The following is a 56,229-nucleotide window of genomic DNA, read 5'->3' as shown; positions in this document are numbered from 1 at the left end:
CAGCGCGGGAGCGGTGGCGGTCGGCGCGTTCATCGCAGCAGGCTCGCCGGATCGGTGCGCCGCAGGCTGCGGATCGCGGCCAGTCCCGACACGGCGGCCAGGCCCAGCGCGAGCACCACGCAGGCCAGCGTGACGGGCAGGTTCAGAACCACCGGCACGTCCTGCCCGCGCGCCAGCGCCAGCAGCACGGCGCCCAGCGCGGTGGCGCCGACCAGGCCGAGCGCGCCGACCCAGAACGCCTGCTCCAGCACGACCCAGCGCAGCGCGCCCACGCCCACCCCGAGCGCGTTGAGCGTGGCGTACTCGCGCATCGATCCGGCGACCGCCGCGACCAGCGTCTGGCTGGTGATCACCGCCCCGACCAGGAACACGATCGCGGCGAGGAACAGCACCCCTGCCCCGGCGCCGGTGTCGAGCATCCAGTAGAGCACCGAGCGCCGCGCGAACGCGCGGGCGGTCCACGCCTCGTAGGGGCCGAAGGCGCGGTCGCCCCGCAGCCGTCGCGCCACCGCCTCGGCCTGCGCCGGATCGCGCAGGCCGGCGACCAGATAGGTCGGCTGGCCGCTGTCGCCCGGATCGGTGTCGAGCTCGCGGGCGGTCGCGAGCGAGCTGAGCACGTTGACGCCGCCCAGGGCGCGCAGCCCGCTGCTGACGCCGACCACCCGCACGGTATGGCCGTTGATGGCGGCGGTGCCGCCGACCGCCACGCCGAGCTTGTCGATATCGGCGCGGTCCACGATCACCGCGTCGGGTTCGTACAGGCGGGCACGCAGGGCCGGGGACAGCGCCCGTGCGAACAGCATGCCGTCCGGCCGCGGGTCGATGCCGGAGACGAACACCGACTCGCCGCCGGTGTCGCCCGCGCCGCGCCAGTCGGCGTCCAGCCAGATGAACGGCTCCACCCGCGCCACCGCCGGGTCCATCAGCAGGCGAGCCTCGACGTTCGGGTCGATCGCCCGGCCCAGGTTCACGCTCTGCGTGCCGGGATAGCCTACCCACAGGTCGGCGTCCGATCCGGTGATGTAGACGCTGGCGCTGCCGAAGATGCCGAGCACCAGCGCGGCCTGCAGCAGTTGCAGCAGGCCGGCGAAGCCGACCGCGAGCATGGCCGGCAGGAAGCGCCGCCATTCGTGCAACAGCGTCTTGCGTGCCAGGGCGACCATCAGTCGGGGCGCTCCGCTTGCGAGGCGAGGCGCTCGTCCGGCAACGGCGCGCCCCCCAGCGCCTTGAACAACGCGACGAAGGCCAGGCCGCGGCGCGCGCGCGCCTGGATTAGCGCGAGTTCGGCCTGCTCGCGGGCCACGCGGCTTTCGTCGCCGTCGATGGGACTGGCCAGCCGCAGGCCCACCCGCCTGGCCACCACCGCATCGGCCTGCGTGAGGGCATCCAGCGCATCGGCGCAGCGGCGCTCGTCGTCGGCGCGTTCCTGCAACTGGCCCAGCGCCGTCTCGGTTTCCGCGACCGCCTGCAGCACCGCCTGGCGGTAGGCCAGCACGCTGGCTTGCAGTTCGTGCCGCTTGGCATGGTCCTGCGCCGCGCGGATGCCCCAGTCGAACAGCGGGATGTCGATGATGGGACCGGAGGAGAACAGCGCGTTGTCGCTGGTGCGCCGGTGCGTCTGCAGGTTGGTCGACCACACCAGCGAGCCGCCGAGCGCGAGGCTGGGATAGCGGTTGGCATGCGCCAGGCCGGCCTCGCCCGCGGCGCGCAGCACGTCCGCTTCGGCGCGGAGGATGTCCGGGCGCGAGCGCAGCAGGTCGGCAGGCGCAGCAGCGAGCCGCCAGCCGCCGAGCGAAGGCGGCGCAGCGGGCCGGAACCATTCCGGATCCGGCTCGGGCCGGCCGAGCAGGACCGCCAGCTGCTGGGCGCTCGCGTCCACCGCCTCGCGCGGCTCCACCTGCGCCGATTCGGCCTGGTCCAGCGCCGCCCTGGCCCGGTCCACCTCGTCCATGCTCGCCAGCCGCAGGCGGTGGCGCACCTGCAGCGATGCATACTCGCGCTGGCGCGCGTCGCGGATGGCGTCGAGCGTGGCGAGCTGTTGCTGCGCGGCGCGCAGGTCGAGCCAGTCGCGCACCACCTCAGCCACCAGCGAGAGTCGCGCGGCGCGCAGGTCCGCATCCGCAGCGGCGACGTCCCCGCGTGCCACGCGCCGGGAGGCGACGCCGCGTCCGAACAGGCTGAGCTCCCAGGTGGCATCGAAGCCGGCGACGAAGAACGAGGCGCTGGCATCCGGATCGATCGCGTCGATCGTGGTCGCCCGCAGTTGCGGTCGGAAGCGCCTGGCTTCGGCACGGCGCAGCGCGCGCGCGGCAAGGACGTGCTCCCTGGCCTGGGCGACGCCCAGGTTGCCGGCGAGCGCCTGGTCCACCAGCGCATCGAGCTGGCGGTCGCCGAAGACGTGCCACCAGGCGTGCAAGTCGGTGGGCGCCCGGGTGCCCGCCGCGACCGCCGTGTGGCGCCAGTGGTCGGGCAACGGCTGCTTCAGCGCCGGCATGTCGACCGAGGCGCACCCGGCCAGCGCCGTCGCCAGCAAGGCGGCCGCCATCCGGCGCGGATACGCCCCCAGGGACCGGTGCGGGATACGGAGCCTCATGCGAGCGCGACCTCCCCAAGTGCCGCTGCGGGAAACAGCACGGCGACACACAGGCCGTGGGGCGCCACGCGCCGGTAGCTGACTCGCGCGCCGTGGCGCGCGGCGATGCGCTCGACGATGGCCAGGCCCAGGCCGGTGCCCTCCTGCGCGGTACCGGGCAGCCGGAAGAAGCGTTCGCCCAGGCGCGGCAACAGTGCATCGGGGACGCCCGGGCCGTCGTCCTCGACGTACAGACGTATTCCCTGCGGAACGGCCGCGAGGCCAACGGTGAGGCTGCTGCCACGGCCGGCGTAGCGCAGTCCGTTGTCGATCAGGTTGTCCAGCAACTCGTGCAGCGAGGCGACATCGCCGGTGATCCAAAGCGGCTGCTGCGCGCCCTGGAACCCCAGGTCCACGCCCGCCGCCAAGGCTTCGCGGATGCGCAGGCCGATCACCTCCGGCACCAGCCGGGACAGGTCGACCGTCGCGTGCGCCTCCGGCGCGTCCAGCGGCGACTGCGCTCGCGTGAGCGCGAGCAGCTGGGCGGAGGTGCGCGCCGTGCGCCGCGTGAGCTGGCGGATGTGGCCGAGCGCCTCCTTCACCGCGTGCGGGCTGCTGTCGTCCGCCAGCGCGCGTTCGACGTGCAGGCTCAGCCCGGCCAGCGGGGTGCGCAGCTGGTGCGCGGCATCGGCGATGAACCGCTCCTGCAGCTCCAGTGCGCCGCGAAGGCGCGCGAACAGGCCGTCGATGGTCTTCGTCAACGGCAGGATCTCCCTGGGCACGTCGGCCTCGCCGATCGGCGTGATCTCGTGCTCGCGTGCGGCCAGGCGGGCGGTGAGCGGATCGAGCACGCGCAGGCCGTAGTCGACGCCGGACCACACCAGCAGAAGCACCGCCACGATCAGCAGCGTCTGTAGCGGCACCGCCATCATCAGGATCTCGCGCGCGCGGCGGTGGCGGTCGCGCAGCGTCTCGGCCACGCTCACCGTCAGCGTATCGGTGGGATCGGCGTCCGGATGCAGGCTGACCACGGCCGCGCGCAGGGGATGCGGGCCGAGCGCGGTATCGAACAGCTCGGGCGGGTCGCCCACCGCCGGCGGTGGCGGCTGGCGGAAGCGCGCGTTGTCGGCGATCACGCCGCGGCGCTGGCTGCGTACGCTGAAATAGCTGCGGCCGTCCGGATCGTACTCGAGCAGGAAGCGGGCCTGTTGCGAGAGCCCGTCGCGCAGGCGCCCGATGCGCAGCATCTGCGCCAATGACAGCGCGTCGTCACCGAGGTCGCGGTCGTGCACGCGGTTGGAGTAGGCCAGCGCCACACCGTAGGTGAGCATGGCGTCGAGCAACAGCAGTACGCCCACCGGGATCAGCAGGAAGGCGAGCAGACGTCGACGCAAGCTGGGTTGCCACCGCGTGACGGCCATGGCCTGGTCAGCCACAAGCCTCCTCCTCCAGCATGTAGCCCAGCCCGCGGATCGTGCGCACGCCCGTGCCGCACCCGCGCAGCTTGCGCCGCAGCCGGTGGATCGCGATGTCCAGTCCGTTGTCGGTCAGCTCCTGGTCCCAGCTGCACAGCGACTCGACCAGTTGCGCGCGGCTGGTCAGGCGGCCGACGCGCATCGCGAGCGCGGCGAGCACGCCGAACTCGCGGGCGGTGAGGTCGAGCGCCTCCTCGTCGATCCAGGCGCGGTGCCCGGGAAGGTCCACGCGCAGCCGTCCGATCCGCAGTTCCGGCACGCCCTTGCTGGCCATGCGGCGCAACAGCGCACGCACGCGCGCGTTGAACTCGTCCAGCGCGAACGGCTTGACCAGGTAATCGTCCGCACCGAGGTCGAGCACGCGTACGCGCTCGCGCAGGCCCTCGCGGGCGGTGATCACCAGCACCGGCATTTCGCCGCCGCGCCCGCGCAGCCGCTGCAGCACGTCGGCGCCGTCCATCCGCGGCAGGCCCAGGTCCAGCACCAGCATGTCGTAGGGGGCGTCGTGCAGGGCGGTGTCGGCGCGGGCGCCATCCTCGACCGTGTCCACGGCGTGCCCCCCGTGGCGCAGCGTGGCCGCGACGCCGGCGGCGATGGCGGTATCGTCTTCGGCAATGAGGATGCGCATCGATGCTTCCGGGAAAGATCAGACCACCATCGACCGGATTCTCTGGGCGCTGCCTTTCACGACGGTTCCTTCCGCCAGACGCACGCGACCGGCAGCGTCGCCAAAGGCAGAGTCTTCAAATCACCTTACGCCACCGTTCGATTTTCGTTGGCCCGAAATCGCTGCGCGGCGGTACTCGAACGGGCGCCATCTTCGGCGCCGATGCTTAGCCCCGCCTTACATGGGCGACACCCGCAGGCGTGCGGACATGCAAGGTCGTGGCGGGATGGAATCGGCACCTCGGGCGCCACCGCGAGTCGCTTCACGCGGGCGCCGATCAGGGCTTGAAGTGGTGCACGTAGCCCACGCTGAAGCCGCCCGGCAGCCAGCCGACGATCAGCGGCGAGTCGCGGCGGGATGCCCAGATGCCGACACCGGTACCGATCGCCGCACCGACCAGCACGTCGCTCTGCCAGTGCCCGTGGACCTTCACGCGCGCGACCGCGTCGTACGCGGGCAACAGCGCCAGCGCATAGACGGCCGGATGGTCGTTGCCGTAGGTGGCGATGAACGGCGTGACCGCCGCGGAGATCGCCGCCACCTCGCCGCTGGGGAAGCTCTGGCCATGCTTGAAGAAGCGGTTCGGATCGTCCGTCTGCGAGGGCCGCTCGCGACCGAAGGCGTACTTGAGCCCCTCCGCCGTGACGCCGCTGACCACCATCGCATCCACCGAACGCCAGAAGGTGTCGCCCAGCTGGTCGTGGTCGCCGAACGCCAAGGCGCCGGCGCCCACCGTGAAGATGGTCCCGTACATCAGCGTCTTCTGGTTGCTCCGCTTCCAGATGCCGCTGTTGTCGTAGTGCACGCGGTGGTCGATTCCCAGCGGGCCTCCGCTTGCCAGGGAGGCTTCCACGGGCATCAGGGCGAGCAACAGCAGCAGCAGGAAGCGCATGGTCCGTGCCTCGGCCGGCCAGGTACAGCGAGCGTAGGCGCGCGCTCTTTCGGCACCCTTTCGATTGCCGCCGCGCCCGCTGTCGCAGCCAGAGGCCGCGCACAACCCACCCCGTCCCAGCTGCAGGCGAGCTTGCCCGCGATGTCGCTGGTGCTCGTGGTTCCTCCGCGCCAGAGCAAAGGCATCGCGAGCACGCTCGCTCCTACAGGGATGTCTTCGCGATACGCCCCTGCCCTGCCCCCTCGCCCCCAAAGAAAAAGGGCCCTGCGTTGCAGGGCCCCTTCTCGTCCATCCACCGTCCAGGCATCAGCCCGAGTGCTTCTCCAGCCACTCGTCGATCGCCGGCAGGCGATCCTGGCGGATCATCATGCGGTACTTGATGTTCGCGATCACCGATTCGGCCACGCGGCGCGAACCGGGCGCGATGTACTTCTGCGCGTAGTCCTGGATCTTCTGGATCATCTCCGGCTTGGTCGAGCTCGCGCCCAGGGCCGGGTAGTAGCGGCTGCTGGAGGTCGAGTCGACCAGCTTGTCCACCTGCGCGCGGTGCTGCACGGCGAAGTCGAACGCCATCTCCGGGTGGTGGAAGCCCACCGCGCGAATCATGCCGGCGCTGTTGGTGGCGCCCGGCTCGTCGGTCAGCGCCAGCTCCAGCGCGCGCTGCGCCAGCGCGTCGTCCTGCGCCACCGACAGCATGCTGTACAGCTGGTCCTTGATCAGCGGCGTGGTCTCGGCCTTGGCCTGCGCGTGCAGCTGGTCCCAGGTGGCCTGGTCGGCGTGCTCGGCGACAATGGCGGTGATGGTCTTGCGCAGCGCCACCGGCACGGCGTCGGCGTCGGTCTTCTGCGCGGCGAAGCGGCGGCGGGCCTCGCCGATCACCTCCGGGTCGCCCAGGTCGGCCAGCGTGCCGATCAGCTCCATGCGCAGGTTGGCGGTGGGCACGCTCTCGCCCGCCTTGGCCTCCCAGCCGACCTTGGCGAACACCGGCCGCAGCTGGCCGATGGCGAAGGTGCGCAGGCGCTGCTGGCGGGCCTTGTCGCCCTGGTAGTAGTTGTCAAGCGACGCCAGGTAGCCGGCCACTTCGGACCACACCTGCGGATCGGCGTCCGCCGGCGTGGCGGTGATCAGCGCGAGCAGGTTGGACACCGGCTCATTGCCGGCCATGCCCAGCGCCCAGGTGTCGCCGAGCAGGCCGAGCTGGTCGATCGGCGCCAGCCTGGCGAACTGCGCCTTCAGCGCGTCGAAGTCGTTCTGCGCGTACAGCGTGCGGTAGTAGCCGGTCTGGCCCGCGTTGACCAGCACCGGGCCGCAGCCCGGCACGCTCAGCGTGGCCTTGCCGTCCACCACCGCGCGCACCGGCTTGCCACCGACCGTCTGCGCGATCACCGGCACGTGCCAGCGCAGCGGCGTCTTGTTCGGCCGGTCGCGGGTGAACTCGCCCTGGCGCAGCGCGATCGCGGTCCTGCCGTTGGTGCAGGCGGCGGCGCGCACCTCGATCATCGGCACGCCCGGCTGCAGGGTGAAGTCGTGCGCGATCTGCGTGACCGGCTTGCCGGCCGCCGCCTGGATCGACGTCCACAGATCATCCGACACCGTGTTGCCGTGCTCGTGCGCCTTGATGTAGTTGCGCACGCCGGTGCGCCAGGCCTCCGGGCCCACGTAGCCTTCCAGCATGTGGATCACCGCCTCGCCCTTGGAATAGGTGATCGCGTCGAACGCCTGGCTGGCCTGCTCCACCGTTTCCACGTGCTGCACCACCGGATGCGTGGTGGCCACCGAGTCCTGCGACATCGCGCGCTCGCGGATGCCGACCGCGTCCAGCTCGGTATGCCACTCCGGATGCAGCTTCTGGGTGGTGCGCGAGGCCATCCACGAGGCGAAGCCCTCGTTCAGCCACAGGTCGTCCCACCAGCTCATGGTGACCAGGTCGCCGAACCACTGGTGCGCCATCTCGTGCGCGGCGGTGTTGAACACGCGCTGCTTGTCCAGCTGGGTGGAGATGTGCGGGTTCAGGAGCAGCGCGTATTCGAAGGTGAAGATCGCACCCCAGTTCTCCATCGCCGAGAAGAACTGGCTCTGGCCCGGCGCGGCGATGTTGTCCAGCTTGGGCAGCGGGTACGGCACGCCGAAGTAGTCGTTGTATTCCTTCAGCACGGCCTTGGCCGAATCCAGCGTGAAGCCGGCCTGGTCGATCATGCCCTTCTGCGTGATCACGCCGATCTCGGTGCCCTCGGCACGCGCGGTGGCGCGCTCGAAGTCGCCCAGGCCGAAGAACAGCAGGTAGGTGGACATCTTCGGCGACTGCCCGAAGTGCACCTCGGTCAGGCCGTTGCCGAGGTCCTTCTTCGAGGCGATCGGCATGTTGCTCACCGCCATCTGGTCGCTCGGCACGGTGGCGGTCAGCGTGAAGGTGGCCTTGTAGTTGGGCTCGTCCCACGAGGGGATGAAGCGGCGCGCGTCGGAGTTCTCGAACTGCGTGTACAGCGCGCGCTTCTTGCCGGCCTTGGTGTCGTAGTCCAGCGCGAAGATGCCGTTGGCCTGCGTGCCGATCTTGCCGGTGTAGGTCATCGCCAGGCGGTAGCTGCCGGCGGGGACCGGGTGGGCGAAGGTGAAGGTGGCCGTCTGCGCCTTCTCGTCCACGGCGATCTCCGGCGCGTCGAACGCCATCTTGCCCGCCACCGGCGTCAGCGACGCCTTGGAGAAGGAAAGGTCGGCGGCATTGAGCGTGATCGAGGCGGTCGGCTTGGTCACCGCCAGGGTGATCGTGACCTGGCCGTCGAACGAGAGCTTGTCCGCATGCGGCGTCACCGCCACGTCGTAGTGCGACGGCACCACTCCACGCGGCAACTGCGTCGTGGCCAGCCGCACCTCGGCGGCCGAAACCACGCCGAGCGGAGCCATGGAAAGCCCGGCCAGGGCCAGGCAGATAGCGGTAGAGAGGTGACGGCGCATAGGGGTCCTTGTGGGGTGAACGGTTCGACGAGCCGTGCAACCGGCACCACGGCGGTGACCAGAGGCACAGAGCCGCGCGAGTGTTGCGCGAGGGGGCCGCGGGGGGATACGGCCGGAAGTCATGGGCAGCCGCTGGGCCCCCTTCCCGCCCCGCGTTATGCTCGCCCGGCACTCAATCGATGGACCAGGGGATCGTGAACGCGGAGCTTCAAGCCTTACAGGATGCCTTGCGAGCATTCGCCCGAGAGCGCGAGTGGGAGCAGTTCCATTCGCCCAAGAACCTGGCCTCGGCCCTTTCCGTCGAGGCCGCGGAGTTGCTGGAGCACTTCCAGTGGATGACCGAAGAACAAAGTCACACCCTGGGCGAAGACAAAAAGAACGAAATTGCCGAGGAAGTCGCCGACGTCTTCCTCTATCTCCTGCAACTATCCGACAAGCTGGGCATCGACCCGCTCGAGGCAGCTAGGCGCAAACTTGAGATCAACGCTGCCAAGTACCCGGTCGACTTAGCCAAAGGCAGCAGCAAGAAGTACTCCGACTTCTAAGGACAGCCACAGGGGGCTGAAGGGTGATCGTTTACCAGGCGAACAAGGCCAAGTTCCTCGACGACCACGACAACCGGGACATCGAACACGTCATTGCCAGCAAGTACCTCGAACGCACGGGCCACTACGCGCCGGACGCCGAGTATCGCGCCTGGAAAAACTCGCTCGGCGAGATGGCCAAGGTGCTGCGCGACCCCGGTATCCCGGACGACGCTGGTGTCGGCGTGGAGTTCGGCATCCCGCAGACGTCCAAGCGGATAGACTTCATCATCTCGGGACGGACCGAGGCCGGCCCCAACCTGATTATCGTCGAACTGAAGCAGTGGTCCGAAGCAAGCCTTACCGGCAAGGACGGCGTCATCGCCGCACGCCGTGGCGGCGCCGCGCCGGAACGCGAAGGCGCACACCCCTGCTATCAGGCGTGGTCCTACGCGGCGCTCCTCGAGGGATTCAACGAAGCGGTCTACGAGCGGGCCATCGCCCTGAGTCCGTGCGCCTACCTCCACAACTATGTGCAGGACGGGGTCATCGACCACCCCGAGTACTACGGGGATTACATCCGCAAAGCGCCGCTGTTTCTCAAGGGCGAGGAGGAGCGCCGGCGCCTGCGCGACTTCATCAAGCAGCACGTCAAGTACGGCGACAACGCGGAACTGATCTACCAGATCGAGAACGGTCGCATCCGCCCGTCCAAGATGCTGGTCGACAGCCTGGTCGGCATGTTGAAAGGCAACCGGGAGTTCGTGCTGATCGACGATCAGAAGGTGGCGTTCGAGAGCGCGGCGGCCCTAGCCACTGCCGCATCCGAAGAGAAGAAGCAGGTCGTCGTCATCCAGGGCGGCCCCGGCACCGGCAAATCGGTCATCGCGGTCAACCTGCTGGCGCACCTGTCCAAGCTGGGGCTCGTCTGCAAGTACGTCTCCAAGAACGCAGCCCCGCGTGCCGTCTTCAAAGCCAAGCTGAAAGGCAACCTGCGACTCTCGGCGATCGATAACCTGTTCTCCGGCTCCGGTTCGTTCATCGAGACCAGTCCCAATGCTTTCGACGCGCTGATCGTCGACGAGGCCCACCGTCTCAACGAGAAGTCGGGCATGTACGGCAACCTCGGCGAGAACCAAATCAAGGAGATCATCCGCAGCGCCAAATGCGCCATCTTCTTCGTGGACGACGACCAGATCGTGACCTTGTCGGACGTCGGGCACTCGGAGGAGCTTGCGCGATGGACCCACTCGATGGGCGCTGAAGTCTCGCACCTGGCGTTGTCATCGCAGTTCCGTTGCAGCGGCTCGGACGGCTACCTGGCCTGGCTGGACAACACGCTTGGCCTGCGCGAAACGGCGAACACACGCCTGGACACCGGTGAGTTCGACTTCCGTGTCGTAGATTCGCCAAACGAACTCCACGATCTGATCGCTGCTCGCAATGGCAACAACAAAGCCCGCGTCGTCGCCGGCTATTGTTGGGATTGGATAAGCAAAAAGGATCAAGATAGTCATGACATTGTCATCCAAAAACACGGCTATGCCAGGCGTTGGAACTTAAACAGCGATGGGAGCCTTTGGATCGTATCTCCAACCTCGATTAAAGAGGTTGGTTGCATCCACACCTGCCAAGGCCTAGAAGTCGACTATATCGGGGTCATCATTGGCCCCGATCTAATTGCCAGAAACGGAGCGCTCCTAACGGTTCCGGGGGCTCGTTCACGAATGGACCGTTCAATTCGCGGATGGAAGAAGAAAGCTAAGGCCGAGCCCGAAGAAACTCGAAAAAAGTTAGACCGCATTATCCGCAACACTTACAAAACGCTCATGACACGTGGAATTAAAGGCTGTTACATATACTGCGACGACCAGGAAACAAGCGAATTCTTCAAAAACCACCTGGCACCAACGCATGCAGTGGAAAAAAGCAAGTCTTTTGCGTGAGATCGCTAGCAGGGTTCAGGATGCCCGGATACCCCCCCCCCGCAATCGAGATTAAGCGCGGGTATAAGCCGCTTACAGCCAAACTCCACGATATCGCGTGCATGAAGTTCCCCAGCCGGAGCGCGCGACGCTCCGAAGACCAGGCGCAAGTCTCCGGCTCCAACCGTGATGCTCCTCGACACCAAAACGTCCCTCAACAACGGGCGCGACGGTGCGCGGGTTTCCGCCGGCTTATTGACCCACATCAACTACGCCGCGTTTTCGGATGAAACATCGCCGGACCCTCACTGCACGCGGGGCCGCTACACGCCGGAGGTGACGCCTCTGAAACGATTCCAGGTTCGCAGGATGGCCGGAGGCGCCGCGCGCCGCGTCGGTCGGCAGTGGTTGTCGCGGGTCCTGGCAGGCCGTACCTGCGTCCCCGCAACAGGCGCATGGATCGTGCGGCCGGGTTCCACGCCGCGCGTTCTGGTGTAGCGCTCTCCCGGCGGAGGCTGTGGAGAGTGCGCTTTGGGGGCTGGGGTGGTCGTCGGAGTTCGGGGCAGACCACGGCCGGTTCACGGGGGAAGTGCGACAGCTTTGGCGTGTTTCCCAGCGCGAGCCTCACGTGAGCCTCCAGGAATACAAGCGCAAGCGCCGTTTCGACCGCACGCCGGAGCCTTCGTCCGAAGGCTCCGCCCGCACGGGTACGCGCCCGATCTTCGTGGTGCAGCTGCATCACGCCAGCCGGCGGCATTACGACTTCCGGCTGCAGGTGGGGGATGCGTTGAAGTCCTGGTCGGTGCCGAAGGGGCCCTCGTACGACCCGTCGGTGAAACGGCTGGCGGTGGAGGTGGAGGATCATCCGGTCAGTTACGCGGATTTCGAAGGCGACATCCCGGAGGGCTACGGCGCCGGCCACGTGGATACCTTCGACCGCGGCTACTGGTCCACGCCCTACGATCCGGAGGCGCAGCTGGAGAAGGGCCACCTCCAGTTCGAGCTGTACGGCGAGCGGCTCAAGGGGGCCTGGCACCTGGTGCGCAGCGGCAAGCCGTCGCGCCAGCCGACCTGGTTCCTGTTCCACGACAAGGACCCGTTCGCGAGCAAGATCGAGGCGGACGACCTGCTGGACGCGCGCATGGTCGCCAGCACCAAGGCCGCGGCGGGCAAGAGCGGCGGCGCCAAGGAGGTGGCGCAGAAGCTCGCCCGCACGCGCCGCAAGAGCCCGCCCAGGGCCAAGGGCCATCGCCACACGAAGGCGATCGAACGGGCGGCCGCGGCGGAGGGCGCGCGCAAGGCGAAGATCGACGCCGAGTTCTTCGAGCCGCAGCTGGCGCGGCTCAAGGACGAGCCGCCCACCGGCGAGAACTGGGTGCACGAGGTGAAGTGGGACGGCTACCGCATCCTCACCGCCATCGCCGACGGCGAAGTGCACCTGTGGTCGCGCAACGCCCTGCCCTGGGACGACAAGATTCCCGACATCCTGCAGGCGGTGCAGGCGCTGGGCCTGAGGTCCGCGCGGCTGGACGGCGAGCTGATCGCGCTGGACGCCGACGGCCAGCCGGACTTCAACGGCCTGCAGAAGACGCTTTCGGGCGAGGCGAACGCGCCGCTGGCCTACATGCTGTTCGACTTGCCCTACCTGGAGGGCTGGGATCTCTCGCGCACGCCGTTGATCCAGCGCAAGGCGGTGCTGGAGGCGCTGCTGCAGGATGCGCCGGCGCACCTGTCCTACAGCTCGCACGTGGTCGGCAACGGCGCGCAGGTGTTCGCGGCGGCCGCCGAGCAGAAGCTCGAGGGGATCATCTCCAAGCGCGCCGACAGCCCCTACCGCGGCGGCCGCGGCGACGACTGGCTGAAGATCAAGCGGCTGGAGGCCGACGAGTTCGCGGTGGTCGGCTACACCCCGGCCAAGGGCGGCCGCGAGGGCTTCGGCTCGCTGCTGCTGGCGCGCCCTGCCCCGGACGGCGACTGGACCTTCGTTGGCCGCGTCGGCACCGGCTTCAGCAACGAACAGTTGCGCGCGCTGTCCAGGACGCTGGCCAGGGGCGGCAGCAGCAAGCCGACCATCGCGCACACCGAGGGCGCGCCGCGCGAGTCGAAGTGGATCCCGCCCAGCGCCGTGGCCGAGGTCTACTACCGCGGCATCGGCAACCAGCACCTGCTGCGCCAGGCGAGCCTGAAGACCATGCGGCCGGACAAGTCGCCCGACGACCTGCGCGACAGCGACCGCGCGCCGCCGGCGCCCAAGGCCTCGGCGAAACCGCGAAAGCGCAAGGCCCAGGTGGCGGCCGACGAGACCGGGCCGGCCATTCGCATCACCCACCCGGACAAGGTGCTCTACCCCGACGACGGCTACACCAAGCAGGACGTGGTGGACTACTACCGCGCGGTGATGGACTGGTTCCTGCCCGGCGTGATCGGCCGGCCGACCTCGCTGATCCGCTTCCCCGAGGGCATCGCCCACTCCTCGTTCTTCCAGAAGCACATCCCCTCCGGCGGGCTGCACTACGTGGGCTCGGCGCGGCTGAAGGAGGAGACCGGCGCCTCGGCGGTCTACCTCTACCCCAAGGACGCCGACTCGATCATCGAGCTGGTGCAGTACAACACGCTGGAGTTCCACCCCTGGGGCAGCCACGTGGACGACCCGGACATGGCCGACCGCGTGGTGTTCGACCTGGACCCGGGCCCGGACGTGCCGTGGGAGCGCGTGGTCGCCGCCGCACGGCTGACCCGCAAGCTGCTCAAGGACATGGGCCTGGAATCGTTCCTGCGCACCACCGGCGGCAAGGGCCTGCACGTGGTGGTGCCGCTCAGGCCGGCTTCCGACTGGGACACGGTGAAAGGCTTCGCGCAGGGCTTCGCGACCGCGCTGGCCGGCAGCCATCCGCTGGACTTCGTGGCGGTGTCGACCAAGAAGATCCGCCACCGGAAGATCTTCGTCGACTACCTGCGCAACGGCCGCGGCGCCACCGCGGTGGCCAGCTACTCGCTGCGCGGCCGTCCCGGCGCGCCGGTGGCGGTGCCGCTGCGCTGGGAGGAGCTGGGCAAGATCCGCAACGGCGCCGCGTTCGACATCCGCAGCACGCCCGAGCGGCTCAAGCGCCTGCGCAAGGATCCCTGGGCAGGCATCGACGCGGTGGAGCAGTCGCTGGAAGAGGTGATGAAGCGGCTGGGCGGCGGTTGATCGCCACCTGGCGATCGCCTCACACGGCCTTGCCGAGGACGACCTCCGCCGGCTTGATCGGCAGCTTCACCCGCACGCGATGCCCTTGCGGCACCGGCACGCGCTCCAGTTGCCCGCCCATGTGCGCCGCCAGCATCTGCACCAGCCGCGAGCCCAGGCCTTGGTCCTGCGACATGGGGCAGCCCACCCCGTCGTCCTCCACGGTCAGCACCATCCCCTCGTCCGCCTGCTCCAGGCGCACCTGCACGGTGCCGCCGCGGCCTTCGGGGAAGGCGTACTTGAAGGCGTTGGTCACCAGCTCGTTCGCGATCAGCCCGATCGACACGGCCACCGGGGCCTCGACCAGCACGTGCGCGGCCTCCACGCGCACGGTGATGGGGCGTACGTCCCGCAGCAGGTCGGCCAGGCCGTGGCCGAGCGCCTGGAGATAGCTGGCCACCTCCACGCGGCCGTGCTTGCCGGAGCTGCGCAGGCGCTCCTGCGCTTCGGCCACCACCCGCACGCGCGCCACCGCCGACTCCAGCGCGGCGCGCACCTGCGGCTCGCTCTGGCGCCGCGCCTGGAAGGCCAGCACCTGGGAGATCATCATCAGGTCGTTGCGCGTGCGATGGGCCAGTTCGTCCAGCAGCAGCGACTTCTCCTCCTCGGCGACGATCAGCTTGCGCACGGCCTTGGCGAGCGCCTCGACCAGGGTGGCAATGGCCGCACCGACCCCGACGAACAGCAGCAGGAAGAGCGGCTCGGGCTCGAACGGCTCGGCATGGCCGTCCGCCAGGAGATAGAAGCGGTCCGCCAGCACGGCTCCGAGCAGGGTGGCCAGCAGGGCCGGGTTGCGGCCGCACGCGAGGGCGGTGACGAAGATCACCGGCGTGAAAGGCAGATAACGGTGCAAGGACGGGCTGAACGCCAGCTCTAACCCCCACACCAGCAAGGACAACGCCACGGCGACCGCGTAGCCGACCATCGCGGGTGGCCGTTTGCGGGACAGAATGGCGATGATCCGGCTCTTCACATCGGCTGGCCGTCGTCCCCGGGGCTTCAAGATTGTGATCTGCTCGTTAACCCTACGCGCAGGAATCATGAAGAGCAAGGAAACGCCGGCGCGGCCGGAAGGCCCCCGCCACTTGTGCGGCCAGGGCAGCGATCGGGGATCCGGGCCCGTGATGGATGTCGGGTGCGGGGATACGGTCAGGGCGCGGTGGGGATGACGTACTCGCGGACCAGGTCCTGCAGCGGATACCAGGTGCGGAAGTCGCCGTAGTTGCCGGCGGTGATGGCCACCAGCAGATCCAGCTCCGGCAGCACCATGACGAATTGCCCGCCGTTGCCTTCCGCTGCGTATTCCCGATACGCGCGCCGGCCGACCTGGACGGTGTGCAGGTGCCAGCCGTAGCCGTAGCCGTGGTCGGGGGCGAAGGCGCTGTGCCGGGTGGTGGACTGCGCGACCCAGGCGCGGTCGACGAGGCGCCGGCCGTTCCAGGTGCCGCCGGAGAGATAGAGCTGCCCCAGCTTGAGCAGGTTGCGCGCGCGCAGGTAGAGGCCGCCGGCCAGGTAGGCGTCGCCGTCGGGCATGAGGTTGATGTGGTAGTCGCGCATCTGCAGCGGGCGGGCGACCGCCTCGTCGAACAACGCCGGCAGCCAGCGGCCGGTGGTCCGCGCCACGATGGCGCCGAGCAGGTTGATGCCGGCCGAGCAGTACACCGCCTGCGTGCCGCCGGGGTCGCGGGCCATCGGCAGCTCCAGCGTGTAGCGGTACCAGTCGTTCTGCGCGTGCTGTCCCTGCATGGTGTCCTCGTTGCCGGGCGATCGCTCGTCGTTGTCGTCGCAGGCCAGGCCGGAACGCATGCTCATCAGGTCGGCCACGGTGATGCGCGCCTTGCGCGGGTCCGGCCTGGCCGACGCGGCGTAGTCGGGCAGCAGCGAGGCCACCGGCGTGTCGGGGTGGAAGGCGCGGCCTTGCGCCATGGCCAGGCCGACCAGCAGCGGGGCGAAGGTCTTGCCGGCCGAACGGGTGTCGTGCGGGCGCGACGCATCGAAGCCCTGGAAGTACTCCTCCAGCACCAACTTGCCGCGCCGTGCGATCAGCAGGCCCTGCACCTGCGGCGCGCCGGGGGCGGCCGTCCGCTGCAGGCGTGCGACCAGCGCGGCGATGCGGGCCTCGTCCAGGCCGGCCGCCTGCAGCGAGGCGGTGCGCCAGCCGTCGGCGAGGTCGGGCGGCTGGCGGTAGCGCCACTGCGGCTGCGCGGGCGTGCGCGGGTAGAAGCCGGGTGCCTGGTCACGGTTGCGGCGGGTGAACGCGAACACGCCGATGCCCTGCCAGTTCACGCGCAGTTGGCCGGTCTCCCCGTCCAGCACGGCGTGCAGCGCCCAGTTGGGGCGGCGCGGGTCGGCGAAGGTCACGGCGTCGCCGTCCATCTGCACGGTGAGCAGGCGCTCGCGCGCGAGGTTGAGCTCGGGGTTGCGGATGAAGGCGGTGAGCGCGCCGTCCGCGCCGCGCTCGATCTGCAGGTACTGCGACAGGCGATCGGGCAAGGGCCGCACCGTGCCGGCCCACACCTGCGGCTGCGTGAGCCGCAGCGCCACCGGCGTCGCGTAGGCGCTGGCCAGCGCCATGCCCGGCGGCTGGATCCAGAAGCCTTCGACGGCGGCGCGGTCGGTGCTGAGCTGCCCGCGGAACCGCCCCTGCCCGCCCGGCAGGACGAGGTCGAGCCGGTCGTCGTGCCGCTGTACGGATACCTCGAAGCCGGCGATCGTCGCATGCCAGGGCGTGCCGCGGCCGTCGATCACCAGCTCGCCCGCCACCGTGTCGGCGACCGTCTCGTTGCCCCACAGGCCGACGAGCCGGCTCGCGTCGTCCGCCGCGATCGCCGGGACCGTCGCAAGGCCGGACAGCACGCCGGCGAGCAGCAGAAGCACGGTGTCGGGAAAGCGCATGGCTCGGGTTCCAGGGAAGGGGTGGCGCGCCATCCTAGGCCGGTCTGCGGTGGCGGTCTTGTATCTGGCAAACCTGCGCCGGCGGGCGCAGCGCCTCGCGATAGCGCGCCGGCGACAGGCCGAAGGCGCGCTTGAAGGCATGCGAGAAATGCGCCTGGTCGGCATAGCCGCAGGCATCGGCCACCGCGGCCAGGCCCTGGTGGGAGCGTGCCCGCAGCAGCCCGGCGGCCTTGGCCAGGCGGCAGCGGCGCAGGTAGTCGCCCGGCGTGCCGCCGAAATGGCGACGGAAGGCCCGCGTCAGGTGGACCGGATGTACGCCGGCCGCCGCCGCGATGTCGGCCAGGCCGAGCTGGCTGCCGCAATCGTCGTGGATGCGCTCGCGCGCCCGCCACAGCCAGGCCGGTGCCTGACGGTAGGCCAGCGTGCGGCCGTACGTCGCGGTCGCGTCCAGCAGTTCCGCGCACAGCGACTCGATCGTCAGCGCGTCGGCCGTGCCGGCCTCGCCGCCTGCCGCGGCGAGGCGCCGGGCGACCCGCTGCGCGAGGCCCTCGAGGACGCAGGCATGGTCCGGAAGGGCGATGGCGTCGGCGTACTCCCGCAGCGTGGCCACCTGCACGGCGACCGTCACGAACACGCCGCCCTGCAGGTCACGGAAGCGGTCGCGGTGCACCGTGCCCGGCGGGTTGTAGACCAGCAGCGGTTCGCGGGCCAGCGCCGGTGCGCCACGTGCGGAGGAGACGTAGCTGCCGCGCAGCACCAGCACGAAATGCCCCTCGGCATGGGTGTGCTCCTCCACGCCGTGTTCGGGCACGGTCGGCACCAGCCGCGCCACGGAAAAGCCGGGCGCCTGCCAGCGTTGCTCGTGCTGGCCCAGGAACTGGCCGTGGCCGAAAATGCGCGGCATCCAGCCCTACCTCGCGGGGAAGCCGCAGGCTAGCAGGCGGCGAGGCGCGGCAGCAGTGCCGCCGGCTCGGCCCGTGACGGTGCCCGCTTCCCCCGCACACGCGGATTTGCCGGCGCCTCGCTAGCCTCCCCGCAGCAGCGAACCAGGACAGCCGCCATGCCCGACGTACCCGCCATCACCGACTACGACGCTCGGCCGCTCGACGGTCGCGTGGTGCTGGTCACCGGTGGTGCCCAGGGCATCGGGCGCGGCATCGCGCAGGCGGTACTCGGCGCCGGCGGCCGCGTGCTGATCGGCGACCTGGACCGCGAGGCCGGCCGGGCCTGCCTGGACGCATGGCGGGTGGGCGAACGGGCCGCGTTCGTGCCGCTGGACGTGGCGCGCGAGGCCAGCGTGCAGCGCTGGGTGCAGGCCGCGCTGGAACGCTTCGGCCGCATCGACGGGCTGGTCAACAACGCCGGGATCGCCGAGCCGCACCGCGCGCCGCTGGCATCGCTCGCACTGGCGGACTGGAACCGCTACCTCGCCACCAACCTCACCGGCACCTTCCTGTGCAGCAAGCACGCCCTGCCCGCGCTGGCCGAGGCCGGCGGCGCGATCGTCAACATTGCCTCGACCCGCGCGCTACAGTCCGAGCCCGACACGGAAGCCTATGCCGCAAGCAAGGGCGGCATGCTGGCCTTCACCCACGCGCTGGCGGTCAGCGCCGGGCCGGCCGTGCGGGTGAACGCGATCCTGCCCGGCTGGATCGCGGTGGACGGCTGGAAGAAGCCGGGCGAGCGCCGCACGCCCAAGCTCAGCCGCAAGGATCACGCGCAGCACCCCGCCGGCCGCGTCGGCATGCCGCAGGACATCGGTGCGCTGGCCGTGTACCTGCTCTCGCCGCAGTCCGGCTTCGTCACCGGGCAGCGCTTCGTGGTCGACGGCGGCATGACGGTGAAGATGCAGTACGTCTGAGCGGGGTCCACCACGCATGAGGCGTTCACCGCACGCGTGGTGGCTGGCGCCCGATCAGGCCTTGGGATCGGTTTCGACGGTGAATGCCTTCACCTTGATCACAGGCCCCTTGGCGGGGTGCGCGCTGCCATTGACGCGCACGAACGATACGCAAAGCTGATCCAGATCGGACGGCCAGATGCGGCGCAGGGTCTGGGTCGCGGAGAACACCATGCGCACCTCCGGGCCTTCGCTGCCGGCCATGTCCTGTGCATGGGACATGTCGTGCATGCTCTTGCCCTTCATGCTCGCCTTCATCTGCTTCACGCTGATCTCGAAGGGCCCCAGCGTGCCGAGCAGGTAGCTGCTCGCCGGTCGGCCGGCATCCAGCTGTTCGGGCAGATTAAGGTAGACGTAGTAGAAGTAGCCGCCCTTCTCGCCCAGTCCAGTGAGGCGCACGCCGTCGAGCACCACCCGCACGGGATCGCTGCCGTCATCCGCCGTCTCGGTCGCCGGCTGCAGCATGGCCGAGCGCACGCGTGCGGCATCGTTCGCCGACAGTGGCACCTGGATGCTGACGGAATGCTCGTCGAGCACCAGCGGCTGGGAGGAACCAAGCGGCACGCGCTGCGTTGCCGCCGGACGGAGCGGCGCCGCGTTGACGAGGCTGAACGAGGACAAGGTACCGGCACCGGCGGCCGTGGCCGTCGAAGTGCCGGGCGGCGGGTCCGTGGATGGCGCCGTCGGCATCGTCTCGTCGTCGTACTGGTAGCCGAGGTAGGTGCTGGTGTTGATCGTCCACACGCGGGGCACGCTCTTGAGCGCGTCGCCGTAGATCAAATCCCCGGACCAGTAGCTGTTGGTCGACGCGGGTTGGCGGCGTCCGTTGCCGGCGTTGATCCAGGCTGCCCACAACCGGTCGATGTTGGCATGGTGCACGAAGAACAATGGATCCTTCGGCGACCAGCTGATCGAGGACATGATGCCGCCGACCAGGTTGTGCACGGGGTTGTGCGGCGCGGTCTCGACCGTCGGCTCGAAGGCATCGGTCTTGCCGCGCTGGAAGTGGATGATCGTGTCCGCGAACGGGGCGTAGCTCAGGGCGCCCGAGACGTCGGTACCGGTGCGGTCCTTGCGGTAAAGCGGCAGATCCGGGTCGAGGAACTCCGCCGGCACGGTCGGATGGTTGTAGTAGTTCCAGTACGGCAACACCAGGTTCGGGTCGCCGGAGATGCGCCGCAGCCAGCCCTCGAAGCGGTACAGCAGGCCGCGGTGCCAGGCCAGGAAGTAGGAGGTGTCGTGCGGGCAGTACATGCGGTGTACGTCCGCCCAGTAGGCCCAACTCGCTGGGGAGGTCGCGTCCTTGTTGGCACGCATCGAGGCGATCGCGTTGCAGAACGAGGCGAACGTGGGGCCGGTGCGGAAGGTCTCCCAGCTCTGCCGCAGGCGCAGGTCGGTGGACAGGGCGACCCGCGGCAGCATGGGAACGAGCGCTGCGGCGAGGGACGATTGAAGAAAACGTCTTCTTGAAATCATGGCTGTCCTCCGTTGACGGCAGTCCCGCGACCCGGGCGTTCCCTCGCCCGGGCCGGAGGTGGGGTGTTTGCAGGACCTTACCGACGGGCAGTGATGCGTGATTTGCACACAGGATCGACGCGGGGATTGCTGCATGCAGTGGCTTCCTCGCACCCGCATGCTGCTGCGTTCGTCCTGCACTCCATTTCTGGATTCCGCCCGTTCATAGCCTCGTCAGTGAAGCGCGTTGCACGTCAACCGGGGGTAAAGGAATCACCCCATACCTGTCATCGCTATCAACCGGGGTGATCCTTGCCGCGAATCAGAATGCAGGGTCCGCTTCGACACGGAACGACTCGACACGGATCACCTCGCCCTTGACCGGCTGGCGGCGCCCGTCGACACGGACGAACGAGACCGTGAGCTTGTCCAGATCGGCAGGCCAGACCCGGCGCAACGCCTCGATCGCCGGGAAGACGAGTTTCACGCGGGTGTCGTGGGATGCATGCATCTCCTGCATGCCGTGCATGCCCTGCATGGCGGCCTGCATGCGTGCCACGCCGATCTCGAAGGGGCCCAGCGAGCCGAGCAGGAAGGTGCTTTCCGGCCGGCTCGTGCCAGGTTGCTCCGGCAGGTTGAGGTAGACGTTGTAGAAGTAGCCTCCGCGCTCGCCGAGTGCCGTGAGCCGCACTCCGTCGAGCACCACGCGCACCGGGCCTGTTTCTGCGGTCTGACCGACCGTCGGCCGCAGCATCAGCGAGCGCACGCGGGCGGCATCGGTCGCGCCAAGCGGCACGTCGATGCTGAGCGAGCGCTCGTCCAGCGCCAGCGGGCGCGAGCTGCCGAGCGGCACGGTCAGGTGCAGCGATGGCCGCAAGGGCGGAGCACCTGCGGTGAGCGCGCTGGCGACCGAGGTCAGCTTGGTGGTCGTCTGCGTGGGCAGGGTCTCGTCGTCGTACCGGTAACCGAGATAGGTGGTCGTGTTGTTGGTCCATACCCTCGGCATGTCGTCGATACCGGTGCCATAGGTGAAAGTGCCCGACCAGTAGGTGTTGGTCGGGGCGGGCTGCCTGCGTCCGCCACCGGCCTTCAGCCAGGCGACCCACAGCCGGTCGATGTTGGCGTGGTGAACCCAGAACAGCGGATCCTTGGGCGAGATGAGGATCGATGACATCGCGCCACCGATCAGGTTGTGCACCCGGTTGTGCGGTCGCGCTTCGACGATGGGCTCGAAGGCATCGGTCTTGCCGCGTTGGAAGTAGATGATGGTGGGTGCGAAGGCGTCGTAGCTCAGGGCCCCGGTCACGTCGAAGCCGGTGCGGTCACCCCGGTACAGCGGCGAGGACGGATCGAGAAATTCCGCTGGCACGGCAGGCGCGAGGTAGTAGTTCCAGTACGGCAAGGTCAGCGTGGGGTCACCGGAAATCTCGCGCAGCTTGTTCTCGAAGCGGTACAGGAAGCCGCGGTGCCAGGCCAGGAAGTACGGCTGCCCGTGAGGGCAGTTCAGGCGATGCACCTCCGACCAGAACGTCCATGCATTGGGATCGGCGCTGTTCTTGTTGGCTTTCATGATCCCGATGGTGTTGCAGAGCACCGGGAACTTCGGGCCCGTGATGAATGCCTGCCAGCTGGGCCGCACGCTCAGGGTCGCCGACACCGCCACCCGCGGCAGCAGGGGAACCAGAGCGAGCGACAGGGATGACTGCAGGAAGCGCCTTCGGGAAATCATGATGTTCTCCATGGAATTTCCTCTGTCCGGTCGGCAATGAGGAATCCGTGAACCGGCCGTGGGGAGGGGCCGTTGCCTCGGGGCGGGTCGGGCAAGCAAAACGGCAGCAGAGCACACCACCACTGCTGCCGTTCCTCCGCCCGGTTGCTGCGTTTTGTCGGGCTGCAAGTGGAAAGCCGCACGCGTCAACCCGAGGTCAAGCGGGAGTGGTGCCCGAATCGAGGAGACGGCTGCCGGCGGTGCCCGCGCACCGGGCTCTTCGGGCGGGCGCGAAGGCCGGACGCGCCGCCACGCCGACGGGGCCGGCTGGCGAACGACCGTGCTATCGATGCGCATCGCGCCTCGCCGTCCGTCGGCGGACGCCCGGGTCGCAGGTCACGCCCCCATCGGGACGCGGTGCCGTTAACATGGCCGGCTCGTCCGTGCGCGCAGTACCGTCCGGTGCGCGCCACCGGACCTGACGGGAGTTCGACGTGATCGAAAAAGTCTCGACCGGCATCGAGGGGCTGGACCAGTTGACCGACGGCGGCTTCCTGCGCGGTTCGGCCTACATCATCCAGGGCCCGCCCGGCGCGGGGAAAACCATCCTGGCCAACCAGTTCTGCTACACCCACGTCCGCGCCGGCGGACGCGCGCTGTACATGACCCTGCTGGCCGAATCGAGCGCGCGGATGCTCGCCTACGTCAGCCAGATGAGCTTCTACGAGAGCAGCGTCGTCCCCGGCTCGCTGCAGTACCTGAGCGCCTACGGCGTGCTGGAGCGCGAAGGCCTGCCCGGCCTGCTCAAGCTGGTCCAGCACGAACTCAAGCGCCACCGCGCCACCGCGATGGTGCTGGACGGCACCTTCGTGGCGCAGTCGGTCGCATCCGAGCAGGAGTTCCGCGCGTTCATCCATGCCCTGCAGGGCGTGGCGGGCATGAGCGACGCGGTACTGGTCATGCTCACCCACCAGAACCGGTCCGCCAGTTGCCCGGAACACACCATGGTGGACGGCTGGATCGAGCTGAGTGACGAGACCCAGGGGTTCCGTGCCTACCGCACCATCCAGGTGCGCAAGCACCGCGGCGCGGCGGTCCTGCACGGCAAGCACCATTTCCGCATCACGCAGGACGGTATCGCCGTGTTCCCGCGCCCCGAGAGCCTGATCCGCGACCTGCCTGCGCCGGTGGCGCGCACGCATCGGGTGGGCTCGGGCCATGCGGGCCTGGATGCCCTGCTCGGCGGCGGCCTGCCGGCCGGCTCGGCGACCTTGCTGGTCGGTCCGAGCGGTGCGGGCAAGACCACCATCGGCATGCATTTCCTGTCGCTGGCCAGTGAACAGGAGCCGGCGCTGATGCTGGGCTTCTACGAGACGCCCGCCCACCTGCGGTACAGGGCGCGCAGCCTCGGACTGGACCTGGAGCGCCCGTTCCAGACCGGGGCACTCGAGCAGGTCTGGCTGCCGCCCAGCGAGAACCTCGCCGACGAAGTGATCCAGGACATCGTGCAGCGGGCCCGCGCCATGGGCGCCAGGCGGGTGTTCGTCGACGGCATGGTGGCGATCCGCGACAGCCTGGTGGTCGCCGACCGCCTGCCCTACGTGATCAACGCGCTCTCGATACAACTGGAGCAGCTCGGCGCGACCATGCTCTACACCACCGAAATCCCGGAACTGCGTCTGGACGAGACGCTGATGCCCACGGACGAGCTCTCCGCCATGGTCGAGAACATCCTCCTGGTCAACACCGGGCGACGGGGCGTGAACCTTCACCGGTCGCTGTCCGTCGTCAAGCTGCGCGACAGCGATTTCGACCCGCGTACGCACGAGTTCCACATCGGCGACCGGGGCCTGATGCTGGGGCCCGACCCGCGGGTCGGCACCCGTCGGGATTCGAACTGATCATGCTGCGCGTGCTTCTCGTGGAGGACGAGCCGGATGTGGCCCTGGTGGCAGCCACCGTACTGGAGGACGCCGGGTACCACGTGACCGCTGCCGCCGATGGGCATGCCGGGTTGGGCATCGCGCTGCAGGAGCAGCCGGAGCTGGTGATCACCGATTTCATGATGCCGCGGCTGAGCGGGCTGGAAATGATCGCCCGCCTCCGCGAGGCGGGGTTCGCGCAGCCGATCATCCTCACCAGCGCCATTCCGGAGGAACACCTGCCGCCCACCGCCTTCGGCTACGACGCCTTCCTCCCCAAGCCGTACCGGATCGGCCAGTTGCTGGCGCTGGTCGGCAGCTTCCGTACCGGCGCGTGACTCAGCCGTCGCAGTTGACCATCCAGGCGATACCGTAGCGGTCGGTAAGCATGCCGAAGCGGGCGGCGAAGAAGGTCTGCGCGATCGGCATGTCGATGCGGCCGCCTTCGGCCAGCGCCGCGAACACGCGCTCGGCCTCCTCCACCGTGGCCGCGCCGTAGGCGAGCGAGAAGCCGCGCGGCGGCTCGCTCGGCGCATGGGTCATGCCGTCGGAGGCCAGCAGCAGCGGCTGCCCCTCGGTGCCGAGGCTCGCGTGCATGACCTTCTCGCCCCACCCTTCCGGTGCGTTCTGCGCCATCGGGGAACCGGCGAAGCGGTGGAGCTCGAGCAGCCGTACGCCACCGCCGAGGCAGGCGGCATAGAAGTTCAGCGCTTCCTCGCAGCGGCCGTTGAAGTAGACATAGGGCAGCAGGCTCATGGCGGATCCTCCGTGGTGGGTTGGCGGATGATAGGTCGTCCCGGCCGACGCCGGCGTTCGATTCAGGCAGGTGCCAGCGCCTGCGCGTGGACGTCGCGCACGGCGCGCCCGGAGGGGTCGGCCCCGGCGGCGAAGGAGGCATCCCAGGCCAGGGCGGCCGGCGAGGAGCAGGCGATCGACTTGCCGCCGGGCACCGTCGCCGCGCAGGCCTCGCCGGGGAAGTGCCGCTCGAACAGCGCGCGGTAGAGGTAAGCCTCCTTGGTGGCCGGCGTGTGGTGCGGCCAGCGCGACGCGGCGGCGGCAAACTCCCGGTCGCTCACCGTGCGCTCGGCATGGGCCTTGAGGCCGTCGATCCAGCCGTAGCCGACGCCGTCGCTGAACTGCTCCTTCTGCCGCCACAGGATCGCCTCGGGCAGCACGCCCTCGAAGGCCTCGCGCAGTACCGCCTTCTCGATGCTGCGGCTGCCGTCGGGCCGCGTTCCGGTCATCTTGTGCCGGGCATCGAAGCCCATCGCCGCATCGATGAACTCCAGGTCCAGGAACGGCATGCGCGCCTCCACGCCCCAGGCCATCATCGCCTTGTTCGCGCGCAGGCAGTCGTAGAGGTGCAGCGCATCGAGCTTGCGCACGGTCTCCTCGTGGAAGGCCTCGGCCGAAGGCGCCTTGTGGAAATAGAGGTAGCCGCCGAACTGCTCGTCGGAACCCTCGCCGGAGAGCACCATCTTCACGCCCATCGCCTTGATCCGCCGCGCCAGCAGGTACATCGGCGTGGACGCGCGCACGGTGGTGACGTCGTAACTCTCGATGTGGCGGATCACTTCCGGCAACGCGTCCAGCCCTTCCCAGAAGGTGTAGACGAAACCGTGGTGCACGGTGCCCAGCGCCTCGGCGGCCAGTTGCGCGGCGCCGAGGTCGGGCGAGCCTTCCATGCCGATGGCGAAGGAATGCAGGCGCGGCCACCAGGCTTCGCTGCGGCCGCCGTCCTCGACGCGCTCGCGGGCGAAGCGCGCGGCGCAGGCGGCAACCAGGGAGGAATCCAGGCCGCCGGACAGCAGCACGCCGCAGGGCACGTCGGTCATCAGCTGGCGCTGTACCGCCTGTTCGAGCGCGAGGCGCAGGTTGCCCGGCGCCCTGCCCTGCGTGGCGGCGTGGTCGCGCCAGGCGCGATGATGGTAGCGACGCAGTTCACCGCCGGCACTGTCGTAGACGTGGCCGGGCGGGAACACCGCCAGGTCGGCGCACACGCCTGTCAGCGCCTTCATCTCCGAGGCCACGCAAAGGCGCCCCTGCGCGTCGTGGCCCCAGTACAGCGGACACACCCCGATCGGGTCGCGCGCGACGAGGTAGCGCTGGGCCGTGCCGTCCCACAGAGCGAAGGCGAAGATGCCATTGAGGCGGGCGAGCCACGTCGCCGGATCACCGCCCTCGCGGTACAGCGCCGCGATCACCTCGCAGTCGGAGCCCGTGGTGAAGTCGTAGCCGCTGCCCCGCCGCAGCTGGGCGTGGTTGTAGATCTCGCCGTTGACCGCCAGCGCCAGCGCGCCGTCGCGCGAGCGCAGCGGCTGTGCGCCGCTGGCCGGGTCGACGATGGCCAGGCGCTCGTGCACCAGCAGCACGCCGGCGTCGACGAACACGCCGGACCAGTCCGGCCCGCGATGGCGCTGGTGTTGCGAAAGCTCCAGCGCCTGCCGGCGCAGGGCGGCCAGGTCGTCACCCGGTCCCAGGTCGAACATGGCAAAGATCCCACACATACACGCAGCTCCCGAGGGTCGAGTGGCCGGAGGCGGTGGCGGCGCGTACGGTCCGGCTGATCCGTCGAACGCCCAGAACGACGAAGGCCCGCACGGGGCGGGCCTTCGTCGCGTAGTTCTTGCTCGAACGTGCGGCTACGCGCCGGCCCCCTGGTGCAGGCGACGGTTGTTGTTCGGGCGGTTGTTCAGGGCCGGCCGCACGCGCGCCGCGCGGGGCGCGGCAACGGCGGGGAAGCGGGCGGTCGGCATGGACATGGCGCGAGTGGAGCAGGTTTGCGGCGGACGCGCAAGCACCGGCTAGGCATGGTGCTCGCGGAAGGATTCGCTGATCCAGGCCTTGGCCTCGTCCAGTTGCGCGTTGCGGTAGAGGCGGAATTCGCCGGGTACGGTAAAGCCCATGGTGCGCGCCACCAGCCGCAGCCAGCTCACGTCGGTGACCAGCGCGATGCGCTCCCAGCCGCTCCAGTGGCGGAAGCCCAGCTTGGTGTCGTCCCACATGGCGCCGGGCTCGAAGCCGGTGAATTCCGGTGGCACGTGATAGAGCAGGCGCAGCTTGCGGTTGAGCGCGAAAGCCGCTTCCACGTCGGGCACGAACACGTTCTCGTAGTCGGCCGCGGTCACCTTGCCGCGTGCGGTGAAGCCCAGCGTGCCGGCTGGCAGGTCGGTCATCTGCTCGATCATGGGACGGTCTCCGCGTGGTCGGAGCCCCATCCAAGCGCGGCGGGCGCGGCTATGCAAGCAGGGCTGCGTGAAAGCACGCCACCCATGTAGGAGCGAGCTTGCTCGCGATGCTCTTCCCTTTCGCGGCGCGGCAGAAAAAAGCATCGGGGCAAGCTCGCTCCCGGAACCCAGGCGGGTTCACGCCGGTTCGACGTGGCGCAGCAGCAGCCGCGCGCTCTCGCGTCCCTGCCAGTCGTTGATCGCCAGTTCGTAGACCGCGCGCATGCGCGGCGGCGGGGCCGTGGCGCGCGCGTTGAACATCACCGCCTCGTGCACGCTGCCGTCGCGCGGGTCGCGCAGGTCCAGGCGCCAGTGGCGCTCGCCCATCGTGCGCCAGTGCGCGTATTCGAACAGGTTGTCGAACAGCGGTTCGGGGAAGCCCTGCCCCCACGGACCGCCGTCGCGCAGCTGGCGCGCCAGTTCCAGCGTGAAGGCGCCAGCCGGCAGCTCGCCGTCGGTGTAGAGCACGGCCTGCAGGCGTTCCTCGTCCAGCCGTTCGCGGGCGATCGCGTCGAAGGCCTCGGCGAAACGGGGGTAGTCGCACGCCTTCAGGCTGAGGCCCGCCGCCATGGCGTGCCCGCCGAAGCGCTCGATCAGCCCGGGCATGCGCGCGTCGATGGCGGCCAAGGCGTCGCGCACGTGGAAGCCGGGGATCGAACGCGCGGAGCCACGCAACTCGTCGGGCCGGTTCTCGTCGGCCGGCGCGAAGGCGATCACCGGGCGATGCAGGCGCTCCTTGAGCTTGGAGGCGACCAGGCCGACCACGCCGGCGTGCCAGGACGGTTCGAACAGCGTGACGCCGGTGCGCGTCTCCAGCGCCCCCAGCCCCACCTGGCCGAGCATCGCCTCGGCCTCGGCCACCATCGCCTCCTGCAGGTCGCGCCGCTCCTGGTTGATCGCGCTCAACCGCTCGGCGAGCAGCCGCGCCTGGCCGGGATCGTCGGCGAGCAGGCATGCCACGCCCAGGCGCATGTCTTCCAACCGGCCCGCGGCGTTGAGGCGGGGCCCCACCGCGTAGCCCAGATCGCTGGCGCAGACGCTGGCCGGGCTGCGCCGGCCCGCCTCCACCAGCGCGTGGATGCCCGGGCAGGCGCGCCCGGCGCGGATGCGCCTGAGCCCGGCCTCGACCAGCACGCGGTTGTTGAAATCCAGCGGCACCAGGTCGGCCACGGTGCCGAGCGCGACCAGGTCGAGCAGGCTGCCGAGATCCGGTTCGTCGCGGCCGGCGAAGGCGCCCCGCTCGCGCAGGCGCGCGCGCACCGCCAGCAGGACGTAGAACATCACGCCCACTCCGGCCAGCGCGCGGCTGGGGAACGCCTGGTTCAGCCGGGCGCTCTGCGTGCAGTCCGTACAGGCCGGCTCGCCGTGCCCGCAGGCGCGCACCTCGAGCACGTTCGGATTGACCAGCGCATCGGCCGCCGGCAACCGCTCGCCCGGCAGGTGGTGGTCGGTGACGATCACGCGGATCCCGCGCGCCCTTGCCGCGTCCACGCCGGCGAGGCTCGCCACGCCGTTGTCCACCGTCACGATCAGGTCGGGCGCGGGATCCAGCGTGGCGACCAGCGCGGGACTGAGCCCGTAGCCGTGCACGAAACGGTTGGGGATGACGTAGTCCACCCGCCGCGCGCCGAGCAGGCGCAGGCCGCGCACGGCGACCGCGGTGCCGGTGGCGCCGTCGCAGTCGTAGTCGCCGGCGATCACGATGGACGCGTCGCCGGTGATGGCTTCCACCAGCAGGTCGACCGCGCGCTCCAGGCCGCCGAGCGACTGCGGCGCCAGCAGGTGGCGCAGCCGGTGTTCGGCCTGGGCCGGATGCAGCACGCCGCGTGCGGCATAGACCTGGCGCAGCACCGGGTGAACGGCATCGCCCCAGCCCACGGGCATGCCGTGCGGCACGCGCCGGTGCAGCGTGGGTGCCCTCATGTGCCGGAGCGCCAGAAGCGCCAGCGATGCCAGGGCCGGTGGAGCCGGCGTTCGCCGCTGGCGAAGTTCAGGTGCAGCGGCTGCCGGCGCGCGAGCGCGTCGATCGCGGGCCACCATTCGGTCGCGATCGACGCGGCCGGAAGGTCCTGCAGGTCGACCAGCCAGCCCGGCCCTGCGGCAAACGCATCGTCGGCGGCGTCGCGCGGCCGATGGACGATGCCGGCGCGCGCGGCCAGCGCGCGGAGCAGCGGGTCCCCGCTCACCACGCCCGAGAGCCGCGTGCCGACCCGTGTCGGCAGAGTACCGCCGCCCCACAGCCACAGGCTGTTGACGGGCGGGTACCCTGCCGCGCGGCGCCGGGCATTCAGCGGGTGCTGGTGCAGCAGCACCTGCAGTTCGTTCTGCAGGATGCGCCAGCGTCGCCCTTGCGGTCCCTGCGGCAGGTGCGACAGAAGGTCTTCGCCCAGCGCCCGTTCCGGCGCCGGGAAATCGGGCAGGACGGTGCCGGCCGGCAGGCGCAGGTGCCAGCGGTCGGGCGTGGTGAGTTCCAGGTGCATGCCCTGCTCTTCCAGCAGCGGGCGCAACGGCTCCGCCAGCGCCTCCGCGTCGCCGACGCCCAACTGCATGCGGCCGCAGGCGAGCAGGCGTGCGCCGGTCATGTCCGGTTCGATCCAGGCCGGGTCGGCACAGAGCCAGCCCGCGCCCCCGGCATCGTGCGCCGCCAGCTCGCGCGTCAGCGCGCCGGCGGGGATCGGCCGGGCCGTGTCGAACCAGGCGGCGAGGCCGGCCAGGTAACCCCGCGGGCCAGGGTCCAGCCGGTCCGCGCGTGCGAGCAACCGATGCAGGGGATGGCCCGGGTCGAACCGGTCCCACGCCGGCAGCCACAGTTCCACGGCACCGCTCATGCGCCAGCAGCCTCCAGTTGCTCGTAGAGTTCCAGCCACTCGGTTTCGAGGGTTTCCTTCTCGCGACGCAGTTCGGCCTGGCGCTGGCCGAGCTTCATCAGTTCGGCGGTGGGACCGTTGTAGGTGTCCGGGTCGGCCAGCCTGGCGTCCAGCGCGGCCAGGTCGGCATCGATGGCGGCGACGCGCGCCTCGATCTTCTTCACGCGGGCACGGGAGGCCTTGTCCTGCTCGCGCTGGGCGGCGGCCGCGCGGCGCCGGTCGGGTGCACTCGTGCGCGCAGCCTGTGCGGGCACATCCGGCAGCGGACCTTCTTGCCCGCCCTCTTCGGTTTTCGCGTTCCTTTTTGCGACGCCGGAACGGGCGCGCAGCCAGCGCGCGTAGTCGTCCAGGTCGCCGTCGAACGGTTCGACGCGGCCGTCGGCCACGCGCCAGAAGCTGTCGCAGACCATCCCCAGCAAGTGGCGATCGTGGGAGACCAGTACCAACGCACCGTCGAAGTCGGCCAGCGCATCGGCGAGCGCCTCACGCATGTCCAGGTCGAGGTGGTTGGTCGGCTCGTCGAGCAGCAGCAGGTTGGGCTTGTCCCAGGCGATCAGCGCCAGCGCCAGGCGCGCGCGCTCGCCGCCGGAGAAGCCGTCCACCGGTTCGAAGGCGCGGTCGCCGGCGAAGTTCCAGCTGCCCAGGAAGTCGCGCAGCACCTGCGCGGCCACGCCCGGCGCCTTGTCCTGCAGGTGGTCGAAAGGACTGGCGCCTTCGCGCAGGCTCTCGACCGTGTGCTGGGCGAAATAGCCGACCTTGAGATCCTTGTGCGCCTTGCGCTCGCCGGCCAGCGACGGCAGCTCGCCGACCAGCGTCTTGACCAGGGTGGACTTGCCGGCGCCATTGGGGCCGAGCAGGCCGATGCGCTCGCCGGCCTCCAGTCTGAAGCGGACGTCCGAAAGGACGACGTGTGCTCCCTCTCCCTCCCGGGGGGAGGGTTGGGGTGCGGGGCCGGGGCTTGCCTCAGTCCCTTCCCTCACCCCGGCTTTGAGAGGGCGCAGAGCCGCGTAGCCTGCCTCCACCTCTTCCAGCTGCAGCATCGAATCGGGCAACCGTTCGGGCACCGCGAACTGGAACCGGAACGGCCGCTCAGCGCGCACCGCCTCGGTGCCGGCCAGCTTCTCCAGCCGCTTCATGCGCGACTGCGCCTGCTTGGCCTTGCTGGCCTTCGCCTTGAAGCGGTCGACGAAGGCCTGCAGGTGCGCGCGCTCGGCCTGCTCGCGCTCGTGCGCGATCTGCTGCTGGCGCAGCTGCTCGGCGCGCAGGCGCTCGAAGGCGCTGTAGTTGCCGGTGTAGAGCCGCGCCCTGCCCTCGTGCAGGTGCAGCGTGTGGGTGGTCACCGCGTCCAGGAACTCGCGGTCGTGCGAGATCACCAGCAGCGTGCCCTGGTAGCGGCGCAGCCACTCCTCCAGCCACAGCACGGCGTCGAGGTCGAGGTGGTTGGTCGGTTCGTCCAGCAGCAGCAGCTCGGAGGGCGCCATCAGCGCGCGGGCCAGGTTCAGGCGCACGCGCCAGCCGCCGGAGAACGCCTTCACGGCACGCTCGTGCGTCTCCGGCGAGAAGCCCAGGCCGTGCAGCAGGCGGCCGGCGCGGGCGCGCGCGTCGTAGCCGTGCAGTTCCTCGATGCGGTGATGCGCCCGGGCCATCGCCTCGGTGTCGCCACGGGCCTGCGCCCGGGCTTCCTCGCCCAGTGCCTGCGCCAGTTCCTCGTCGCCGCCGAGCACGTAGTCGAGCGCGGCATCGGGCAGCGCGGGCGTCTCCTGCGCCACCGAGGCCAGGCGCATCCGGGCCGGCATGTCCAGTTCGCCTGCGTCACCCTCCAGCCGCCCCTGCAGGGCGGCGAACAGGCTGGACTTGCCGCAGCCGTTGCGGCCGACCACACCCAGCCGCCAGCCGGCCTGGATCACCAGGTCGACATCGGAAAGCAGCAGCCGGCTGCCGCGGCGCAGGGCGAAGTGGCGGAACGCGATCATCGGAGGGTCGGGCGAAGGGGCGACTGCGCATGATAGCTGCCCGCGAATGCCCAGCCCATCTCAATCGGCACAGTCCGCCATGGCATGGCCCCGACAGTTCTGCTACAACGGCGCCGCACTGGCCTTTGCGGAGAGGGGATCATGGTCAAGTTCACTGGAAGCCTGGCGCTGGCCGTCCTGCTCGGCGCGGCCTCGATCGCCCCGGCACAGGCCGGCGACAGCCTGCTGATCAACCGCGTGCAGCAGGAACAGGGCATGAACCTGCCCACCCGCGGCATGACCATGGCGCAGGTCGAGAAGCGCTACGGCGCGCCCCAGCGCAAGCTCGAACCGCGCGGCGGCGACAGCAGCAGGCACCCGGTGATCAACCGCTGGGACTACAGGACCTTCATCGTCTACTTCGAGCACGACCACGTGATTCATTCGGTGCTCAACACGCCGGCGGGCAACAATCGCAATCCGGCGGCGGCGCAGTAACAAGGGATACCCGCGACGGGCGCGGCGTCACCTGCCGTCGCTCGGCACACCGGCCGTCCCCAACCGCCGGCCCCTCCTCTAAACTTGCTCGCTTCGCCTCCGGGCATCACCACGCGAGCACGCCATGACCGCCTCCCCCAACCTGCGCCTGCCGGCCGAATGGGAACCGCAGGACGCGGTGCTTATCGCCTGGCCGCACGCCGGGACCGACTGGGCCGAGCGCCTGGCCGAGGTACGCACCACCTACGTCGCGCTGGCCGCCGCGGTGACCCGCTTCCAACCGCTGATCGTGATCGTGGCCGACGCACAGGTGCGCGCGGACGCCGAGGCCGCGCTGCGCGGCACGGGCGTGGATCTGGAGCGCATCCGATTCATCGAGCTGCCCTACGACGACACCTGGTTGCGCGACTCCGGCCCGATCACGCTGGTGTCGGACGCGGGCTTCCAGCTCACCGACTTCCGCTTCACCGGCTGGGGCGGCAAGTTCGGCGCCGACCGGGACGACGCGCTGGTCGCCGGCCTGGTGACAGCGGGCGTGTTCGGTCCGGCAGCGCACGCGCGGGTGGACTGGGCGCTGGAAGGCGGCGGCATCGAGAGCGACGGCGGCGATACCGTGCTCACTACCTGGCGTTGCCTGCACCAGAGGCATCCCGACCAGTCGCGCGAGGCGATGGACGCGATCCTGCGCGACAGCCTGCACGCGCGGCGCGTGCTGTGGCTCGACCACGGCTACCTCGAGGGTGACGACACCGACGCGCACATCGACACCCTGGCCCGCTTCGCCCCCGGCGACCGCATCGTGTTCCAGGCCTGCGACGATCCGGCCGACCCGCACCACGAGGAACTGGAACGCATGGCCGCCGAACTGGCTGCCCTGCGCACGCCGCAGGGACGTCCATACCGCCTGTCGCCGCTGCCCTGGCCGCAGCCGATCCTGGACCAAGGGCGCCGCCTGGCCGCCTCGTACGCCAACTATCTGGTGGTCAACGGCGCCGTGCTGGTGCCGGCCTACGGCGATGCCGCGGACTGCGAGGCCGCCCGCGTCATCGGCGCGGCGTATCCCGGCCGTGAGGTGGTGCAGGTGCCCTGTCGCCCGCTGATCTGGCAGAACGGCAGCCTGCACTGCATCACCATGCAGCTGCCGGCAGGCCTGGTCACCTGACGCGCCCGCGCATGGCCATCGCCCACGTCGCGCTGTCCACCCGCCGGCGCCAGCGCATCGCGGCGGTGCCTTTCGCCGAGCTGCTGGTGGCCCAGGTGCGCAGCGGGACCAAGCGGGTGGGCGAAGGCACGGCCGGCACCGAGGTCCACGCCGGCAGCTACCTCTGCGTGGCCCCGGGCAGCCTGCTCAACGTCGAGAACCTGCCTTCGGCCGACGGGCCGTACGTGGCCAGTTGCCTGTGCATCAGCGCCGATTGGCTGCAGGCAGAGGCGCTACGCGCCGGGACTCCCGCGCAGCGCTGGGCCCGGCTCGCCGCGACGCCGGCGCTGGATCAGGCCTTCGCCCACGTCGAGCGCGGCCTGCACGACGGCCTGCCCGAGGCGCTGTTGCGCCACCGCGTGCGCGAGCTGCTCGAGGCGATGCGCCTGGCCGGTTTCGTTCCATCCCGCCGCTGCGAGCAGGCCCTGGCCGACCGCGTGCGCCTGCTGCTCGCGGACGCCCCCGCGCATCCGTGGCAGGCCGGGGAGATCGCACGCCGGCTGGCGATGAGCCCCGCCACGCTGCGCCGTCGCCTGGCCGCCGAGGGCCGCAGTTTCCGCGCCGTGCTGGAGGAGGTGCGGCTCGCCTACGCGCTCGGCCTGGTGCAGGCCGGACGCCAGCCGCTCAAGCAGGTGGCGCTGGCTTGCGGCTACCGGTCGGCGTCGCGCTTCGCGGCGCGCTTCCGCGCGCGTTTCGGCGCACGGCCCTCCGAGCTGCGCGCCTGAGCGTTTCGGGCGTGCGCTTGCGCGCTCCAGGACACTCGCCCGCCCCGGCAAGGCGCATCATCTGCGCCACCTCCCCCAGGAATGCCGCCATGTTTCGCCCGTTCGCCTGCCTTGCCCTCGTCGCCCTCGCCACCACCGCACAGGCGGGTACGTTCCGGCTGCGCGTCGACGCCGCCGACGCGCAGGGACACATCGCCACCCGCTACAGCTACGACCGCTTCGGCTGCAGCGGCGCCAACGTCGCTCCCGCGGTGCACTGGGACGGCGCGCCGGCCGGCACGCGCAGCTTCGCGCTCACCGTGTTCGACCCCGATGCGCCCACCGGCAGCGGCTTCTGGCACTGGGTGGTGATCGACCTGCCCGCTTCGGCCCATGGCCTGGCCGAAGGCGGCCGCCTGCCGCCACCGGCCCGCGCGGTGCGCAACGACTACGGCGACAAGGCCTGGGGCGGCCCCTGCCCGCCGGCGGGCGACCCGCCGCACCACTATGTTTTCACCGTCTACGCGCTGGACGTGCCCGCCCTGGGCGTACCGGCCGATGCCTCGCCCGCGCTGACCGGCTTCATGCTGCGCAGCCACGTGCTCGGCAAGGCGCAGCAGACGCTGACCTTCGGTCGCTGAAACGGCCGTTCACGGGACAGGAGGCCGGCGGGTTGCGATAATGCGTGGATGAAGACCCCCACTCTCAAGGTCGCGCTGCTGCAGGAAACCAACCGCGGCAGCCGCGACGCCAACCTCGACGCGATCGAGACCGGCCTGCGCGAGGCCGCCGCTGCCGGCGCCCGGCTGGTGCTGCTGCAGGAACTGCACAACGGCCCGTACTTCTGCCAGCGCGAATGCGTGGACGAGTTCGAGCTGGCCGAGACCATCCCCGGTCCGGGCACCGAGCGCATCGGCCAGCTGGCGCAGGAACTCGGCCTGGTGGTGGTCGCGTCGATCTTCGAGAAGCGTGCCGCCGGCCTGTACCACAACACCGCGGTGGTGTTCGATCGCTCCGCGGCGATCGCCGGTACCTACCGCAAGATGCACATCCCCGACGACCCGGCGTTCTACGAGAAGTTCTACTTCACCCCCGGCGACCTGGGCTTCGAGCCGATCGACACCTCGGTCGGCCGCCTGGGCGTGCTGGTGTGCTGGGACCAGTGGTATCCGGAAGCGGCGCGGCTGATGGCGCTGGCCGGCGCGCAACTGCTGCTCTATCCCACCGCGATCGGCTGGGATCCGAACGACGACCAAGCCGAGAAGGACCGCCAGCGCGACGCCTGGGTCACCGTGCAACGTGGCCACGCCGTGGCCAACGGCCTGCCGCTGCTGGCGTGCAACCGCACCGGCTACGAGACCGACCCCTCGGGGGTCGGTGCCGGCATCCAGTTCTGGGGCACCAGCTTCGTGGCCGGGCCGCAGGGCGAGTTCCTGGCCAAGGCCGGCACCGACGGGCGCGAGCTGCTGGTGGTGGACGTCGACCTGGAACGCAGCGAGCACGTGCGGCGGATCTGGCCGTTCCTGCGCGACCGGCGCATCGATGCCTACGGCGACCTGCTCAAGCGCTACCGCGATTGAACCCGGCCGCTTGAGTACGCCCTGCGCCGACGCCATGCAGGATGGCCTCCCCCTCTCCTTCCGGAACCCCGCATGAGCCTCCCCGAATCCGACACGCAGCCGGCTGCCCTGCTCGACCAGCCGCTGGAACGCGTGGTGCGCGACGGCGTGGAGTACGTGGTGCTGGGCACGGCGCACGTGTCGCGGGCCAGCGTGACCGCCGTCGAGGCGCTGGTCGCCACCGAGGCGTTCGATGCGGTGGCGGTGGAACTGTGTCCCAGCCGCGCCGAAGGCATGCGCAACCCGGACGCGTTCAAGCAGATGGACCTGTTCCAGGTGATCCGCCAGGGCAAGGTCGGCATGGTCGCCGCGAGCCTGGTGCTGTCCTCGTTCCAGCAGCGCCTGGCCGCGCAGTACGGCATCCAGCCGGGTGCCGAGATGAAGGCCGCGATGGACGGCGCCGACCGCGCCAACCTGCCGGTGTGGCTGATCGACCGCGAGGTCGGCACCACGCTCAAGCGCGCCTGGCGCAGCGTCGGCTTCTGGTCGCGCTTCGGCCTGCTTGGCGGGCTGATCGCCAGCGTGTTCGAACGCGAACACGTGGACGAGAAGGAGATCGAAAAGCTCAAGGAAGGCGACCTGCTGGAAAGTGCCTTCGGCGAGTTCGCGCAGAGTTCGGCCGCGCTCTACGGAAGCCTGATCGGCGAACGCGACGCCTTCATGGCCGCACGCCTGCGCGAACAGGCGCAGACGGCGCCGCAGGTGCGCCGCGTGCTGGTCGTGATCGGCGCCGGCCACCTCAGGGGACTGTGCCGGCAGCTGCGCGAGCAGCAGGAGCCGCCGGCCTTGCGCATCACCGAACTGGCGCAGTTGCCGCCGAAGGCGCGCTGGCCCAAGTGGCTGGCGCTGGGCCTGGTGCTGCTGGTGTTCGCGGCGATCGGCTACGCCTTCCACCGCAACCCCTCGCTCGGCGCGCAGGCGCTGCGCAACTGGGTGCTGTTCACCGGCGGCTGCGCCGCGCTGGGTGCACTGGCGGCCGGCGCGCATCCGCTCAGCATCCTGGCGGCATTCATCGCCGCGCCGATCAAGCCGTTCCGCCCCGGCATCCCCGCCGGCGGCATCAGCGCGATGGCGGAGGCCTGGATCCGCCGGCCGCGCGTGGCCGACTTCGAGACGCTGCGCGACGACATCGGACAATGGACCGGATGGTGGAAGAACCGCGTGGCGCGCACCCTGCTCAACTTCATACTGGTCAGCGCCGGCACCGTGATCGGCGAGTACGCGGCCGGGATCCAGATCGTCAAGAGCCTGTTCTGACCGGCCGTATCGCAAGGGCCTGCGCCGGATCCGCGGTGGACGTCGGTTGTCCCTCGCGTAACGCAGCCTTTATACTTCCGCGACTTTGCACCCTACCGACCTAGCGTGGGAATGATCTCGATGATTCGACTGCAACTGCTCGGCCTGACGGTGGCCGCAGCCCTCCTCGCCGCCGGCAACGCGCATGCCGCGGGCGACAAGGCCAACGGCCGCAAGCTGGTCTACACCTGCAACGGTTGCCACGGCGTGCCCGGCTACACCAATGCCTATCCGGACTACCCCGTGCCGAAGATCGCCGGGCAGAACGAGCAGTACATCATCAACGCGCTGCATGGCTACAAGACCGGCGAACGCACCCACCCGACGATGATGGCGCAGGCGCAGAGCCTGTCCGACCAGGACATCGAAGACATCGCCGCCTACCTCTCCAGCCTCGCCAAGTAAGCCTGAAGGATCTTCCATGAAGCGCGCGCTCACCCTGCTCATCTTCGGCGCCGTCCTGGCGTTGTCCTCCACCGTGCTGATGGCCGAAGGCAATGCCGCGAACGGCAAGACCAAGGCCGCCGCCTGCTTCGCCTGCCACGGCGCCGACGGCAATGCGGTCGACCCGCAGTACCCGCGCCTGGCCGGCCAGTACAACCTGTACATCCAGCAGGCGCTGCACGAGTACAAGGACGGCCGCCGCAACAACCCGATCATGAAGGGTTTCGTGGCCACCCTGTCCGACCAGGACATCGAGGACGTCGCCGCCTATTTCTCCAGCCTGCCGACCAAGCTCGGCACGCTGGACGGGCACATCCAGGGCGACAAGTAAGCCCCGCTCCCACCGGACAGAAGCAAAAGGCCCGCCTCGGCGGGCCTTTTCATTCATCCCCTCTGCGGGGAGAGGGTTGGGGTGAGGGGCCGTCTTGCGGCCAGGCTTCGCTCTCCCACCCCATCGTTTCGCCGGAGCACGGCTCGCTTCCGCTTCCCCGTGAACCCCGCCCCTCACCCCAGCCCTTTCCCCGAACCAGAGAGGGCGCAAGGCACTTGACGTCGGGGCCATCACCCCATCGCCGAGCTACCCGCCTTTTCCTTGTAGTACGGATTGGCTCCGCCACTGTGGTCGGTCGCGTCACGCACCGCGGTGATCTCCGGCACGCGCTCGCGCAGCGTCTTCTCCACGCCGTTCTTCAGCGTCACGTCGACCATGCTGCAGCCGTGGCAACCGCCGCCGAACTGCAGCAGCACCGTGCCGTCCGCGCCGACCTCGAGCAGGCTCACGCGGCCCCCGTGCGAGGCGATGCGCGGGTTGATCTCCGCCTCCAGCACGTAGCGCACGCGCTCGACCAGACCCGCCTCCGCGCCGGGAATCTCCCCCTTGATGCGCGGCGCGCGGATGTTGAGCTGGCCGCCGGTCGGGTTGGGTTCGTAATCGATGCTGGCGCCCTCCAGCCAGCGCGCGCTGTCGCCTTCCAGGTAGAAGTCGAAGCCCTCGCACTCGACCAGCCACTCGTTGCCGCTGAGCTCGCGCGGCTCGCAGAACTCCAGCTCGCAGTTGGCCGCCGGCGTGCCCGGGGCGGTGACGCGCAGCAGGATGCCCAGTTCGTCGCCCTGCTGGGCGAGCAGGCGCCGGAAATGCTGCTGGGCACGGTCGGAAATGTCGATCATCAGTGGGTTCTCCAGCGCCGGCGGGGACGGTCCGGCGAAAACAGCACCATTTTAGTCCTGTTTTGCCCGAAAGTCCGGCTTTGACTTTTCCGGTCGCAGCTTCGACGCTTCGCGTTTCCCGTTCATGGAGACCGCAATGAACCTTACCGAGCTTTCCCGCCAGCACTGCCAGCCGCGCAAGGGCAAGGAACACGCGCTCGCGCCGGACCAGGTCCAGGAACTGCTCGCCGGCCTGCCGGGCTGGCAGCTCGCCCTGGACGGCAAGGCGATCGTGAAGGACTTCCGCTTCCCGGATTTCCACCGCACGCTCGGCTTCATCAACGCCGTCGGCTTCATGGCCAACCGCGAAGACCACCATCCCGATCTCGAAGCCGGCTACGGCCACTGCCAGGTGCTGTGGTCGACACACGACGTGGGCGGCCTGTCGCTCAACGACTTCGTCTGCGCAGCCAAGGTCGAGGCGCTGCTGGCCTGATTCCGGTGCAGCCGCCCGGCTCGTGGTGCCGGGCGAGCATGTCATCGCTTGCTTTTTCCTTTCTGCCCAAGCAGATCCAGAAAGTTCTTCAAGTCGTCTGGCAGCGGCGCGGAGAAGCCGTAGGCGCGCCCCTCCAGTTCGAAGCCCATGTGGGCGGCGTGCAGGAACAGGCGCTGCAGCCCCTTCTCGCGGAAGCGCTTGTTGGCCTCGCGATCGCCGTACTTGGCGTCTCCGGCAAGCGGGTGGCCGACATGCGCGGCATGCACGCGGATCTGGTGGGTGCGTCCCGTACCGAGCGTCGCCTGCATCAGGCGGGCCCCGGGATACTGCTCCATCTCGCGGAAAAATGTCAGTGATGGCTTGCCGTTATCGGACACTCTTACCATCCGTTCTCCGCCCTGGAGCACGGATTTCTGCAGCGGCGCATTGACGTCGAAGCGGGCTTTGGACGGATGCCCGACCATCAGGCAGAGGTACTGCTTGGTCACCTCGCCCGCACGGATCGCTGCCTGCAGCCCGGTCAGTCCGGCGCGGGTCTTGGCGAACACCAGCACCCCGCTGGTGTCCCGGTCCAGGCGATGCACCAGCTCCAGGTGCTGGCCCGGGCGGGCCGCGCGCAGCAGCTCGATGGCGCCGTGGCTGACGCCCGAACCGCCGTGGCTGGCAATGCCCGCGGGCTTGTCGATGGCGAGGAAATGCTTGTCCTCGAAGATCACCGCGTCCGCGACGGCGGCCATCAGGTCAGGGGACGGCCCCTGTTCGACTGGCCGCTCGGCGGTGCGCACGGGGGGAATCCGCAGCGTATCGCCAGCACTGAGACGAGTGTCCGGCTTGGCCCGCTTGCCATTGACGCGCACCTGGCCGGTGCGCAACAGCCGGTAGATCATGCTCTTGGGAACGCCCTTGAGCAGGGTCGCCAGGGCGTTGTCGATGCGCTGGCCGTCGCGCTCGGGGCCGATATCGACTTGACGCACACCGTGAGGTGCGTCGTGGGAAGTTGCCGTCTGCATTGAAAAAAACCTGGGGTAATAGGATACTCGGCAGGCGCTTTATGTCCCCATCGGATTTTCGATAGCGGGGGGACGCCCGTCCGCGACGTCGGCGAGGATTGCGCCGGTGGCCACCCCGGCAGCCGGCCGTAAACTCCCACTCATCGTAACGGTTCGGGATGCCGTTGTCCGCCGCCAGGGGGTGGCGAGACGGCAGGGGCGCGTGCCACGAATCACCCGGTACCGGGAACGGTGCCGGTTCATTTTGCCGCCCACCCGCAGCGGCGCGATCCCGGCAGGCTGCCCTCCTAGGCGCCACCGCGGCACGCGACGCGCGGCAGGCCGAAGGAACAAAACTACAATGAAACGCATGTTGATCAACGCAACTCAGCGTGAAGAGTTGCGCGTGGCCATCGTCGATGGCCAGACCCTCTACGACCTCGATATCGAGATCCCCTCCCGCGAACAGAAAAAGGCCAACATCTACAAGGGCCGCATCACCCGCGTCGAGCAATCCCTGGAAGCCTGCTTCGTCGATTACGGCGCCGAGCGCCACGGCTTCCTGCCGCTTAAGGAAATTTCCGAGCAGTACTTCGCTCCCGGGGTCAACCCGAACAAGGCGGGCATCCGCGAGCTGCTCAAGGAAGGCCAGGAACTGGTCGTCCAGGTGGAGAAGGAGGAGCGCGGCAACAAGGGCGCGGCGCTGACCACCTACATCAGCCTGGCCGGCCGCTACATGGTGCTGATGCCCAACAACCCGAAGGCCGGCGGCGTCTCGCGCCGGATCGAGGGCGAGGATCGCCAGGCCCTGAAGGAGGCGCTGGACCACCTCAGCGTCCCCGACGACATGGGGCTGATCGTGCGTACCGCCGGCATGGGCCGCGACGCCGAAGAGCTGCAGTGGGACCTGGATTACCTGCTGACCCTGTGGAAGTCGATCTCCGAGGCGGCCGCCAGGCAGAAGGCGCCGTTCCTGATCTACCAGGAATCCAAGCTGTTCATCCGCGCCCTGCGCGACTACCTGCGCAACGACATCGGCGAGATCCTCATCGACGAGGAATCGCTCTACAACGACGCGCGCGAGTTCATGCAGCAGGTGATGCCCAACGCCTTGCGCAAGCTCAAGCTGTACAAGGACGACACCCCGCTGTTCTCGCGCTACCAGATCGAGACCCAGATCGAGAGCGCGTTCGACCGCCAGGTGCGCCTGCCCTCCGGCGGCTCGATCGTGATCGACCAGACCGAGGCGCTGACCGCGATCGACATCAACTCCTCCAAGGCCACCAAGGGCTCGGACATCGAGGAGACCGCGTTCAACACCAACCTCGAGGCGGCGGTCGAGATCGCCCGCCAACTTCGCATCCGCGATGCCGGTGGCCTGATCGTGATCGATTTCATCGACATGGACAGCCCTCGTCATCAGCGCGAGGTCGAGGAGAAGCTCAAGGACGCGCTCAAGCTGGACCGCGCCCGCGTGCAGGTCGGCCGCATCAGCCGCTTCGGCCTGCTGGAGATGTCGCGCCAGCGCCTGCGTCCGAGCCTGGGCGAGGCGACCCAGGTGGTCTGCCCGCGCTGCGAGGGCCATGGCCACATCCGCGGCGTCGAATCGCTTTCGCTCTCGACCCTGCGCCTGATCGAAGAGCACGCCATGAAGGACAACACCGGCCAGGTGCTGGTGCAGGCCCCGCCGGCGGTCGCCAACTTCATGCTCAACGAGAAGCGCGCCAGCGTGGTCGAGATCGAGCTGCGCAACAAGGTGCACGTGGTCATCGTCGCCGACGAGAAGCTCGAGACCCCGCACATCCAGATCCAGCGCATCCGCGAAGCGGACATGGGCGAGCACAGCAAGCCCAGCTACGAGCGGCTCACCGCCGTCGAGGCCGCCCCGATCCCGAAAATGGGCCAGATGCTCGGCAGCACCGAGCAGCCGGCGGTCAGCGGCATCGTCCCGGCCACGCCGGCGCCCGTGCGCGAGGAGGCCCCGGCGCCGACTCCGGCTCCGGTGGCGGCCGTCGCGGCCAAGCCTCGTACCACCGTCGCGCCGAAGCCGCAGGGTGGCGTGATCGCGCGCCTGCTCGGCTGGTTCCGCGGCACGACCGAGACCGAGGCCCCGGCGGCGCCCGCCCGCCGCGACAACGCCAACCCGCCGCCGCGCCAGAGCCGCCGCGACGAGCGTGGCCGCCCGCAGCAGGCGCAGGCCAGCAACCCGCAGCGCCAGGGCCGCCGCGACGGCAATGCGGCGCAGGCCGCCAAGGGCGGCGCGCCCGCGGCCGGAAAGAGCGGCCAGCGGCAGCGTACGAACGAATCCGGCTCCCCGCGCCAACAGCCCCAGCCGGCTGCCGCCAAGGAGCCGCGCCAGCCCAGACCGGCGCCGCCGGCTGCCCAGCCGAGCCCGGTCGAGGGCACCGCCGCGGCCGATGCCCGCCGCAACGCCCCGGCCAAGCCCGAACGCCCGTCCCGCCCGGCTCCGGCCGAGCGTCCCGAGACCTCCCCGGTCGCCGAGCCCGCGGCGGACGTCGAGACCGTCACCGCCGTCGCCGAGGCAGGCGCGCCCACCCAGGAGAACAAGCCGGAAGCCGAGGGCGGCCAGCCGCGCCGGCGTCGTGGTCGCCGTGGCGGCCGCCGCCGTCGCCGGCACGAGGACGGTGCAGCCGCTGCCGGCGTGGTGGCATCCGACGCGATCCAGGAGCTGGATGACGAGGACCGGGACGAGGACGTGACCGGTGCCATCGGCTCCCCCGCCGGCCTCGAAGCCGGCGCTGCCGCGGCACCCGAGGGCCTCCGCGAGCCCGCGCCCGCCGACGCCGAGCGTGCGGTGGAGGCGGCCGAAGCCCCGGCTGCCCAGCCGCTGCCGGTGCCCGAGATGCCGACCGAAGTGCCCCCCGCTCCCGCGCCGGTGGCCTTCAACCTGCCTACGCTGCCGCCGATTCCGGCGTCGCCCGCGGTCGAAGCATCGGCAATGGCCGACGAGTCGGTCGAGAACGCCGTGGAGCCTGCCGAGCCGGCCGTGAAGCCGGTCGCGGAGGCGTCCGCGCCTGCGCCGGCTCCGGCCGCCCCCCCAACGACCGACAGCACGTTCGTTGCGCCTAGTGCAGCCACCGCGGAGCACACGACGGCCAGCGAGCCGGCCGAAGCCGAACCCGCGATGGCCGCCCAGGACACCGCCCCGGTCGGCAACGCGCCCGTCGACGAGGACCTGCCGGAGCCGTCGACGACGCCACCGATGTTCACGCCGCCGCAGCCTCGCCAGGGCGACCTGCTGGCGCAGCCGGGCGGGTCCCGGCCCGCGCCGGCGCAGGACGCGCCGCGACCGGCCGAGACCGCGCAGCCGAAGGACGCGGCGCAGAGCTGAGCCTCTCGGGGGACGAAAAAAAGAAGGGCCGGACGTCGCCGTCCGGCCCTTTTTCGTGCGGCCCCGTCAGCCGACCTGGTGATGCGGGGCGTCGAGCAGGCCGTGCACCGTCATCAGATGCGCCAGGCCGATCACGTGTTCGACCTGCAGCTTTTCCATCAGGCGCTGCTTGTAGGTCGACACCGTCTTCGGGCTCAGGCTCAGCTGCTCGCCGATGACCGTGAGCGGCTTGCCGCGCACCAGCATCATCGCCACCTCCAGCTCGCGGCTGGACAAGGCGTCGAACGGCGAAGCACTGCTCCCGTCCAGCGTGGCCAAGGCGAGCTGCTGGGCCACCGCCGGCGCGAGGTAGCGGCGTCCGCCAGCGACCTGGCGCACGGCCACCAGCAGCTCGTCGGCCGCGCAGCCCTTGGTGAGGTAGCCCAAGGCGCCCGCGTCGAGCAGGCGCTTGGGAAAGCGCGCGTCGTCCACCACGGTGACGATGATGATATGGGTGTTGAGCTTGGCGCGGATCACCCGCTCGGTGAGCTCGATGCCGCTCATCCCCGGCATGTGCACATCCACCAGCGCCACGTCCGGCGCCAGCGTGCGTATCAACCTGAGTCCTTCTTCCGCAGTCGCGGCCTCGCCGCGGATGCGTACGTCCGGCTGCTGCTGCAGGATCATGCGGAAACCGGTACGCACCAATTCGTGATCGTCCACGAGCACGACATTGATCACTTCGGGCCCTCCTTGGGTACAAGTGAACCGAAAAGTAGGCGGGCGACCCGCCCATTGCAACCCCCGGCAACAAAAAACCCGCCAGCGGCGGGTTCGTTGCGTCTCCGGCCTGGAGAAGCCGGACTCTTCGATTGGTGCCCAAGGGGGGACTCGAACCCCCACGACTTGCGTCGCTACCACCTCAAGGTAGTGCGTCTACCAATTCCGCCACCTGGGCAGGTGTGTTGCCGTTATTTCGTCGAGGCCGGGGCCGGCACGTCCGACCTGGCCGGTACGGCGGGCACGTCGGCGTTCGACGTGGCCGGCGCCTTCGGCACGTCGGTGCCGGCAGGTGCCGCGGGCTGCGCATTCTGGGTGGGCGCGGGCTTGTTGGCAAGACCGGACATCACGCCCAGATCCGCCTCGGTACTCTGCGGCGCGCCACTGCGGCTCAGGTAGATGCCCATGCCCAGGCTCAGCACGAAGAACAGCGCCGCCAGCACTGCAGTGGCCCGGGTGAGGAAGCTGGCCGAGCCGCGCGCACCGAACACCGTCGCGGAGGCGCCGCCGCCGAAACCCGAGCCCGCATCGGCGCCTGCGCCGCGCTGCATCAGGATCAGCACGATCATCGCCGCGGCGATGAGGATGTAAAACACGCTGAAGATGACGAACATGTTCTCTTGGAATCCGTAGCGCTCAGTGCGCCGCGGCGCAGATGCCGAGAAAATCGACCGCGGTGAGCGAAGCTCCGCCGATCAACCCCCCGTCCACGTCCGGCTGCGCGAACAATGCCGCGGCATTCGCCGCCTTGACGCTGCCGCCGTAAAGCAGCCGGGTCAGACGGGCGATCATAGCATCTTCCCGCTCGAGTTGGCTACGAATGAAAGCGTGCGCCTGCTGCGCCTGTTCCGGCGTGGCCGTGTGCCCGGTGCCGATCGCCCACACCGGTTCGTAGGCGATGACCGCGCTGTAGAAGGCGGCGATGCCGTTGCGTGCGAGCACGGCGCCAAGCTGGCGCGCGAGCACGGCTTCGGTCTGGCCCGCCTGGCGTTCCTCCAGCGTTTCGCCGACGCACAGGATGGGCGTCAGGCCGGCGGCGCAGGCGGCGGCGAACTTGCGTGCGACCAGCGCGTCGCTCTCGCGGTGATACTGGCGCCGCTCCGAATGGCCGACCAGCACCCACTGCGCGCCGACGTCCGCCAACATGGCGGCCGACACTTCGCCGGTGTAGGCGCCCTGCCCCTCGTGCTCGCTGACGTCCTGGCCGCCGAAGCCGAGGCCGCTGCCGGCGTACCGCTCGGTCAGCGCGGCGATGTAGGGAAACGGCGGGAACACCAGCACGTCGGCCTGCTCGGGCCGGCCCGCGGCCAGCTCGGCCACCAGCGCCTCCGCCATCGAGCGGCTGCCGTGCATCTTCCAGTTGCCGGCGACGAGTTTCCTGCGCATGCCATCCCTACCTGTGCAAAAGCCGCAAGCATAACGACGCCCCGGTGACCCGGCAAACGCCTGCTGGCGCGCCCGGCTCCCCTCCGCCAAGATGGTCGCGCCACCCCGCTTCGGACGCCATCGCATGCCCCTCGACCGCCCGCTCAGCCTGGTCACCGGCGCCTCCGCCGGCATCGGCGCCGCGTTCGCCCGCGCGCTCGCCGCGCGAGGACACGACCTGGTGCTGGTGGCGCGTCGCGCCGACCGCCTGCACGCACTGGCAATACAGTTGCGGGCGGCACACGGCACCGCGGTGCACGTGAGGCCACTGGACCTGGCCGATCCCTCGGCGCCCCAGCGACTGTGCGCCGCACTCGCCGCCGAAGGCCTTGCCGTGGACTGGCTGGTCAACAACGCCGGCTACGGCGTGCCGGGCACGTTCGAGGCGAGCGCCTGGGAAGTCCACGCCGCGTTCCTGCAGGTGCTGCTGACCGCGCCGACCGAGCTGGCGTGGCGGCTGTTGCCGGGCATGCGCGCGCGCGGCTACGGCCGTATCGTCAACGTGGCCTCGCTGGCCGGCCACGTGCCCGGATCGGCGGGACACACGCTCTACGCGGCCAGCAAGGCCTACCTGATCAAGTTCTCGCAGTCGCTGGCGCTGGAGAACCGCGCGCACGGCGTGCACGTGTGCGCCCTGTGCCCGGGCTTCACCTGGTCGGAGTTCCACGACGTCACCGGCACCCGCGCGCTGGTCGGCAAGCTGCCGCGGTTCCTGTGGCAGCGTGCCGAGACGGTGGTGGACGAAGGCGTGGCGGCGGTCGAACGCGGCCAGATCGTGCACGTCACCGGACGGGCCAACCGCGCGATCAAGGCGCTCGCCAAGCTGATCCCTGACCGGCTCGGCCTGTGGTTGTCGGCACGGCAGTCGCGGCGCTACCGCCAGCTCGACTGAGGCATACGGAACGCAAGCCTCGGGGGTGCTAACGTGGCCCGCTCCTCGTTGCGAAGACCGCCATGAGCCTGTTCCCGACCCAGATGCGTCCGCTGCCCTACCGCAAGCCCACCGAGGGCCGCGACTACTGGGTGCTGGACGATGCCCTGCCCGATCCGCACACCGTGCGCGAGCGGTGCCTGGCCAAGACCGACTGGGAATACGGCTTTCCCACCACCGGCGAGGCGTGGCCGGGCATGCGCGCCTCGCCGGCGCTGCTGGGGGACGAACTGGCCCTGATCGAGGCCAAGGTGCGCCAGGCCACCGGGGCGAAGAAGCTGTGGGTGGAGCAGACCGAGGCCGGGCAGAAGCTCAACCACAACTGCGTGCAGGTGGTCGGTGCGGTCGAGGGCGCGGTCAAGCCGCACACGGATTCGCTCAACCTGTGCCGCTACGCCGCCGTGCTCTATCTCAACCCGGACGTGCCCGACAGCTGCGGCACCAGCTTCTTCCGCCAGCGCATGCCCGGCGGACAGCTGGGCGGCAACATGGTGGCGCCGCCCTACCGCAACCTGGTGGACGCGCTCGGCAACCGCTTCGTGCAGCCGAACGCCTTCGCCGAAGACGTGCGCGTGGCCCATCGCTTCAACCGCCTGCTGCTGTACAAGGCCAACATCGTGCACAGCGCCAGCGCGTACTGGGGGCTGGACGACGTAGCCAGCAAGCGCATGACGGCGGTGTTCTTCTGGATGGCGTAGCGGCCCGCTACGTGTCGCGCGTGCAGGTGAGCGTGTCGCCGACCACGAAGTCCTTGCCGTTGCGCGCGACCTGCCAGTCGACGCGGTAGCGGCGCGGACCCAGCCGCGTGTAGGCGAAGCGCTGCGCCGGCGCCACCTCGGCGGCCGATTCCCAGGTCAGCGTGTCTTGGCGGAAACCGTCGGAGCCGAAGCGGCGCACGCCGCCGAAACTGTCCACGATCGCCGCGTTGAAGCGCCCGGCCCTGGCGTCGTAGGCCCAGGTTTCGATGGCGTGGTAGCGCGCGCCGGGCGAGGTGTCGTCGTGGTGCTTGACCAGCGCGGCACCCTGCAGGTCGGCGACGTAGGTCATGCGCGAGGCGATCGTCCTGCCGCTGGCGGGAAACACGCCTTCGCACCGCCAGCTGCCCTGGAAATAATCCAGGGTCCGCATCGGCTGTGTGTCGGTAGCGTTGACCGACGTGGCTGCGAGCAGGAGCAACAGGGAGATGTGGCGCATGGCGTGGCCGTTGCAAGGGAGACCCTGCAACGCTAGGCGGCCGGGTCATGTGACGCATCGACCGGAAGTCATGCCCGCAGCAGAGTGCACCCTGGCGTGGCCCGGCCACCGGCGGCCGGGCGGCATCGAGCAACGCGCGGCGCGCCGGCGCCGCTCCGCGCGCCAGTGCTTCCAAGGCCCGGAAAGCAGGAGCGACCTTGCTCGCGCAGCGCGGGCTGTCGGTCAGATCAGCTTGATCTCGCGCAGGCGCTGCATCAGATACTCGTGCGAGGTCAGCGAGGTGTCGTAGCGGCTGGGGTTGTCCGGCGTGACGCACTCGGGCAGCGGGTCCAGCACCACGTCCGGGTTCGGGTGCAGGAAGAACGGCACCGAGTAGCGCGGTTTGCGGGCGTTCTCGTTCTGCGGGTTGACCACCCGGTGCGAGGTCGACGGATACACGTGGTTGGTCAGGCGCTGCAGCATGTCGCCGATGTTGACCACGATCGCGTCGCCCTCGGTGGTGATCGGCAGCCACTGGCCCTCGCTCAGCACTTCCAGCCCCTCGGCGCTGGCGCCGACCAGCAGGGTGATGAAGTTGATGTCCTCGTGGGCGCCCGCGCGTACGTTCGGGATGTTCTCCTCGGTGATCGGCGGGTAGTGGATCGGGCGCAGGATCGAGTTGCCCTGGTCGGTCTTGTCGTCGAAATAGCGCTCCGGCAGGCCGATGTGCAGCGCCAGCGCGCGCAGCACGCGGGTGCCGAGCGCATCCAGCGCCTCGTACAGGCCGTAGCCGTAGGGCTTGAACTCGGGCACCTCCTGCGGCCAGAGGTTCGGCGGCATCACCTCGGCGAACCTGGAATCGCGCGGGATCTCCCTGCCGATGTGCCAGAACTCCTTGAGGTCGGGATAGCGGCTGTCCTTGGCCGTTTCGACCTTGAACGGGGTATAGCCGCGCGCGCCGCCGGAGCCGGGCACGTGATACTTCATCTTGGTCTCGGTCGGCAGCGCGAAGAAACGCTCGAAGGCCTGGTAGGCCCCTTCGACCAGTTCGCGCGGGATGCCGTGCCCGCTGATGCAACAGAAGCCGAACTGGCGATAGGCGGCACCGAGTTCGGCGACGAAAGCGTCGCGGTCGGTGTCGTAGCGGCGGATGTCGAGCGTCGGAACTTGCTTCATGGATTTTCCGTCATGTGCGTGTGCGCGGCGGATTTTACGGCGTCGGCCAGCCAACCGGCCAACTGCTGCACTTCGCCGGCATCGGCACCCTCGATGGTGACCCGCACCACCGGCTCGGTACCGGACGCACGCAACACGACGCGGCCCCTGCCCTGCAGGGTGCGTTCCACCTCGGTCAGCGCATGGCGCACGGTATGGCTCGCCAGCGCCTCGCGCGCGCCCTGGGCACGCACGTTGACCATCACCTGCGGCAGCTTCTGCAGGCCGCGGCGGGCCAGCGCGAGATCCTGCCCGGAGGCGGCCAGCGTCTCCAGCACCGCCAGCGCGGCGATGATGCCGTCGCCGGTGGTGGCGCGGTCCAGGCACAGGATGTGGCCGGAGGTCTCGCCGCCGAGAATGCCGCCGTGGGCCTTGAGCTGCTGCAGCACGTAGCGGTCGCCCACGTTGGCGCGGATCAGCGGCACCTCCAGCTCGGCCAGCGCCTGCTCCAGGCCGTAGTTGCTCATCAGCGTGCCGACCACCGGGCCGCGCAGGCAGCCACGCGCGAACAGGCTGCGGGCGAGCACGTAGAGGATGTCGTCGCCGTCGGCGATGCTGCCCGCGCGGTCCACCAGGATCACGCGGTCGCCGTCGCCGTCGAAGGCGACGCCGATGTCGGCGCTCTGCGCCAGCACCGCCTGCTGCAGCGTCTGCGGATGGGTCGAACCCACGTTGTGGTTGATGTTGAAGCCGTCCGGCTTGTCGCCGATGGCGCTGACGTCGGCGCCGAGTTCGGCGAAGACCTTGGGTGCCACCTGGTAGGTCGCGCCGTGCGCGCAGTCGAGCACGACCTTCATGCCGCGCAGGGTGAAGTCCTCGGGCACGGTGGACTTGCAGTACTCGGCGTAGCGCGCCACTGCATCGGCCACGCGGGTGGCCTTGCCCAGCTGCTCGGACGGCACGGTGGCGAAGTCGGCGTCGAGCTCCTGCTCGATCGCCTGCTCGATCTCGTCGGAAAGCTTCTCGCCCTGGGCCGAGAAGAACTTGATGCCGTTGTCCGTATGCGGGTTGTGCGAGGCGCTGATCACGATGCCGGCGACCGCACGCATGGAGCGGGTGAGGTAGGCCACCGCGGGCGTCGGCATCGGCCCCAGCAGGCCGACGTCCACGCCGGCGGCGACCAGACCGGCCTCCAGCGCCGACTCGAACATGTAGCCGGACACCCGCGTGTCCTTGCCGATCAGCACCAGCGGCTTGCGCTGCGACTCGCGCGCCAGCACGGCGCCGGCCGCACGGCCCAGGCGGAGCATGAAGTCGGCGCTGATCGGCCACTGCCCGACCTGGCCACGAATGCCGTCGGTGCCGAAGTACTTGCGTGTGCTCATCATCATTCCCTGCGGTGGCGCCACTGAGCGGACCGCACCTAAGTAACTCAGTCTTCGTCGGGCCAGCGTGGAGCAGTGAGACGTACGTCACGCCGCGGCGTGTCGCCTTCGTGCACGGCACGCCAGATCGCGAGTGCGTCAACGGTGGCGGCCACGTCGTGTACACGTACCATGCGCGCGCCACGCTGTACCGCGACCAGTGCGGCCGCCGCCGAGCCGGCCGCGCGCGCTTCGCCCGCGGGCCGGCCGGTGAGCGCGCCGATCATCGACTTGCGCGACAGCCCGACGTAGACGCCCGCGCCCAGGTCCGCGAAGCGCTCCAGCGCGCGCAGCAGCGCCAGGTTGTGCTCCAGCGTCTTGCCGAAGCCGAAGCCGGGGTCGACCAGCACGCGCCGCTTGTCGACGCCGGCCAGTTCGCAGGCGAACAGGCGATCGGCCAGGAAGCGGTGCACCTCGCCCACCACGTCATCGTAGCGCGGGTCGTCCTGCATGCTGCGCGGCTCGCCCTGCATGTGCATCAGGCACACCGGCACGCGCAGCTCGGCGGCGGCATCCAGTGCTCCTTCGCGGCGCAGCGCATAGACGTCGTTGACCATGCCGGCGCCCGCGGCCACCGCGGCCCGCATGACCTGGGGCTTGGAAGTGTCCACCGCGATCGGCAGCGTCGTGCGCGCGGCCAGCTGCTCGATCACCGGGATCACGCGGCGCAGCTCCTCCTCTACCGGCACTTCGGCCGCGCCCGGGCGGGTCGACTCACCGCCGACGTCGAGCATGTCCGCGCCCTGCTCCGCCATCGCCAGGCCGTGGGCCACCGCGGCCGCGGTGTCGGCATGGGCGCCGCCGTCGGAGAACGAGTCGGGCGTGACGTTGAGGATGCCGACCACGCGCGGGCGGTCCAGCACCAGCCGGCGGCCGGCGCAGTCGAGCACGATCGCGAAGGGATCCTCGAACATGGTCAGTCCCGGCCGCCCAGCGCGCCCATGTGCAGGCGGTAGTAGCGCAGTTCCTCGATCGAGTCGCGGATGTCCGACAGCGCGGTGTGCGCCGACTCCTTGCTCAGGCCACGCGCGATGGCCGGCGCCCAGCGCCGCGCCAGCTCCTTGAGGGTGGACACGTCCAGGTTGCGGTAGTGGAAATGGCGCTCGAGCCGCGGCATCTGCCGGTGCAGGAAGCGACGGTCCTGGCAGATCGAGTTGCCGCACATCGGCGACTTGCCCGGCGGCGCCCAGTCCTTGAGGAAGTCGAGCGTGGCCTGCTCGGCCTGGGCGTGGTCGGTGGTCGACTCGAGCACCTGCTGCCACAGCCCCGACTTGCGGTGCTGGTTGCGGTTCCAGCTGTCCATGGCTTCCAGCCGGTCGACTTCGTGGCGGATCGCGAACACCGGCCCTTCGGCGAGCACGTTGAGGTCCTTGTCGGTCACGATCGTGGCGATCTCGAGGATGGAGTCGGTGTCGGTGTCCAGACCGGTCATCTCCAGATCGATCCAGATCAGGTTGTCGTCGTTGGCGTGGCTCATGCGTCCTCCTTGGAGCGCGCAAGTCTAGCGCAGGCGCCCGCGCCGCTCCGCATGCGATGATCCGGCCATGCAGACCTTCCTCTGGCACGACTACGAGACCTTCGGCGCGGACCCGCGCAGGGACCGGCCGGCCCAGTTCGCCGGCATCCGCACCACCGCGGAGCTGGAGATCGTCGGCGAACCGGTGATGTTCTTCGCGCGCCCGCCACGGGACATGGCGCCGGACCCGGACGCCTGCCTGATCACCGGCATCACGCCCCAGCAGGCCGAGCGCGAGGGCGTGTCGGAGGCCGGGTTCGCCGCGCGCGTGCACGAGCAGCTCGCGCAGCCGGGCACCTGCGGCGTCGGCTACAACTCGCTGCGCTTCGACGACGAGTTCACCCGCCAGCTGCTGTACCGCAACTTCTACGACCCCTACGCGCGCGAATGGGAGAACGGCAATTCGCGCTGGGACCTGATCGACCTGGTGCGCATGTGCCAGGCGCTGCGCCCCGAGGGCATCGTCTGGCCGGTCCGCGAGGACGGCACGCCGAGCTTCCGGCTGGAGCACCTGGCAGCGGCCAACCACCTGCAGCAGGATCGCGCGCACGACGCGCTGTCGGACGTGCACGCGTTGATCGGCCTGGCCCGGCTGATCCGCGTGCGCCAGCCGCGGCTGTGGGACTGGCACTTCGAGCTGCGCCGCAAGCAGAAGGTATTCGGGTTGATCGACGTGGTCGGCATGACGCCGCTGGTGCACGTGTCCTCGCGCTACCCGGCCAGCCGCCACTGCCTGGCGGTGATCATGCCGCTGGCGATGCATCCGGCGCGCCCGGGCGAGGTGATCGTCTACGACCTGGACGCCGACCCGTCCGGCTGGCTGGCGCTGGACGAGGACGAGATCGCCGACCGCATCTTCACCGCCCGCGCCGACCTGCCCGAGGATGTCGAGCGCATTCCCCTGCGCACCGTGCGGGCCAACCGTGCGCCCGCACTGGCGCCGCTGTCCGTGCTGCGCGACGTCGACCACGGCCGCCTGCGCCTGGACCTGGAACGCTGCCTGCGCCACCACGCCGTGATGCGCGCCAGCGCCGGCCTGGCCGACAAGCTGTGCCGCGTGTTCGCGCGGGCCGCCGCCATGGCACCGCCGGAGGACCCGGAACTCGCCTTGTACGACGGCTTCCTGCCCGACGCGGACAGGCGCCTGCTCGCCGAGGTGCGCGCCACGCCCCCGGAGCAACTGGGGCGCCGCACCTTCCCGTTCCGCGACCCGCGCTATCCGGAGCTGCTGTTCCGCTACCGCGCGCGCAACTGGCCCGCGACGCTCGATGCGGAGGAACAAGCCCGCTGGGAGGCCTTCCGCCAGGCCCGCCTGACCCGTCCCACGCCCCTCACCGCGCGCACGCTCGACGACTACTTCGCGCGCATCGCGGTGTTGCGCCGGGAGCGGCCGGAGCAGACCGCCCTGCTGGACCAGCTGGACGCCTGGGGCCTGACCCTGGCGCCCACGCCCGCCGTGGCCTGAGCCCCGGCACGTAGGCCACGTGTAGCGGCCGGTGTGGCCTCGATGGCCGATAATGCGGCCATGGCCCAGACCTACTTCACTCCCGCCACCTTCCGCTTCCTGCGCGCGCTGGCGCGCAACAACAGCCGCGAGTGGTTCGCCGCGCACAAGGCCGACTACGAGCGCCACGTGCGCGAGCCTTTCCTCGCGCTGATCGCCGACATGGCGGCGCCGCTGGCGAAGATCAGCCCGCACTACCGCGCCGATGCACGCAGGAACGGCGGCTCGCTGTTCCGCATCCACCGCGACACGCGCTTCTCCCACAACAAGCTGCCCTACAAGACCTGGCAAGGCTCGCGCTTCTTCCACGCGCGCCGCCACGAGATCCCGGCGCCCTCGTTCTACCTGCACATCGAGCCGGGCGATTGCTTCGCCGGCGGCGGCATGTGGCACCCGGAGCCGGACACGCTGAAGACCATCCGCGCCTTCCTCGCCGACAACCCGGCGGCGTGGAAGCGCGCCACCCAGGGCAAGGCGTTCCGCGAGCACATCACGTTCTGGGGCGAGTCGCTCAGCCGCCCGCCGCGCGGCTTCGACCCGGGGCACGAACTGATCGAGGACCTCAAGCGCAAGGATTTCGCCGCCTGCCAGGGCTTCGACGAGGCGCTCGCCTGCTCCCCCGAACTGCTGCCGTGGACGGTGGAAAGCTTCAAGCGCGTGGCGCCGATGATCGACTACCTCTGCGCCGCGCAGGAACTCGAGTTCTGAGCGGGCTTTCTTCTATTCGGTAGAGGCGAGCTTGCTCGCGATGCTTTGCTCGGCCCGGGCAGCTTCCAGGCCAAGGCATCCCGAGCAAGCTCGCTCCTACGGTAATCCACCGGGGCGGCGCAGCAGGGCGATGGCCACCGCCATGCCGAGCACCGCCGTGGCGGCCACGTAGTGCGCCGGCGCGAGCACGCCGAAACGCGCCACCAGCAGGCCGATCAGCGGCGGGGTCAGCCCGCCGAACACGGCGTAGGCGACGTTGTAGGAAGCGGACAGCCCGGAGAAGCGAACCGGCGGCGGGAACGCCTGCACCATCAGCACCGGCACCACGCCGACCACGCCCACGGCGAAACCGGCCACCGCGTACAGCGCGACGAAGTGCGCGCCGCCGGCGGCCAGGCCGAGGTACAGCGCGTAGCCGGCCGCCAGCAACCCGGCCGCCCCGAGCAGCAGCGCCCGCGCCGGACCGATCCGGTCGGACAGGCCGCCGTAGAACAGGCAGCCGACCGCCAGCGCGAACGAGGCGACGTTGTTGCCCAGGAAGGCCCGCGCGGGCGCCACGTGGAACGCGGACTGCACCAGCGAGGGCGTCATCAGGATCAGTACCACGATCGCCGCGGTGAGCATCCAGGTCACCAGCATCGACAGCAGTACGGCCGGCCGGTGCCGCGCCGCCACCTGCGCCAGTGGCAGGCCGGCGACCAGCTCGCGGCGCGCGTGCATGGCCTGGAACACCGGCGTCTCGCTGAGCCAGCGGCGCAGCCACACGGCAAGGAAGCCGAACACGCCGCCGACCAGGAACGGCAGTCGCCAGCCATAGGCCAGCAAGGCCTCAGGCGCCAGCGAACGGTTGATGCCGGCGGCGACCAGCGAGCCGAGCAGGATCCCCACCGTGAGCCCGGAGGTGAGGCTGGCGCAGGCGAAGCCGACCCGGCTCGGCGGCACGTGCTCGGCCACGAACACCCACGCGCCCGGTACCTCGCCGCCGACGGCGACGCCCTGCACCACCCGCAACAGGAGCAGCAGCAGCGGCGCCAGCATGCCGACCTGCGCGTACACCGGCAGCAGGCCGATGCCCAGCGTGGGCAGCGCCATCAGGAACACGCTCAGGGTGAACATGCGCTTGCGGCCGAGCTTGTCGCCGTAGTGCGCCATCACGATGCCGCCCAGCGGCCGCGCCAGATAGCCTGCGGCGAAGATGCCGTAGACCTTCAGCTGCGCCAGCCAGGGGGCGCTGTCCGGCGGAAAGAACAACTGGCTGAGCGGCAGCGCGAAGAACACGAAGACGACGAAGTCGTAGAACTCCAGCGCGCCGCCGAGGGCGGCGAGCAGCAACGTGCGCAGATCCGCGCGACCCAGGCGCGCAGCGGCATCCACCGGCACCGCGGCTGCGTTCATGACGCCTCAGGCCCGCCTGTTCTTGAACAGCATGCCGACGCCCAGCGCGATCAGCACGAGCGGCCACCAGCGCGCGAACAGCTCGCTCAGGTGCAGTTCGAAGCCGAAGTTGCGCAGCAGGAACAGGACGCCGACCACGATCAGGATGATGCCGGGCACGCTGGGACGCATCGGAGGCTCTCGCCGGGAACGGAAGCGGCCACTGTGCGCATGCCCGCGCCCGGCGTCAACGGGCTAGGTGTGTAAACCCACCAGGTTGTTCATGGCAATGCGGGTGATAGGAGGCTGGTAGTCAACGCTGGCATGCGGACGGTGCCAGTTGTATTGATGCA

50 protein-coding genes and 1 tRNA gene (1 of these 51 only partly in view) are annotated in these 56,229 nt (G+C 69.9%); 20 read left to right on the top strand and 31 right to left on the bottom strand.

Annotated elements, in window-relative coordinates; all coding sequences use genetic code 11:
• The 7 genes from WAT24_RS11555 to WAT24_RS11525 all read right to left on the bottom strand — a co-directional run.
• Positions 1–33: the 5' end (the start) of an ABC transporter ATP-binding protein gene (locus tag WAT24_RS11555; protein ID WP_336808025.1), read on the bottom strand. Its footprint begins 705 nt before the window's first position; the window shows 33 of its 738 coding nt (coding positions 1–33); its start codon is at positions 31–33; its stop codon lies beyond the left edge, outside the window.
• The gene (locus WAT24_RS11550; RefSeq protein WP_336808024.1) at positions 30–1,163 is read right to left on the bottom strand and encodes an ABC transporter permease; all 1,134 of its coding nucleotides are present in this window, start codon (positions 1,161–1,163) and stop codon (positions 30–32) included. The genes WAT24_RS11555 and WAT24_RS11550 overlap by 4 nt, the downstream gene beginning before the upstream one ends.
• Entirely contained in the window at positions 1,163–2,593 is a 1,431-nt protein-coding gene (locus WAT24_RS11545) for a TolC family protein (RefSeq protein ID WP_336808023.1), read from the bottom strand. Before WAT24_RS11545 ends, WAT24_RS11550 begins: the two co-directional genes overlap by 1 nt.
• Positions 2,590–3,993: a sensor histidine kinase gene (locus tag WAT24_RS11540; protein WP_336808112.1), complete on the bottom strand. Its 1,404-nt coding sequence runs from the start codon at positions 3,991–3,993 to the stop codon at positions 2,590–2,592. Before WAT24_RS11540 ends, WAT24_RS11545 begins: the two co-directional genes overlap by 4 nt.
• A 7-nt stretch (positions 3,994–4,000) precedes the next feature.
• Positions 4,001–4,675 carry a response regulator gene (locus tag WAT24_RS11535; RefSeq protein ID WP_336808022.1) on the bottom strand — a complete coding sequence of 225 codons (675 nt, stop codon included), beginning with the start codon at positions 4,673–4,675 and terminating at the stop codon, positions 4,001–4,003.
• A 316-nt stretch (positions 4,676–4,991) separates the two neighbouring features.
• On the bottom strand, positions 4,992–5,606 hold the full coding sequence (locus tag WAT24_RS11530; protein ID WP_425605298.1) for a phosphatase PAP2 family protein: 615 nt from the start codon (positions 5,604–5,606) through the stop codon (positions 4,992–4,994).
• A 306-nt stretch (positions 5,607–5,912) separates the two neighbouring features.
• Positions 5,913–8,558 (bottom strand): M1 family metallopeptidase, encoded by a 2,646-nt coding sequence (locus WAT24_RS11525; protein WP_336808021.1) that lies wholly within the window; start codon positions 8,556–8,558, stop codon positions 5,913–5,915.
• 194 nt (positions 8,559–8,752) lie between these two features.
• Here WAT24_RS11525 and WAT24_RS11520 point away from each other — a divergent pair, with 194 nt between their 5' ends.
• The 3 genes from WAT24_RS11520 (at position 8,753) to ligD (ending at position 14,197) form a co-directional block, all read left to right on the top strand.
• Positions 8,753–9,103 carry a nucleotide pyrophosphohydrolase gene (locus tag WAT24_RS11520; RefSeq protein WP_336808020.1) on the top strand — a complete coding sequence of 117 codons (351 nt, stop codon included), beginning with the start codon at positions 8,753–8,755 and terminating at the stop codon, positions 9,101–9,103.
• Between the two features lie 23 nt (positions 9,104–9,126).
• Positions 9,127–11,028: a DNA/RNA helicase domain-containing protein gene (locus WAT24_RS11515; protein WP_336808019.1), complete on the top strand. Its 1,902-nt coding sequence runs from the start codon at positions 9,127–9,129 to the stop codon at positions 11,026–11,028.
• Between the two features lie 607 nt (positions 11,029–11,635).
• Entirely contained in the window at positions 11,636–14,197 is a 2,562-nt protein-coding gene (gene ligD / locus WAT24_RS11510) for a DNA ligase D (protein ID WP_336808018.1), read from the top strand.
• Between the two features lie 19 nt (positions 14,198–14,216).
• Here ligD and WAT24_RS11505 read toward each other — a convergent pair whose 3' ends face one another.
• From WAT24_RS11505 to WAT24_RS11495, 3 genes are all read right to left on the bottom strand, one after another.
• Positions 14,217–15,209 (bottom strand): sensor histidine kinase, encoded by a 993-nt coding sequence (locus WAT24_RS11505; protein ID WP_336808017.1) that lies wholly within the window; start codon positions 15,207–15,209, stop codon positions 14,217–14,219.
• Positions 15,210–15,385: 176 nt separating this feature from the next.
• On the bottom strand, positions 15,386–17,131 hold the full coding sequence (locus WAT24_RS11500) for a serine hydrolase domain-containing protein (protein ID WP_336808016.1): 1,746 nt from the start codon (positions 17,129–17,131) through the stop codon (positions 15,386–15,388).
• A 34-nt stretch (positions 17,132–17,165) separates the two neighbouring features.
• Positions 17,166–18,035, bottom strand: a complete 870-nt coding sequence (locus tag WAT24_RS11495; RefSeq protein WP_336808015.1) for a helix-turn-helix transcriptional regulator — start codon at positions 18,033–18,035, stop codon at positions 17,166–17,168.
• 156 nt (positions 18,036–18,191) lie between these two features.
• On the opposite strand from WAT24_RS11495, the gene WAT24_RS11490 reads away from it, so the two are divergent.
• Entirely contained in the window at positions 18,192–18,992 is an 801-nt protein-coding gene (locus tag WAT24_RS11490; protein ID WP_336808014.1) for a glucose 1-dehydrogenase, read from the top strand.
• A gap of 54 nt (positions 18,993–19,046) precedes the next feature.
• Here the strand turns inward: WAT24_RS11490 and WAT24_RS11485 are convergent, their stop codons facing one another.
• Together WAT24_RS11485 and WAT24_RS11480 are read right to left on the bottom strand one after the other, a co-directional pair.
• Entirely contained in the window at positions 19,047–20,453 is a 1,407-nt protein-coding gene (locus WAT24_RS11485) for a tyrosinase family protein (RefSeq protein WP_336808013.1), read from the bottom strand.
• A gap of 355 nt (positions 20,454–20,808) precedes the next feature.
• Positions 20,809–22,215 (bottom strand): tyrosinase family protein, encoded by a 1,407-nt coding sequence (locus tag WAT24_RS11480; protein WP_336808012.1) that lies wholly within the window; start codon positions 22,213–22,215, stop codon positions 20,809–20,811.
• 473 nt (positions 22,216–22,688) lie between these two features.
• Here WAT24_RS11480 and WAT24_RS11475 point away from each other — a divergent pair, with 473 nt between their 5' ends.
• A complete protein-coding gene (locus WAT24_RS11475; RefSeq protein ID WP_336808011.1) occupies positions 22,689–24,095 on the top strand; it encodes an ATPase domain-containing protein in 1,407 nt (468 codons plus the stop codon).
• 2 nt (positions 24,096–24,097) lie between these two features.
• The gene (locus tag WAT24_RS11470; RefSeq protein WP_336808010.1) at positions 24,098–24,454 is read left to right on the top strand and encodes a response regulator transcription factor; all 357 of its coding nucleotides are present in this window, start codon (positions 24,098–24,100) and stop codon (positions 24,452–24,454) included.
• Between the two features lies 1 nt (position 24,455).
• On the opposite strand, the gene WAT24_RS11465 is transcribed toward WAT24_RS11470, so the two are convergent.
• The 6 genes from WAT24_RS11465 to abc-f all read right to left on the bottom strand — a co-directional run bounded on the left by WAT24_RS11465 (position 24,456) and on the right by abc-f (position 32,183).
• Positions 24,456–24,872, bottom strand: a complete 417-nt coding sequence (locus WAT24_RS11465; RefSeq protein WP_336808009.1) for a VOC family protein — start codon at positions 24,870–24,872, stop codon at positions 24,456–24,458.
• 62 nt (positions 24,873–24,934) lie between these two features.
• Entirely contained in the window at positions 24,935–26,623 is a 1,689-nt protein-coding gene (gene asnB / locus WAT24_RS11460; RefSeq protein ID WP_336808008.1) for an asparagine synthase B, read from the bottom strand.
• Between the two features lie 297 nt (positions 26,624–26,920).
• Entirely contained in the window at positions 26,921–27,304 is a 384-nt protein-coding gene (locus tag WAT24_RS11455; protein ID WP_336808006.1) for a SpoIIAA family protein, read from the bottom strand.
• A 177-nt stretch (positions 27,305–27,481) separates the two neighbouring features.
• Positions 27,482–29,266, bottom strand: a complete 1,785-nt coding sequence (gene recJ, locus WAT24_RS11450; RefSeq protein WP_336808005.1) for a single-stranded-DNA-specific exonuclease RecJ — start codon at positions 29,264–29,266, stop codon at positions 27,482–27,484.
• Positions 29,263–30,171, bottom strand: a complete 909-nt coding sequence (locus WAT24_RS11445) for a phosphoglycerate mutase (RefSeq protein ID WP_336808004.1) — start codon at positions 30,169–30,171, stop codon at positions 29,263–29,265. Before WAT24_RS11445 ends, recJ begins: the two co-directional genes overlap by 4 nt.
• The gene (gene abc-f / locus WAT24_RS11440; protein ID WP_336808003.1) at positions 30,168–32,183 is read right to left on the bottom strand and encodes a ribosomal protection-like ABC-F family protein; all 2,016 of its coding nucleotides are present in this window, start codon (positions 32,181–32,183) and stop codon (positions 30,168–30,170) included. The genes WAT24_RS11445 and abc-f overlap by 4 nt, the downstream gene beginning before the upstream one ends.
• Positions 32,184–32,324: 141 nt before the next feature.
• Between abc-f and WAT24_RS11435 the strand changes: the two genes are divergently transcribed.
• The 8 genes from WAT24_RS11435 to WAT24_RS11400 all read left to right on the top strand — a co-directional run bounded on the left by WAT24_RS11435 (position 32,325) and on the right by WAT24_RS11400 (position 38,255).
• Positions 32,325–32,660 carry a hypothetical protein gene (locus WAT24_RS11435; RefSeq protein ID WP_336808002.1) on the top strand — a complete coding sequence of 112 codons (336 nt, stop codon included), beginning with the start codon at positions 32,325–32,327 and terminating at the stop codon, positions 32,658–32,660.
• Positions 32,661–32,784: 124 nt separating this feature from the next.
• Positions 32,785–33,822, top strand: coding sequence for an agmatine deiminase family protein (locus tag WAT24_RS11430; protein WP_336808001.1), 1,038 nt, complete (start codon positions 32,785–32,787; stop codon positions 33,820–33,822).
• Between the two features lie 11 nt (positions 33,823–33,833).
• Entirely contained in the window at positions 33,834–34,586 is a 753-nt protein-coding gene (locus tag WAT24_RS11425; protein WP_336808000.1) for a helix-turn-helix transcriptional regulator, read from the top strand.
• A gap of 89 nt (positions 34,587–34,675) precedes the next feature.
• Positions 34,676–35,206 carry a YbhB/YbcL family Raf kinase inhibitor-like protein gene (locus WAT24_RS11420; RefSeq protein WP_336807999.1) on the top strand — a complete coding sequence of 177 codons (531 nt, stop codon included), beginning with the start codon at positions 34,676–34,678 and terminating at the stop codon, positions 35,204–35,206.
• Between the two features lie 48 nt (positions 35,207–35,254).
• The gene (locus WAT24_RS11415) at positions 35,255–36,145 is read left to right on the top strand and encodes a carbon-nitrogen hydrolase (protein WP_336807998.1); all 891 of its coding nucleotides are present in this window, start codon (positions 35,255–35,257) and stop codon (positions 36,143–36,145) included.
• Positions 36,146–36,217: 72 nt separating this feature from the next.
• The gene (locus tag WAT24_RS11410; RefSeq protein ID WP_336807997.1) at positions 36,218–37,441 is read left to right on the top strand and encodes a TraB/GumN family protein; all 1,224 of its coding nucleotides are present in this window, start codon (positions 36,218–36,220) and stop codon (positions 37,439–37,441) included.
• A 120-nt stretch (positions 37,442–37,561) separates the two neighbouring features.
• On the top strand, positions 37,562–37,885 hold the full coding sequence (locus WAT24_RS11405; RefSeq protein WP_336807996.1) for a c-type cytochrome: 324 nt from the start codon (positions 37,562–37,564) through the stop codon (positions 37,883–37,885).
• 16 nt (positions 37,886–37,901) lie between these two features.
• A complete protein-coding gene (locus WAT24_RS11400; RefSeq protein WP_336807995.1) occupies positions 37,902–38,255 on the top strand; it encodes a c-type cytochrome in 354 nt (117 codons plus the stop codon).
• Positions 38,256–38,485: 230 nt separating this feature from the next.
• Here the strand turns inward: WAT24_RS11400 and WAT24_RS11395 are convergent, their stop codons facing one another.
• Positions 38,486–39,091 (bottom strand): NfuA family Fe-S biogenesis protein, encoded by a 606-nt coding sequence (locus WAT24_RS11395; RefSeq protein WP_336807994.1) that lies wholly within the window; start codon positions 39,089–39,091, stop codon positions 38,486–38,488.
• Between the two features lie 136 nt (positions 39,092–39,227).
• Between WAT24_RS11395 and WAT24_RS11390 the strand changes: the two genes are divergently transcribed.
• The gene (locus WAT24_RS11390) at positions 39,228–39,566 is read left to right on the top strand and encodes a 4a-hydroxytetrahydrobiopterin dehydratase (protein WP_336807993.1); all 339 of its coding nucleotides are present in this window, start codon (positions 39,228–39,230) and stop codon (positions 39,564–39,566) included.
• 41 nt (positions 39,567–39,607) lie between these two features.
• Here WAT24_RS11390 and WAT24_RS11385 read toward each other — a convergent pair whose 3' ends face one another.
• Positions 39,608–40,576 (bottom strand): RluA family pseudouridine synthase, encoded by a 969-nt coding sequence (locus WAT24_RS11385; RefSeq protein ID WP_336807992.1) that lies wholly within the window; start codon positions 40,574–40,576, stop codon positions 39,608–39,610.
• Positions 40,577–40,925: 349 nt separating this feature from the next.
• Here WAT24_RS11385 and WAT24_RS11380 point away from each other — a divergent pair, with 349 nt between their 5' ends.
• Positions 40,926–43,907 (top strand): Rne/Rng family ribonuclease, encoded by a 2,982-nt coding sequence (locus WAT24_RS11380; protein WP_425605299.1) that lies wholly within the window; start codon positions 40,926–40,928, stop codon positions 43,905–43,907.
• Positions 43,908–43,973: 66 nt separating this feature from the next.
• On the opposite strand, the gene WAT24_RS11375 is transcribed toward WAT24_RS11380, so the two are convergent.
• From WAT24_RS11375 to tpiA, 4 genes are all read right to left on the bottom strand, one after another.
• On the bottom strand, positions 43,974–44,627 hold the full coding sequence (locus WAT24_RS11375; RefSeq protein WP_336807990.1) for a response regulator: 654 nt from the start codon (positions 44,625–44,627) through the stop codon (positions 43,974–43,976).
• Positions 44,628–44,759: 132 nt separating this feature from the next.
• Positions 44,760–44,844 (bottom strand) — tRNA-Leu (locus WAT24_RS11370).
• Between the two features lie 13 nt (positions 44,845–44,857).
• Positions 44,858–45,280, bottom strand: a complete 423-nt coding sequence (gene secG / locus WAT24_RS11365) for a preprotein translocase subunit SecG (RefSeq protein WP_336807989.1) — start codon at positions 45,278–45,280, stop codon at positions 44,858–44,860.
• A 22-nt stretch (positions 45,281–45,302) separates the two neighbouring features.
• A complete protein-coding gene (gene tpiA / locus WAT24_RS11360; protein ID WP_336807988.1) occupies positions 45,303–46,052 on the bottom strand; it encodes a triose-phosphate isomerase in 750 nt (249 codons plus the stop codon).
• A gap of 124 nt (positions 46,053–46,176) precedes the next feature.
• Here tpiA and WAT24_RS11355 point away from each other — a divergent pair, with 124 nt between their 5' ends.
• Both WAT24_RS11355 and WAT24_RS11350 read left to right on the top strand, forming a co-directional pair.
• Positions 46,177–46,983 (top strand): SDR family NAD(P)-dependent oxidoreductase, encoded by an 807-nt coding sequence (locus WAT24_RS11355; RefSeq protein WP_336807987.1) that lies wholly within the window; start codon positions 46,177–46,179, stop codon positions 46,981–46,983.
• Between the two features lie 62 nt (positions 46,984–47,045).
• Positions 47,046–47,720, top strand: a complete 675-nt coding sequence (locus WAT24_RS11350; protein WP_336807986.1) for a DUF6445 family protein — start codon at positions 47,046–47,048, stop codon at positions 47,718–47,720.
• 7 nt (positions 47,721–47,727) lie between these two features.
• Here WAT24_RS11350 and WAT24_RS11345 read toward each other — a convergent pair whose 3' ends face one another.
• The 5 genes from WAT24_RS11345 to orn form a co-directional block, all read right to left on the bottom strand.
• Positions 47,728–48,216 carry a hypothetical protein gene (locus tag WAT24_RS11345; protein ID WP_336807985.1) on the bottom strand — a complete coding sequence of 163 codons (489 nt, stop codon included), beginning with the start codon at positions 48,214–48,216 and terminating at the stop codon, positions 47,728–47,730.
• A gap of 222 nt (positions 48,217–48,438) precedes the next feature.
• Positions 48,439–49,371, bottom strand: a complete 933-nt coding sequence (locus tag WAT24_RS11340) for an isopenicillin N synthase family dioxygenase (RefSeq protein ID WP_336807984.1) — start codon at positions 49,369–49,371, stop codon at positions 48,439–48,441.
• Positions 49,368–50,735 (bottom strand): phosphoglucosamine mutase, encoded by a 1,368-nt coding sequence (gene glmM, locus WAT24_RS11335; RefSeq protein WP_336807983.1) that lies wholly within the window; start codon positions 50,733–50,735, stop codon positions 49,368–49,370. The genes WAT24_RS11340 and glmM overlap by 4 nt, the downstream gene beginning before the upstream one ends.
• A gap of 47 nt (positions 50,736–50,782) precedes the next feature.
• On the bottom strand, positions 50,783–51,688 hold the full coding sequence (gene folP / locus WAT24_RS11330; RefSeq protein ID WP_336807982.1) for a dihydropteroate synthase: 906 nt from the start codon (positions 51,686–51,688) through the stop codon (positions 50,783–50,785).
• 2 nt (positions 51,689–51,690) lie between these two features.
• On the bottom strand, positions 51,691–52,251 hold the full coding sequence (gene orn, locus WAT24_RS11325; RefSeq protein ID WP_336807981.1) for an oligoribonuclease: 561 nt from the start codon (positions 52,249–52,251) through the stop codon (positions 51,691–51,693).
• A gap of 67 nt (positions 52,252–52,318) precedes the next feature.
• On the opposite strand from orn, the gene sbcB reads away from it, so the two are divergent.
• On the top strand, positions 52,319–53,755 hold the full coding sequence (gene sbcB, locus WAT24_RS11320; RefSeq protein WP_336807980.1) for an exodeoxyribonuclease I: 1,437 nt from the start codon (positions 52,319–52,321) through the stop codon (positions 53,753–53,755).
• A gap of 60 nt (positions 53,756–53,815) precedes the next feature.
• On the top strand, positions 53,816–54,502 hold the full coding sequence (locus WAT24_RS11315; protein WP_336807979.1) for a DUF2461 domain-containing protein: 687 nt from the start codon (positions 53,816–53,818) through the stop codon (positions 54,500–54,502).
• 96 nt (positions 54,503–54,598) lie between these two features.
• Here the strand turns inward: WAT24_RS11315 and WAT24_RS11310 are convergent, their stop codons facing one another.
• Together WAT24_RS11310 and WAT24_RS11305 are read right to left on the bottom strand one after the other, a co-directional pair.
• Entirely contained in the window at positions 54,599–55,897 is a 1,299-nt protein-coding gene (locus WAT24_RS11310) for an MFS transporter (RefSeq protein WP_336807978.1), read from the bottom strand.
• A gap of 6 nt (positions 55,898–55,903) precedes the next feature.
• Positions 55,904–56,068, bottom strand: coding sequence for a LiaI-LiaF-like domain-containing protein (locus WAT24_RS11305; protein ID WP_336807977.1), 165 nt, complete (start codon positions 56,066–56,068; stop codon positions 55,904–55,906).
• Between the last annotated feature and the right edge of the window lie 161 nt (positions 56,069–56,229).

Source organism: Fulvimonas yonginensis, assembly GCF_037137055.1.
Lineage (GTDB): Bacteria > Pseudomonadota > Gammaproteobacteria > Xanthomonadales > Rhodanobacteraceae > Frateuria_A > Frateuria_A yonginensis.
The sequence above is the reverse complement of the archived record's forward strand: the minus strand, read 5'-3'. Positions and strand labels throughout refer to the sequence as shown.

Coding starts and splice junctions, on each gene's coding strand:
- WAT24_RS11550 (WP_336808024.1), bottom strand. CDS start 1,163: ATGGTCGCCCTGGCACGCAAGACGCTGTTGCACGAATGGCGGCGCTTC.
- WAT24_RS11545 (WP_336808023.1), bottom strand. CDS start 2,593: ATGAGGCTCCGTATCCCGCACCGGTCCCTGGGGGCGTATCCGCGCCGG.
- WAT24_RS11540 (WP_336808112.1), bottom strand. CDS start 3,993: ATGGCCGTCACGCGGTGGCAACCCAGCTTGCGTCGACGTCTGCTCGCC.
- WAT24_RS11535 (WP_336808022.1), bottom strand. CDS start 4,675: ATGCGCATCCTCATTGCCGAAGACGATACCGCCATCGCCGCCGGCGTC.
- WAT24_RS11530 (WP_425605298.1), bottom strand. CDS start 5,606: ATGCGCTTCCTGCTGCTGCTGTTGCTCGCCCTGATGCCCGTGGAAGCC.
- WAT24_RS11525 (WP_336808021.1), bottom strand. CDS start 8,558: ATGCGCCGTCACCTCTCTACCGCTATCTGCCTGGCCCTGGCCGGGCTT.
- WAT24_RS11500 (WP_336808016.1), bottom strand. CDS start 17,131: ATGCGCTTTCCCGACACCGTGCTTCTGCTGCTCGCCGGCGTGCTGTCC.
- WAT24_RS11495 (WP_336808015.1), bottom strand. CDS start 18,035: ATGCCGCGCATTTTCGGCCACGGCCAGTTCCTGGGCCAGCACGAGCAA.
- WAT24_RS11490 (WP_336808014.1), top strand. CDS start 18,192: ATGCCCGACGTACCCGCCATCACCGACTACGACGCTCGGCCGCTCGAC.
- WAT24_RS11485 (WP_336808013.1), bottom strand. CDS start 20,453: ATGCTGCCGCGGGTCGCCCTGTCCACCGACCTGCGCCTGCGGCAGAGC.
- WAT24_RS11480 (WP_336808012.1), bottom strand. CDS start 22,215: ATGATTTCCCGAAGGCGCTTCCTGCAGTCATCCCTGTCGCTCGCTCTG.
- WAT24_RS11470 (WP_336808010.1), top strand. CDS start 24,098: ATGCTGCGCGTGCTTCTCGTGGAGGACGAGCCGGATGTGGCCCTGGTG.
- WAT24_RS11465 (WP_336808009.1), bottom strand. CDS start 24,872: ATGAGCCTGCTGCCCTATGTCTACTTCAACGGCCGCTGCGAGGAAGCG.
- asnB (WP_336808008.1), bottom strand. CDS start 26,623: ATGTGTGGGATCTTTGCCATGTTCGACCTGGGACCGGGTGACGACCTG.
- WAT24_RS11455 (WP_336808006.1), bottom strand. CDS start 27,304: ATGATCGAGCAGATGACCGACCTGCCAGCCGGCACGCTGGGCTTCACC.
- recJ (WP_336808005.1), bottom strand. CDS start 29,266: ATGAGGGCACCCACGCTGCACCGGCGCGTGCCGCACGGCATGCCCGTG.
- WAT24_RS11445 (WP_336808004.1), bottom strand. CDS start 30,171: ATGAGCGGTGCCGTGGAACTGTGGCTGCCGGCGTGGGACCGGTTCGAC.
- abc-f (WP_336808003.1), bottom strand. CDS start 32,183: ATGATCGCGTTCCGCCACTTCGCCCTGCGCCGCGGCAGCCGGCTGCTG.
- WAT24_RS11435 (WP_336808002.1), top strand. CDS start 32,325: ATGGTCAAGTTCACTGGAAGCCTGGCGCTGGCCGTCCTGCTCGGCGCG.
- WAT24_RS11430 (WP_336808001.1), top strand. CDS start 32,785: ATGACCGCCTCCCCCAACCTGCGCCTGCCGGCCGAATGGGAACCGCAG.
- WAT24_RS11425 (WP_336808000.1), top strand. CDS start 33,834: ATGGCCATCGCCCACGTCGCGCTGTCCACCCGCCGGCGCCAGCGCATC.
- WAT24_RS11420 (WP_336807999.1), top strand. CDS start 34,676: ATGTTTCGCCCGTTCGCCTGCCTTGCCCTCGTCGCCCTCGCCACCACC.
- WAT24_RS11415 (WP_336807998.1), top strand. CDS start 35,255: ATGAAGACCCCCACTCTCAAGGTCGCGCTGCTGCAGGAAACCAACCGC.
- WAT24_RS11410 (WP_336807997.1), top strand. CDS start 36,218: ATGAGCCTCCCCGAATCCGACACGCAGCCGGCTGCCCTGCTCGACCAG.
- WAT24_RS11405 (WP_336807996.1), top strand. CDS start 37,562: ATGATTCGACTGCAACTGCTCGGCCTGACGGTGGCCGCAGCCCTCCTC.
- WAT24_RS11400 (WP_336807995.1), top strand. CDS start 37,902: ATGAAGCGCGCGCTCACCCTGCTCATCTTCGGCGCCGTCCTGGCGTTG.
- WAT24_RS11395 (WP_336807994.1), bottom strand. CDS start 39,091: ATGATCGACATTTCCGACCGTGCCCAGCAGCATTTCCGGCGCCTGCTC.
- WAT24_RS11390 (WP_336807993.1), top strand. CDS start 39,228: ATGAACCTTACCGAGCTTTCCCGCCAGCACTGCCAGCCGCGCAAGGGC.
- WAT24_RS11385 (WP_336807992.1), bottom strand. CDS start 40,576: ATGCAGACGGCAACTTCCCACGACGCACCTCACGGTGTGCGTCAAGTC.
- WAT24_RS11380 (WP_425605299.1), top strand. CDS start 40,926: ATGTTGATCAACGCAACTCAGCGTGAAGAGTTGCGCGTGGCCATCGTC.
- secG (WP_336807989.1), bottom strand. CDS start 45,280: ATGTTCGTCATCTTCAGCGTGTTTTACATCCTCATCGCCGCGGCGATG.
- tpiA (WP_336807988.1), bottom strand. CDS start 46,052: ATGCGCAGGAAACTCGTCGCCGGCAACTGGAAGATGCACGGCAGCCGC.
- WAT24_RS11355 (WP_336807987.1), top strand. CDS start 46,177: ATGCCCCTCGACCGCCCGCTCAGCCTGGTCACCGGCGCCTCCGCCGGC.
- WAT24_RS11350 (WP_336807986.1), top strand. CDS start 47,046: ATGAGCCTGTTCCCGACCCAGATGCGTCCGCTGCCCTACCGCAAGCCC.
- WAT24_RS11345 (WP_336807985.1), bottom strand. CDS start 48,216: ATGCGCCACATCTCCCTGTTGCTCCTGCTCGCAGCCACGTCGGTCAAC.
- WAT24_RS11340 (WP_336807984.1), bottom strand. CDS start 49,371: ATGAAGCAAGTTCCGACGCTCGACATCCGCCGCTACGACACCGACCGC.
- glmM (WP_336807983.1), bottom strand. CDS start 50,735: ATGAGCACACGCAAGTACTTCGGCACCGACGGCATTCGTGGCCAGGTC.
- folP (WP_336807982.1), bottom strand. CDS start 51,688: ATGTTCGAGGATCCCTTCGCGATCGTGCTCGACTGCGCCGGCCGCCGG.
- orn (WP_336807981.1), bottom strand. CDS start 52,251: ATGAGCCACGCCAACGACGACAACCTGATCTGGATCGATCTGGAGATG.
- sbcB (WP_336807980.1), top strand. CDS start 52,319: ATGCAGACCTTCCTCTGGCACGACTACGAGACCTTCGGCGCGGACCCG.
- WAT24_RS11315 (WP_336807979.1), top strand. CDS start 53,816: ATGGCCCAGACCTACTTCACTCCCGCCACCTTCCGCTTCCTGCGCGCG.
- WAT24_RS11310 (WP_336807978.1), bottom strand. CDS start 55,897: ATGAACGCAGCCGCGGTGCCGGTGGATGCCGCTGCGCGCCTGGGTCGC.
- WAT24_RS11305 (WP_336807977.1), bottom strand. CDS start 56,068: ATGCGTCCCAGCGTGCCCGGCATCATCCTGATCGTGGTCGGCGTCCTG.